General features: G+C 45.0%; 49 protein-coding genes and 2 pseudogenes (1 of these 51 running past the window's edge). 28 read left to right on the top strand and 23 right to left on the bottom strand.

Annotated elements, in window-relative coordinates; genetic code table 11:
- Positions 1-744, top strand: the end of a protein-coding gene (locus tag RLO19_RS17600) for an iron uptake porin (RefSeq protein WP_446358444.1). The gene continues 849 nt to the left of window position 1, outside the view; only the last 744 of its 1,593 coding nucleotides appear in the window; its start codon lies off the left edge, out of view; it ends in the stop codon at positions 742-744.
- Between the two features lie 512 nt (positions 745-1,256).
- Here RLO19_RS17600 and RLO19_RS17595 read toward each other — a convergent pair.
- Positions 1,257-4,346 (bottom strand): UPF0182 family protein, encoded by a 3,090-nt coding sequence (locus RLO19_RS17595; protein WP_446358442.1) that lies wholly within the window; start codon positions 4,344-4,346, stop codon positions 1,257-1,259.
- Between the two features lie 1,293 nt (positions 4,347-5,639).
- Here RLO19_RS17595 and RLO19_RS17590 point away from each other — a divergent pair.
- From RLO19_RS17590 to RLO19_RS17580, 3 genes are all read left to right on the top strand, one after another.
- A complete protein-coding gene (locus tag RLO19_RS17590; protein ID WP_446358441.1) occupies positions 5,640-7,238 on the top strand; it encodes a vanadium-dependent haloperoxidase in 1,599 nt (532 codons plus the stop codon).
- A gap of 125 nt (positions 7,239-7,363) precedes the next feature.
- The gene (locus tag RLO19_RS17585) at positions 7,364-7,951 is read left to right on the top strand and encodes a Uma2 family endonuclease (protein WP_446358439.1); all 588 of its coding nucleotides are present in this window, start codon (positions 7,364-7,366) and stop codon (positions 7,949-7,951) included.
- Between the two features lie 25 nt (positions 7,952-7,976).
- Positions 7,977-8,096: a hypothetical protein gene (locus RLO19_RS17580; protein ID WP_446358458.1), complete on the top strand. Its 120-nt coding sequence runs from the start codon at positions 7,977-7,979 to the stop codon at positions 8,094-8,096.
- Between the two features lies 1 nt (position 8,097).
- On the opposite strand, the gene RLO19_RS17575 is transcribed toward RLO19_RS17580, so the two are convergent.
- The 3 genes from RLO19_RS17575 to RLO19_RS17565 all read right to left on the bottom strand — a co-directional run bounded on the left by RLO19_RS17575 (position 8,098) and on the right by RLO19_RS17565 (position 12,569).
- Complete coding sequence (locus RLO19_RS17575; protein WP_446358437.1) at positions 8,098-9,678, bottom strand: WD40 repeat domain-containing protein; 1,581 nt, start codon at positions 9,676-9,678, stop codon at positions 8,098-8,100.
- Positions 9,679-9,906: 228 nt separating this feature from the next.
- A complete protein-coding gene (locus RLO19_RS17570; RefSeq protein ID WP_446358435.1) occupies positions 9,907-10,485 on the bottom strand; it encodes a Uma2 family endonuclease in 579 nt (192 codons plus the stop codon).
- Between the two features lie 233 nt (positions 10,486-10,718).
- Positions 10,719-12,569: a hypothetical protein gene (locus tag RLO19_RS17565; protein WP_446358433.1), complete on the bottom strand. Its 1,851-nt coding sequence runs from the start codon at positions 12,567-12,569 to the stop codon at positions 10,719-10,721.
- A gap of 355 nt (positions 12,570-12,924) precedes the next feature.
- Here RLO19_RS17565 and RLO19_RS17560 point away from each other — a divergent pair, with 355 nt between their 5' ends.
- Positions 12,925-13,161, top strand: a complete 237-nt coding sequence (locus RLO19_RS17560) for a DUF3368 domain-containing protein (RefSeq protein WP_446358431.1) — start codon at positions 12,925-12,927, stop codon at positions 13,159-13,161.
- A 21-nt stretch (positions 13,162-13,182) separates the two neighbouring features.
- Here RLO19_RS17560 and RLO19_RS17555 read toward each other — a convergent pair whose 3' ends face one another.
- The 4 genes from RLO19_RS17555 to RLO19_RS17540 form a co-directional block, all read right to left on the bottom strand.
- Positions 13,183-14,907: a diflavin flavoprotein gene (locus RLO19_RS17555; RefSeq protein ID WP_446358430.1), complete on the bottom strand. Its 1,725-nt coding sequence runs from the start codon at positions 14,905-14,907 to the stop codon at positions 13,183-13,185.
- 81 nt (positions 14,908-14,988) lie between these two features.
- Complete coding sequence (locus tag RLO19_RS17550; protein ID WP_446358428.1) at positions 14,989-15,366, bottom strand: GxxExxY protein; 378 nt, start codon at positions 15,364-15,366, stop codon at positions 14,989-14,991.
- Between the two features lie 43 nt (positions 15,367-15,409).
- Positions 15,410-17,128, bottom strand: coding sequence for a diflavin flavoprotein (locus RLO19_RS17545; RefSeq protein WP_446358426.1), 1,719 nt, complete (start codon positions 17,126-17,128; stop codon positions 15,410-15,412).
- A gap of 91 nt (positions 17,129-17,219) precedes the next feature.
- Positions 17,220-18,842, bottom strand: coding sequence for an ATP-binding protein (locus RLO19_RS17540; protein ID WP_446358424.1), 1,623 nt, complete (start codon positions 18,840-18,842; stop codon positions 17,220-17,222).
- Positions 18,843-18,921: 79 nt separating this feature from the next.
- Between RLO19_RS17540 and RLO19_RS17535 the strand changes: the two genes are divergently transcribed.
- Complete coding sequence (locus RLO19_RS17535) at positions 18,922-19,182, top strand: UPF0175 family protein (RefSeq protein ID WP_446358422.1); 261 nt, start codon at positions 18,922-18,924, stop codon at positions 19,180-19,182.
- A complete protein-coding gene (locus RLO19_RS17530) occupies positions 19,179-19,667 on the top strand; it encodes a DUF3368 domain-containing protein (RefSeq protein ID WP_446358420.1) in 489 nt (162 codons plus the stop codon). The genes RLO19_RS17535 and RLO19_RS17530 overlap by 4 nt, the downstream gene beginning before the upstream one ends.
- 130 nt (positions 19,668-19,797) lie before the next feature.
- Here RLO19_RS17530 and RLO19_RS17525 read toward each other — a convergent pair whose 3' ends face one another.
- Positions 19,798-20,079, bottom strand: coding sequence for a hypothetical protein (locus RLO19_RS17525; RefSeq protein WP_446358418.1), 282 nt, complete (start codon positions 20,077-20,079; stop codon positions 19,798-19,800).
- Between the two features lie 247 nt (positions 20,080-20,326).
- Here RLO19_RS17525 and RLO19_RS17520 point away from each other — a divergent pair, with 247 nt between their 5' ends.
- A complete protein-coding gene (locus RLO19_RS17520) occupies positions 20,327-21,361 on the top strand; it encodes a glutathione S-transferase family protein (protein ID WP_446358416.1) in 1,035 nt (344 codons plus the stop codon).
- On the opposite strand, the gene RLO19_RS17515 is transcribed toward RLO19_RS17520, so the two are convergent.
- Positions 21,347-21,715, bottom strand: a complete 369-nt coding sequence (locus RLO19_RS17515; RefSeq protein WP_446358414.1) for a DUF1622 domain-containing protein — start codon at positions 21,713-21,715, stop codon at positions 21,347-21,349. The two genes, RLO19_RS17520 and RLO19_RS17515, sit on opposite strands and share 15 nt — an antisense overlap.
- Between RLO19_RS17515 and RLO19_RS17510 the strand changes: the two genes are divergently transcribed.
- The 3 genes and pseudogenes from RLO19_RS17510 to RLO19_RS17500 all read left to right on the top strand — a co-directional run bounded on the left by RLO19_RS17510 (position 21,689) and on the right by RLO19_RS17500 (position 22,311).
- A complete protein-coding gene (locus RLO19_RS17510; RefSeq protein WP_446358412.1) occupies positions 21,689-21,925 on the top strand; it encodes a leucine-rich repeat domain-containing protein in 237 nt (78 codons plus the stop codon). The two genes, RLO19_RS17515 and RLO19_RS17510, sit on opposite strands and share 27 nt — an antisense overlap.
- Before the next feature lie 6 nt (positions 21,926-21,931).
- Positions 21,932-22,000 (top strand): annotated as a pseudogene (locus RLO19_RS17505) (hypothetical protein); the annotation flags it as partial.
- 35 nt (positions 22,001-22,035) lie between these two features.
- The gene (locus tag RLO19_RS17500) at positions 22,036-22,311 is read left to right on the top strand and encodes a leucine-rich repeat domain-containing protein (protein ID WP_446358411.1); all 276 of its coding nucleotides are present in this window, start codon (positions 22,036-22,038) and stop codon (positions 22,309-22,311) included.
- Here the strand turns inward: RLO19_RS17500 and RLO19_RS17495 are convergent.
- The 5 genes from RLO19_RS17495 to tig form a co-directional block, all read right to left on the bottom strand.
- Complete coding sequence (locus RLO19_RS17495) at positions 22,306-22,461, bottom strand: hypothetical protein (RefSeq protein ID WP_446358409.1); 156 nt, start codon at positions 22,459-22,461, stop codon at positions 22,306-22,308. The two genes, RLO19_RS17500 and RLO19_RS17495, sit on opposite strands and share 6 nt — an antisense overlap.
- 109 nt (positions 22,462-22,570) lie before the next feature.
- Complete coding sequence (locus RLO19_RS17490) at positions 22,571-23,425, bottom strand: alpha/beta fold hydrolase (protein ID WP_446358407.1); 855 nt, start codon at positions 23,423-23,425, stop codon at positions 22,571-22,573.
- Between the two features lie 33 nt (positions 23,426-23,458).
- Complete coding sequence (clpX, locus tag RLO19_RS17485) at positions 23,459-24,799, bottom strand: ATP-dependent protease ATP-binding subunit ClpX (protein ID WP_446358405.1); 1,341 nt, start codon at positions 24,797-24,799, stop codon at positions 23,459-23,461.
- Between the two features lie 10 nt (positions 24,800-24,809).
- Positions 24,810-25,529 (bottom strand): ATP-dependent Clp endopeptidase proteolytic subunit ClpP, encoded by a 720-nt coding sequence (gene clpP / locus RLO19_RS17480; RefSeq protein WP_446338176.1) that lies wholly within the window; start codon positions 25,527-25,529, stop codon positions 24,810-24,812.
- Between the two features lie 207 nt (positions 25,530-25,736).
- Positions 25,737-27,200, bottom strand: a complete 1,464-nt coding sequence (gene tig, locus RLO19_RS17475) for a trigger factor (RefSeq protein WP_446358403.1) — start codon at positions 27,198-27,200, stop codon at positions 25,737-25,739.
- A gap of 994 nt (positions 27,201-28,194) precedes the next feature.
- On the opposite strand from tig, the gene RLO19_RS17470 reads away from it, so the two are divergent.
- From RLO19_RS17470 to RLO19_RS17460, 3 genes are all read left to right on the top strand, one after another.
- Complete coding sequence (locus RLO19_RS17470; RefSeq protein ID WP_446358401.1) at positions 28,195-29,238, top strand: aspartate-semialdehyde dehydrogenase; 1,044 nt, start codon at positions 28,195-28,197, stop codon at positions 29,236-29,238.
- A gap of 171 nt (positions 29,239-29,409) precedes the next feature.
- Complete coding sequence (dapA, locus tag RLO19_RS17465) at positions 29,410-30,294, top strand: 4-hydroxy-tetrahydrodipicolinate synthase (RefSeq protein ID WP_446358399.1); 885 nt, start codon at positions 29,410-29,412, stop codon at positions 30,292-30,294.
- Positions 30,295-30,780: 486 nt separating this feature from the next.
- Positions 30,781-32,574, top strand: a complete 1,794-nt coding sequence (locus RLO19_RS17460; RefSeq protein WP_446358397.1) for a ribonuclease J — start codon at positions 30,781-30,783, stop codon at positions 32,572-32,574.
- A gap of 192 nt (positions 32,575-32,766) precedes the next feature.
- Here the strand turns inward: RLO19_RS17460 and RLO19_RS17455 are convergent, their stop codons facing one another.
- Complete coding sequence (locus RLO19_RS17455) at positions 32,767-33,363, bottom strand: SH3 domain-containing protein (RefSeq protein ID WP_446358395.1); 597 nt, start codon at positions 33,361-33,363, stop codon at positions 32,767-32,769.
- A gap of 174 nt (positions 33,364-33,537) precedes the next feature.
- On the opposite strand from RLO19_RS17455, the gene RLO19_RS17450 reads away from it, so the two are divergent.
- On the top strand, positions 33,538-34,113 hold the full coding sequence (locus tag RLO19_RS17450; protein ID WP_446358393.1) for a hypothetical protein: 576 nt from the start codon (positions 33,538-33,540) through the stop codon (positions 34,111-34,113).
- 37 nt (positions 34,114-34,150) lie between these two features.
- Here the strand turns inward: RLO19_RS17450 and RLO19_RS17445 are convergent, their stop codons facing one another.
- Positions 34,151-35,260, bottom strand: coding sequence for a leucine-rich repeat domain-containing protein (locus tag RLO19_RS17445; protein WP_446358391.1), 1,110 nt, complete (start codon positions 35,258-35,260; stop codon positions 34,151-34,153).
- Positions 35,261-35,271: 11 nt separating this feature from the next.
- Between RLO19_RS17445 and RLO19_RS17440 the strand changes: the two genes are divergently transcribed.
- The 6 genes from RLO19_RS17440 (at position 35,272) to mltA (ending at position 40,467) form a co-directional block, all read left to right on the top strand.
- Positions 35,272-35,451, top strand: a complete 180-nt coding sequence (locus tag RLO19_RS17440) for a hypothetical protein (RefSeq protein ID WP_446358389.1) — start codon at positions 35,272-35,274, stop codon at positions 35,449-35,451.
- Between the two features lie 589 nt (positions 35,452-36,040).
- Positions 36,041-36,409 (top strand): Mo-dependent nitrogenase C-terminal domain-containing protein, encoded by a 369-nt coding sequence (locus RLO19_RS17435; RefSeq protein ID WP_446358388.1) that lies wholly within the window; start codon positions 36,041-36,043, stop codon positions 36,407-36,409.
- Between the two features lie 53 nt (positions 36,410-36,462).
- Positions 36,463-37,236 carry a hypothetical protein gene (locus tag RLO19_RS17430; RefSeq protein ID WP_446358386.1) on the top strand — a complete coding sequence of 258 codons (774 nt, stop codon included), beginning with the start codon at positions 36,463-36,465 and terminating at the stop codon, positions 37,234-37,236.
- Between the two features lie 292 nt (positions 37,237-37,528).
- On the top strand, positions 37,529-38,803 hold the full coding sequence (gene iscB / locus RLO19_RS17425) for an RNA-guided endonuclease IscB (protein ID WP_446358384.1): 1,275 nt from the start codon (positions 37,529-37,531) through the stop codon (positions 38,801-38,803).
- A gap of 154 nt (positions 38,804-38,957) precedes the next feature.
- A complete protein-coding gene (locus RLO19_RS17420; RefSeq protein ID WP_446337151.1) occupies positions 38,958-39,215 on the top strand; it encodes a hypothetical protein in 258 nt (85 codons plus the stop codon).
- Between the two features lie 73 nt (positions 39,216-39,288).
- Positions 39,289-40,467 carry a murein transglycosylase A gene (gene mltA, locus RLO19_RS17415; RefSeq protein WP_446358382.1) on the top strand — a complete coding sequence of 393 codons (1,179 nt, stop codon included), beginning with the start codon at positions 39,289-39,291 and terminating at the stop codon, positions 40,465-40,467.
- Positions 40,468-40,499: 32 nt separating this feature from the next.
- On the opposite strand, the gene RLO19_RS17410 is transcribed toward mltA, so the two are convergent.
- Positions 40,500-40,949: a hypothetical protein gene (locus tag RLO19_RS17410; RefSeq protein WP_446358380.1), complete on the bottom strand. Its 450-nt coding sequence runs from the start codon at positions 40,947-40,949 to the stop codon at positions 40,500-40,502.
- A 607-nt stretch (positions 40,950-41,556) separates the two neighbouring features.
- Between RLO19_RS17410 and RLO19_RS17405 the strand changes: the two genes are divergently transcribed.
- Positions 41,557-43,878, top strand: a complete 2,322-nt coding sequence (locus RLO19_RS17405) for a dynamin family protein (protein WP_446358378.1) — start codon at positions 41,557-41,559, stop codon at positions 43,876-43,878.
- A 328-nt stretch (positions 43,879-44,206) separates the two neighbouring features.
- Complete coding sequence (locus RLO19_RS17400) at positions 44,207-44,404, top strand: glycine zipper family protein (RefSeq protein WP_446358376.1); 198 nt, start codon at positions 44,207-44,209, stop codon at positions 44,402-44,404.
- Between the two features lie 348 nt (positions 44,405-44,752).
- Here RLO19_RS17400 and RLO19_RS17395 read toward each other — a convergent pair whose 3' ends face one another.
- A complete protein-coding gene (locus tag RLO19_RS17395) occupies positions 44,753-48,007 on the bottom strand; it encodes a protein kinase domain-containing protein (RefSeq protein ID WP_446358374.1) in 3,255 nt (1,084 codons plus the stop codon).
- A gap of 407 nt (positions 48,008-48,414) precedes the next feature.
- Here RLO19_RS17395 and RLO19_RS17390 point away from each other — a divergent pair, with 407 nt between their 5' ends.
- On the top strand, positions 48,415-49,077 hold the full coding sequence (locus tag RLO19_RS17390; protein WP_446358372.1) for a class I SAM-dependent methyltransferase: 663 nt from the start codon (positions 48,415-48,417) through the stop codon (positions 49,075-49,077).
- A gap of 171 nt (positions 49,078-49,248) precedes the next feature.
- On the opposite strand, the gene RLO19_RS17385 is transcribed toward RLO19_RS17390, so the two are convergent.
- Positions 49,249-49,593, bottom strand: coding sequence for a hypothetical protein (locus tag RLO19_RS17385; RefSeq protein ID WP_446337145.1), 345 nt, complete (start codon positions 49,591-49,593; stop codon positions 49,249-49,251).
- A 551-nt stretch (positions 49,594-50,144) separates the two neighbouring features.
- Between RLO19_RS17385 and RLO19_RS17380 the strand changes: the two genes are divergently transcribed.
- The gene (locus RLO19_RS17380) at positions 50,145-50,801 is read left to right on the top strand and encodes an HAD-IB family phosphatase (protein WP_446358371.1); all 657 of its coding nucleotides are present in this window, start codon (positions 50,145-50,147) and stop codon (positions 50,799-50,801) included.
- A 152-nt stretch (positions 50,802-50,953) separates the two neighbouring features.
- Here RLO19_RS17380 and RLO19_RS17375 read toward each other — a convergent pair whose 3' ends face one another.
- Positions 50,954-52,282, bottom strand: coding sequence for a glutaredoxin family protein (locus tag RLO19_RS17375; RefSeq protein ID WP_446358370.1), 1,329 nt, complete (start codon positions 52,280-52,282; stop codon positions 50,954-50,956).
- A gap of 554 nt (positions 52,283-52,836) precedes the next feature.
- Here RLO19_RS17375 and RLO19_RS17370 point away from each other — a divergent pair.
- A complete protein-coding gene (locus tag RLO19_RS17370) occupies positions 52,837-53,028 on the top strand; it encodes a hypothetical protein (protein WP_446358368.1) in 192 nt (63 codons plus the stop codon).
- Positions 53,029-53,228: 200 nt separating this feature from the next.
- Here the strand turns inward: RLO19_RS17370 and RLO19_RS17365 are convergent, their stop codons facing one another.
- Entirely contained in the window at positions 53,229-54,017 is a 789-nt protein-coding gene (locus tag RLO19_RS17365) for an SDR family NAD(P)-dependent oxidoreductase (protein WP_446358367.1), read from the bottom strand.
- A 195-nt stretch (positions 54,018-54,212) separates the two neighbouring features.
- Between RLO19_RS17365 and RLO19_RS17360 the strand changes: the two genes are divergently transcribed.
- Complete coding sequence (locus RLO19_RS17360) at positions 54,213-56,300, top strand: acylase (protein ID WP_446358365.1); 2,088 nt, start codon at positions 54,213-54,215, stop codon at positions 56,298-56,300.
- A gap of 152 nt (positions 56,301-56,452) precedes the next feature.
- A pseudogene (locus RLO19_RS17355) lies at positions 56,453-56,539 on the top strand (Uma2 family endonuclease); the annotation flags it as partial.
- 6 nt (positions 56,540-56,545) lie between these two features.
- Here RLO19_RS17355 and RLO19_RS17350 read toward each other — a convergent pair.
- Positions 56,546-57,508: a polyprenyl synthetase family protein gene (locus RLO19_RS17350; RefSeq protein ID WP_446358363.1), complete on the bottom strand. Its 963-nt coding sequence runs from the start codon at positions 57,506-57,508 to the stop codon at positions 56,546-56,548.
- Between the last annotated feature and the right edge of the window lie 163 nt (positions 57,509-57,671).

Genomic DNA, 57,671 nt, shown 5'->3' with positions numbered 1-57,671 from the left:
ATCCCCACCGTCAATCCTCTATTTAGCGGGAGTGGAGATGGTTCCATTTCTACCTTTGGACGAGAAAATCCCATCCGCCGTCAAGGAGAAGGGGCAGGAATTGGCATTTCTCAGAACTTGGGTGAGTCTGTTAATCTAGCCTTGGGGTATGTTGCGATCGATGCCAATGAAGCTGATAATGGGATTTTGGGCAATGATACTTATGCTGCGATCGCGCAATTAACTTGGCAACCTAATGACATCGCGTCTTTAAGTTTCACTTATGCCCGTTCCTCGAATAGTTTTAATACAGGAACAGGTAGCGAATTAACCAGTGATCCGTTTAATCGCGATGCTGAAGACGTAATAGCTAATTCTTTCGCGGCTGAAGCCTCTATACGAGTCAATCCAGAATTTATTTTAGGCGGACGAATTGGTTTAATTCAAGCCCAGGCTAAGGACTTACCGGATCAACCCAATGCTAATATTTTAACCTGGGCAATGGTGTTAGCTTTGCCGGATTTTGGCAAAGAAGATAGTTTGGCAGGTATTATAATTGGTCAACCGCCGAAGATTCTTGATAATGAACTGGGTAAGGATTTTGAGGATCGGGATACAGCTTTACATCTAGAAGCATTTTACCGTTTTCCCCTTAATGACGATATCGCGATTACTCCAGGAGTTTTTGTGATTACTAATCCAGAACACAATGATGATAATGATGCGATTTATGTTGGCACTATCCGAGTTACATTGACGTTTTAATGTTGATTTAATCTGAGGTGATGTTATTAGCAAACCTGATTAACCTTAACCTTAACCTGTAGTGGCGTAACCCACGACGTTACCGTTTCTTTCTGAGTGAACTAACGATGAGGATTCCTGGAACCAATTAATCTTTTACCCATAACGATAGTTCAGCGACTCGCCCCTACAGAATGCCTAACACATAAAACAGGTTCCCCCAAAAAAATCTCATTCGGGCTTGACTTTCCCCCTGTTATTTGGTACTTTTATATCATGGGAAAATGTGCCATCCTATAGACCTAATTTAACCTTAATCTGTAGTGGCGTGACCCAGTTAAAATGGTGCAATAGATTTTACCATTGAATCGGGCGCACGCCATGCGCCCCTACGTGCGGACACATTTTTCCATGGTAAAATCATACCATAAAAAAGACGCGATCGCCCAATTCCCCTACCTTCGTTTTCGCTGTTACAGCATAGCCTTTGTTATCCTAACTTGGGTAGTTTTTTCATCGGCATTCTGCCTTTTTTACCCCCCCTCTAACGGCAAAGGCGGTTCCTCTAGGGGACGGATAATCGTGGGGGCGGGTTCTTGTTCCGGTTGCTGGAAGATTCCCTGCAGCGCCGTTTCTAACGTTTCCGCCATAACAATGCGATTTTCATAGACAACAATTACCCGCGCTAAGATAGGTAAACTATTGCGCTCGGCTTCTAGGTAAAGCGGTTCGACATAAAGCAACGATTGCTCAATCGGAATCACTAACAAATTACCCTGAATTGCTCGTGAACCCTGACGATTCCACAGTGAGATTTGCTGAGAAATTACCGGATCTTGATTAATTAAGGCTTCAATTTGTTCGGGTCCGTAAATCAATTCTTGTTTGGGGAACTGATATAAAAGCAATTTGCCATAATTCTCACCATCGGAACGCCCTGCTAACCAGGCAATTAAATTATTACGTGCCTGAGGCGTAAAAGGATGGAGGAGAATAAACTCCTCATCGATGGCGGTGGGTAGTTTCATAATCAGGTAGTACGGTTCCAAGGGTTGCAACTCGGTGCCGTAAATTTCTTGAGGAATCCGCCATTGGTCTTCCCGGTTGTAAAATACTTGGGGGTCAGTCATGTGATAGGTGAGCAACCGTTCAGACTGAACAGTAAAGATGTCTACCGGATAGCGAATATGACGCCGCAGCGCCGGAGGCATGGCATCTAGAGGTTGGAATAGCGTGGGAAAAATCTTTGTCCAGGTTTGAATAATTGGGTCGTCGGGGTCGGCAACATAGAATGTAACATTGCCGTCATAGGCATCAATGACGACTTTCACGGAGTTGCGGATATAGTTAAACTCATTATCACCAGGATCGGAATAGGGATAATGATCGCTGGTGGTGTAGGCGTCAACAATCCAGTAAAGATAGGTTTGTTCGGCTTCGGTTTCCCCACCCTGAGGATTAACGGTGACGATATACGGATCACGATCATAGTGCAAGAACGGTGCGATCGCGCGAATTCGTTGGTTGATGTTGCGACGGAATAATACCTTGGTTTCTGGCGTAAAGTTGTCCGTAAACAGCATTTTCCAGTCTTTGAGATACTCAGCAAATAATAGCCGACGCCAGAGTGAACCAATGCTGACTCCACCATTCCCATCGTAGGTATTGTAGACATTATCCTCACCACTGGGATAATCAAATTCCTGAACATTGGTAGGAGTCATCACATAATTTTCCGTGAGTTGTCCGTAGTAAATTCGGGGCGCACCAATAGGAATACTTTCGCGAATCAGTTCACTAGACGTGGATAAATCTCCACCAACACCGGGATCAGCACCAGTGCCAATATCTTTAACAAAATAGTTAGGTAATCCCCCATCACCCACCCGATTCACGGGACTCATGGTAAAGCCATAACCGTGGGTATAAACTAAGTGTTGGTTGACCCAGGTTTGGGCTTGTTCGGGAACGGATTCGTAGGATAATTCCCTGGGTGCAATAATCACCTGTTGCTTTTCAAGGGTGAAACCGGGTGCGGGTACGGTTAGGGAAGTATCTGTGTCTTCTGCTTCTAATTCATCGCCTTCTTCTCCATCAAAAGAAGGGGGAACACCACTGACTTCTAAGGGTAGCCTGTAGCGGTCAATATCAGCGTCGGGAAATTCGTAGTAAAGGCGAATACGTTGTAGCTGACGATTAGTTTGCAGGATGGGACGAGCATCCCAGAGGCGGATATTGCGAATCGTTAAAATGTTTTCATCTAAATTAGCACTGGTGAGTTCACCTTCGGGGTCAAAGATTTCCACATTAATACTATCAAGGTCAAAGGCGGCTCGACTCAGGGCGATACTACGTTCAATATAGGGGCGTTCCCGTTCCAGTTCATTCGGCTGCACGCCAAACCGTTGCACCGTTGCCGGAATTAGCCAGCCTGCGATCGCGACCATCATCACATACAATCCCAATAGGGAAAGTGTGCCCCAGCCACTCTTATGCAGCAACTTAAAACCGATTATCGGTCTAAGGAGTAAAAATAGAGCAATCCCCAGGGCGAAAATACTCAAAAAAGTATTAATTGGTAACTGCGCGTTAACATCTGTATAGCTGGCACCATAGGTAACGCCACGAGTGGAATACAACAGTTCATAGCGCGATAGCCAATAATGAAACGCCACCGTCGCCATCGCCAAGGAACCCAATCCGTATAAATGATAAAGTTGATGACCAGAAAATCCGGGAAAACGCCCCTGAGACAAGCTATCTCCAGATACCAAATAGGTTAAGGTTACAGCAACTAAACCGAACAGAAATAATCCCCCCAACCAAAAGTCCAACAGTTGCCACACCGGAAGTTTAAAGACATAGAAACTAATATCCGTGCCAAAGAGGGGTTCATTAGCATTAAAGGCTGTTGGCTGGAAATACTGCAAAATCCTGCCCCATTGTCCCGATACCACTAAGGCAAAAACCACTGAAAAAGCAACAGCTATCGCCGTTAACCAGAACTGAGAATTAATCACCAATGCGATGACAATGATGACTAGAACAATAAGTTGTATAATTTGTGCCAGCAACTGTAGCACTATATTTTCTATGGAACTCCAATCAAAAGGGGGCGGTAGTGGTGGCGTTACACTGGGCAAATTAAAATCAGGTTGCCAAAAGGAGATAGCCACTTCGCCGTAATGTAGTAGCATTACCCCCACGATTACGTCGAGGCACAGTACGAGTGGCAAAAGTAATCTTAATCTCAGCGCTAACGCTCCCTTTTGAATGTTGAAGGGTGTGGAGTCTTGTGTAGGAGTTATTGGTATCGTCGGCTTGAGTTGAGTATTCCCCGGAGGTATCCTCGTGGGGTTACTCATCTGCTTGGCGATAGCGGCGGGATACTTTAGCCGATTGGCGAGAAACAAGTTACTGAGTAAAAATCCGGCGGATAAGCAACCCACAAACGCCCACAACCCTAGCTGAGTCAGTAAGCGTAACCAGAATGCCGATAAATAGTCAAGCTCAATGAACCATAAAATTTCCGCAACCAAGTGAGCCAGCAAATCCCAGGCTAGCCACAACCCCAGAAGCAGGATGATGACTCGAAAAAGAAGGTTCCAGAAGCGTTTAAACATGTTGCGGAGCGAGCAGCGATAGTATCCTCTATCCAAACTTTATCGTTATCGCTTCACTAATATACAAAAAAATAATCACCTGTAGACCTGTAGTGGCGTGGCACACCTTAATTGGTGTATTAGAATTCTATCCAGAAACCGTAGGGGCGCATGGCGTGCGCCCATAAAATCTACAATACTAATCCACCATTTTAACTGTGCCACGCTAGTAGTGGACTGACACAGCTAAAATTGTGGAATAGATTTGACGGTGAAATTGGGCGCACACCTTGCGCCCCTACAATACTAATCCACCATTTTAACTGTGTCACGCCGCCATCGTGGGTTAGGCGGGAATTCAACTGTGACAAACACCCCTTAACTGAACAATCCGCCGTAACCCACCAAACCCTTAAACAACGGTGCGTTACGCTCCCTACACAAAAAAGCTCCACAGTAACATAAGTTACCATTGCTTGAGGAATTCCCTTGAGTGATGTTATCTTAACTGTGTCTAGCTATCAGAATACTATGTCTAGCGGCGAAAAGTCAGCAGCTAAGATAGGCAAATCTGGTGGGACGTTATGTTATACAACTCAATAAGGGATATACTAAAGAGTTTGATTTAATTCGATTAAATATTAATAAAAGAATTGACGGAGCCTACAAGGGATATAAAAACTTTAATCAAGCCTGGGAATAAATTGAAAATGTACCTTTGAACCCAGCTAGCAATTTAAGAATATTAGTTGCTGGCGTTGGGTTACTCTCCGAGAAGGCTTCGCCTACGTTCCAAGGGACCAACCTACCCAACCGAGGAATTTGAATTTGCCGCTTATGTACGTGAGTTAGGTGATCCGGTGCGCGATATTCAACACCAACCCGCTACCGCCGCCTCGGTTTCGGGATGATACCCCATCCTCTGATAACCCTCTTCCTCGACAATTGTAGAGACGTTGCATGCAACGTCTCTACATCGTTATACAGATTTTTGTGAGCGATCGCATCAGGTAGCCTCCCATTTTCGTAACCTGTAATCCTGGCATTTTACCCATTTCCCTCTTATCACTGGTAAAATTCCAGGGAGCAAGTGCAATGAGAATTGTAAAGAAAGATGTGGCTAATGGACAGCTCGTTATTTAAGCATCTACCATTGTTCTAATCTTCTTACTTGAGCAACCGCGTGCTTGTCGTCCGTGTGTCGAAGGTCGATCAAGGTTAGCTGGAAAATTTTTGAATCAGACCTGGAAATTGTCCGGATAGGTTGCCGTTGTTATTGAAGAATAACGATTATTGTCCCCAGAATAGATTAGTATGAAGAAAATATTTTCCCGTCGCAGCTTAGCTCGCCAGGTTCGTGAAGAAGCGGCTGAAATTGCATTTTTGCGCCCCCATCCTGACCATTTAAATAATGCTGAGGAGTCGGCTTATCGGAATGGTAATAACGAACTCAGTTATATTGCTAATTATTCAAAAGGTTTACCCCATAATGATTTGGGGGAAGTAGACCCCAAAGCTTACCGAATTTTACTCAAAGCTTTGTGTAGTGGAAAACCTGACGATTTTGAGGCAATACCACGGGGCTGTACTCGCGGCAAAATAGAGTTATCTGAATCGAGTTCTGAGAAAGATAAAAAGAAACCCCGTGGTTGTCGTCGATTTATCAATCCGCAAGCCGGGTTAGCCTTTGATTTAGAAGGACCCGACGCTCAGTCAGTCACGATTCGCCCGGCTCCCCGTATTGATGGGGCAGAAAATGCTTGTGAAGCCATAGAACTTTACTGGATGGCGCTGTTACGAGATGTAAACTTTACCGACTTTCGCGATAACGGTGACATTGAAAAAGCCGCCGAAGAACTCTCAAACTGCTCAGATTTCCGGGGACCGAAAGAAGATGGGAAGGTGACACCGGATGTGATTTTCCGAGGGTCTACGCCAGGAGATGTGGTTGGTCCTTTTGTCTCGCAATTTTTGCTCAAAGATATCCAATATGGCACCCAGACAATTAGCCAACGCCAACGGACGGTTGTTCCCAATAAAGACTTTATGACCGATTACAAAACGTGGTTGGCGGTGCAAAATGGCTTTGATTTCAGTGGTCAGGATAAATTTGACAAAGTGCCACGCTATATCCGGAATATGCGGGATTTAGGCAATTATGTGCATTTTGATGCGCTCTATCAAGCCTATTTGAATGCTTGTTTGATTTTGTTGGATATGAAGGCACCGTTTGATCGGGGGAATCCATATCTTTCGTCAGAGAATCAGGATGGATTTGGGACTTATGGGGGACCGCACATCCTCAGTTTAGTCACAGAAGTGGCGACGCGAGCCTTAAAAGCGGTTTGGTATCAAAAATGGTTTGTACATCGGCGGCTGCGCCCTGAAGCCTTTGGTGGACTGATTCACAATCTTATGACGGGACAGGCGGAGTATCCGATTCATCCAGAGATTCTCAATTCTCAGGCACTTAAAGCGATATTTGATCAGAATGGTACTTATCTGCTACCGCAAGTGTTTCCGGAAGGATCACCGACTCATCCCGCTTATGGTGCAGGACATGCAACAGTGGCGGGGGCTTGTGTAACGATATTGAAGGCGTGGTTTGATGAGTCCTATCAGATTCCCAACCCAGTGGTGCCGAATGAGGATGGGACTGAATTGGTTTGTTACACGCCTTATAGTGGACCTGGTACAGAGGTTCTCACCGTAGGCGGGGAATTGAATAAGGTAGCGGCAAATATTTCCATTGGTCGCAATATGGCAGGTGTACACTGGCGGACAGACTACACAGAATCGATAAAATTGGGAGAAGCGATCGCGATCGGGATTTTGCAGGAGCAAAAGCTGACCTATAACGAGGATGGCTGTTTCTCACTGACCAAGTTTGATGGTACAGCAATTACCATCTAAATTTGAATAGCAGCATCAGAATTTAGTAGAGACGTTGCATGCAACGTCTCTTGTCCCCAGTTATTTGCCCACTGCTCTAGTTGTTATAGTTGACCGCCACTTGATATACTCTTCCCCAACCTGCCATGCTGACAACCACCAACCGCCTGACTCTTGAAGAATACTTGAAGTATGACGACGGGACAGACACTTGCTATGAACTGGTTAATGGAGAGCTAGTCCCGATGAGCTTGGGTACTGGAAAACATGGAGCCATTTTAAAATTCTTGGAACGCACCTTTGATGACCAATGCGCTCAAGTAGGACAAGAATGGACAGCCTTGGCTGGAGTCGTCGGTGTGCGTTCTCCCCGCGCTGGTAGATGGGATACCGTTCGTATTCCCGATGTCGTTGTGATTCCTCTAGAACAGTGGCGTAACCTGCAAAATCGCGAAGCCGTTATTGAGTTAAATGAACCCCCACCTCTACTCGTTGTTGAAGTCGTCAGCGAATCGACGAAAAGCACCGACTATCGTGCAAAACGAGCCGAATATAGCGTTTTAGATATTCCTGAATATTGGATTGTTGATCCTCTAAATGCTAAAGTCACGGTTCTCACGTTAGTCGAAGGTTGGTATGACGCGGTGGAGTTTGTTTGCAGCGATTTGATTCAATCGGCGATATTTCCTCGCCTCAAACTTACGGCTGAACAAATATTAGGTGGTAATGTTTAATTCAGCCTGATCATTTCTTTGTAACATTACTGCCACGAATTTTGAGTTTGAATATATTATACCGCGATCGGCAGGTGTAGAGACGGTGTTTGATAATCTTTGTTTGGCTGAGCTAATCTGCAATCAGGCGATCGCTCAAGATTGACTTATCTGTTACATTCGCTACCAAATGCGCTGCTATTTTCTAACCGCAGAAAATGTAGCCGCCCTGATGCCTCACCTGCAACAATTGTGATCCCATCAGGTGCAACAGCACAAGCAAGTAACTCACCATCTCCCTTAAAACTGGCAACAATCTTCCTAGTCTCCAAATCCCAGACTTTGAGAGTTTTATCATTTGAAACAGAAATTATCTGTTTGCCATCCGGTGTGACTGCCACAGCATTTACAAATCCGGTATGACCTTCTAGAGTGAAAAGTTTCTCTCCACTTTCCAAATTCCAGATTTTTATACTGTTATCCCAGGAAGCGGAAATCACTTGTTTGCTGTCTGGTGTTACTACCAAATATTCTACTGAACCAGTATGTCCTTCTAGGGTGAAAATCTCCTTTGCTGTTTTGACATTTCCGATTTTTTTAATAGTCCAAATTTTAATGTTATTGCCAACTGACCCAGTAATTAAACCTTTGCCGTTCGGTGTAACGGCTACAGGCTCTATTAATCTTGTTTGACTTTTCAGGATAAATATTTGTTTTCTAGCTTTCAGACTCCAGACGCGAATAACTCCATCAAAGGAAGCAGAAATTATATTTTTACCATCCGGAGTCACCACCAAAGATTCTACTGAACTATTAGATCCTTTTAGACAGAACACTTCCTTTCCCCTTTTTAGATTCCACACTCGAATTGTTTTGTCCCATGAACCCGAGATCACTTGTTTACTGTCTGGTGTTACTGCCAAAGCCTTTACCGTATCAGTATGACCTTTTAGGGTGAAAATTGATTCTGATGTTTCTAAATTCCAGACCTTGAGAGTGTTGTCTTCTGAAGCCGAAATCGCGTGCTTGCTGTCCGGTGTCACTGCCAAATCATTTATCGAATCAGTATGACCTTTTAAATAAAAAAATTCTCGTCCTGATTCAAGACTCCAAATTTTAATAGTTTCGTCATATGAACCAGAAATCACCTGCTTACCATCGGGTGTTACTGCTACAGTTCCTACCCAGTCGCTATGACCGATGAGCGGTAAAAGTTCTTTTCCTGTCTCTAAATCCCAGACTTTGATAATGATACGTGAACTAGCAATCAATCGCTTACCATCAGGAGTCACTGCCACGGATTCTACTGAATAGTTATGACCTCTGATAGTAAGAACTTCTCTTTCTGTTTCTAGATCCCAAATTTTGATAGTTTCGTCATGCGAACCAGAAATTATCCGCTTACCATCTGGTGTCACGGCTACAGATTCAACCCATTTTGTATGACCATGGAGTGTTAATAATTCTTTACCAGTTGCCAGATTCCATATTTTTATGGTGTTGTCAGCTGATGCAGAAATCACCCGCTTACCATCTGGTGTCACGGCTAAAGCTGCTACCCTGTCTGTATGACCTATTAGGGTGAAAACTTCCTCTTCAGTTTCCAGATTCCAGACTTTAAGAGTCTTATCATGTGAACCAGAAATAATACACTTGCCATCTGGTGTCACCGTTACAGTGTCTACCGAGATAGTATTTTTTCTGTAATTTAGGTATACCTTATAAACCTGTAATATGCTGTAATTCATTGTTCTCCTGTACCATAAAAGCGAAGCAACATCTGGTCTCCCCCTTTTTAAGGGGGACGGGAGGGGGATCAAAAAGGGGGACGGAAGGGGGATCTAATAGGGGGACGGAAGGGGGATCTAAAAAGGTAAGAGGGGGATCTCAAGGGAAGAGGGGGATCTATAAAAGAAGAGGAGATCTGCACGACAGTTGATGGAGCAATAAGAACAAACTGAATAGGTTAGTTAATATCAACCTCCAGCATTAATCACTCTTTCACTCGTCAAATCTAAATCCGGTAGCATCGGTGAAATAATCTGCTGATTACCCTGAAAAACCGACTCCTCATAAAGCCCTTCTACCCACTCCAATACTGTAACCCGTTGTTGTATTGGGTCAACAATCCAGTATTCGGCAATCCCCCGCGCTGCATATTCAGAACGTTTGTACCGATAATCTCGGTCTGCATTTTCTCGTCCCGGTGACACCACCTCAACTACTAACTGAGGCGGGGGCATATCAATCATTATTGTAGACCGACTTGCTCCCTCTAACGCCGTTGCTAGTTCCTCAGAAAGCACCATTAAATCGGGTAAGCGCGTTGTTGCCCGTGAACCACTCACCACAATTTCCGCCCCAATTCGCAAGCGATAGGAGGAAATTCCTTGTTGGAGAAAATGGCTCAGTAAAAACATGACAATGCGCTGATTTAAATCGCTCTCTGGTGGCATAACGATTAATTCCCCATTAACGAGTTCATACTGGGTATCTGTTCCGTCGTTATAGTTAAGATAGTCTTCAAGCGTCATTTTTTGGGATGTGATGGTCATGATGGCTTGTTTCCTAAAAAGCTTATTGAACACCCGCCCGGAGTTCAAACTCCGGGCTAATAGCTCAAGTCAGCTAAAGCTGACTGAATATGGATTTTAGTCCACTTTAGTGGACTTTCGCTTTTGGTTCCTTGGGTTTGAACCTAAGGCGGTTGGTGAGACTTGAGTTTAGCGCTAACTTATAGTGGGAGATTCGAGCGTTTATGGCGCTAAAGCGCAACTACAAACTTTAATTACAATCCCAATTCTTCGGCTAAATTATCGGCAATTAAGGTATTAATATCTCGAATCGTTATCCCCGCCTTTTTAACTATCTCCTTACGATGGAGAAAATCCTGAAAACTGGCATGATAAATACTGTAGCGGGTTTGTCCTTCAATCTGTTCCTCCCGTAAAAATTGATCCCAATCATCCAAAACTTCCTGCACGGTTAATTCATCTTCCTTCGCAAATTGGGAAATCAGTGAGGATGATACGGGTTTCCGGGCTTCCGCTAAAACATAGACGATTTTAATCTTGGTTCGCGGTAACGGTTTATCCTTCATCCCCATGCGTTGCCAATGCTGGTAATAATATTGCTGTAAGCCTTGGGGTAAGTTAGCGAGATTTAAATCCTGATACGCGCCAGACTCGATATCTTCTAAGACATAGCGCAAATACATGAAGTTGCGATCGCTCTTTTGTGCCAGAGTGGTGATAAAGGTGGCTGTGTCTTGTCCCTGATTCTCTACCCACTGTTGTAATCCGGGCTTTTTCTTTACCTGTTGCTCAATATAACGCTGTACGTCTTGTAAACTTTCTGCCCCATACTCCATTAAGTTGAACAGGTAGGGCTTATTCACCGTTAAGGGAACATGAGTCTGGCGTTTTGTCAAGATAAAATAAACGCCATTTGGCAAAGACTGGGGAAGATAGAGAACATTCGCCCCATCCGTCTGACTCTTCATCTCCACCTCATCCAACGCATCCACCGCAATCACGACGGGGGAATGGTGAGGGGCAATTTCGGTTAACAGTTGCGCTAAGAAATTGCCATCGCGGGTATTCTCTGGATGCAAAGGCAAATCGTAGGGTAACTGATAGCGTTCAATTAACTGGCGGCAAACACTCTTGAGGAAATCATCAGCGCGATTAATGCCTTGCGATCGCACATTAAAGTATGCCACACATCCCATCTGTCGCACATATTCGGCTAATATGGCACTTTTGCCCACACCGGGATCAGCTTCAATAATAAAATAACCATTAGGCTGTTGCTGTAAGAAGTCCTGAATCGCCCGAAACACAAACTCGCGCCCGACAAATCCTTCTGTCTTCTCCGCAATCAGGGATTGAAACTGAAGCGGAACCGCCGGATGTGTGGATAACTGGTTATGGATACATTCTAACCAACCTTTAATTTCGCCCACATCTTGTCCTAGATTTGTCAGAGAGGTTTCGATATCCTCAACCGTCACCTGCTGGCGTTTCAAATTAGAATTAATCTGAGTTAGCAATTGTCCCTGAATAATCTCCCGCAGTACCGGATTATGCTGCATCTCCAGGGCAAAATAGGCACACATCCGTTCAAACAAGCCCACCTGGGGCGTTACCGCCTTGGTTTGGTAAAGTGCGATCGCATGCTCCTGCTGTAAAATTACCTTGAGTTGCTGACGTACCACCTGAACCGTATCCCCAACCAACGCCCCATCTGGGGTTAACAGGGAGTCAATATCAGCCACAGGTGTCGCCGCTAATTCGCCAAATTCCCCTTTTTCCAGCTTCTGCAAATCCGCTTTTAGCCGTTTTAACTTGTGGTCTAGCCAACTTACCTCATTTTTGTACTGAGGTGGACAATCCCAGATACTTTTATTCTCACCAATCAATTCACTCAGACAGTCTTCCACCAAACTTTGCTGCGCCAACAAAAACGCCCGCCCCACCGCCGTTTGTATCTCCTGATGCATTGGCGCATCTCCAGGTTTGAGGCGATTTATCATCCCTTTCAACCCCTTACCCAAGGTATCCAACCCCACATCCGCCTTATTTCCGACAATCCCCGATAAAGCGGCGGCTAAAATCCATCCCCAGGTAATTGGTTCCATCCCATCAGTCTCCTATACTGTCACGAATCTAGGGCTTTAGCCCTTACTACGAACCCAAGCTAATCTACTAAATTAGGTGTGCCACGCCACTACAAATAGAGGCTTTGCGTAAGTCCTATTCTAATCGTGCAATGAATACATTCCCCAGCTATTGCCCAAAGGGATGGGATATGACACAAAATTCGGGAAAATTGGTATTAGTATTAAGAAAACACAATTGGCGTAGAATGGGAATCATCTTTTAATACTAGAGAAAGCGGCAAGTTGGCTACAAAAACAGCCAACTCCCCTAACCATTTCCCCATTACTTATCAATTCACTCGACAGAGGTGAAGCCGCAGTCATTCAGTTAGCCATGAATGAAAACATCCAAACTGTCTGTATTGATGAAGTCGCGGGTAGGCGAATTGCCAGATTAAGTGGGCTTTCCGTTACGGGTTCAATTGATATTTTGCTGCGTGCTAAACGGGAAGGCTACCCCTTATCAATACAGCAAGCAATTTCTCAAATGCTCAACCGAGGAATTCGATTGAGTCCTACTGTGATTAATTTTGCTCTCTTACAAGCCAATGAAGATGACTCGGAATGCTAACCATCCCCCCATCCCCCTGCACTAATAATGCGTCCCCGACTTACGATGATGCACCGCCGTTACCCCCTCCGATAATACCTTGCCATTCGTCACCACCCCATAAATCAACCAATGATCCCCACATTCCATCCGATTATCCACCGTACATTCCACATAAGCCAAAGCATCACTCAGAATCGGACAACCATTTTCAGCATTCTCCGTCGCCACCCCCGCAAATCTGTCTTCCCCTGGGGCAAAGGGTTTGAGGAAATGCTTCATTAACCCCAAATGCTTCCCTTCCTCTAAAATATTCACCACAAATTGATCACCCTGATACATTAACGACTCAATCGCCCGATCTTTCGCCACCGCAATGGTTAGCCCCGGTGGAGTAAACGTGGCTTGGGAAATCCAATCTGCCAACATCGCCCCCGTCAGTTCTCCCTGCTTCGCCGTAATAATACAAAGTGACCCAATTAACCGCCCCACAGCCTGTTCTGTGCGGGCAACTTGGGCATCACTCACCGGTTGGCGAGACGTGCGGGATTTCTTGGCTTTCTTCAAGGCTTGGGCAAAATCTGTTCCCGCTTCTTCCGCGTATTTCAATGTGGCTTCAGTAGGCTTAAACTTAACCCGAATCGTCTCAAAGCCAAACTGATACCCGGCATCCTTAAACTTATTTTCAATCAGGTCAATTGCTTCACCACTCCAGCCAAAAGACCCAAAAACACCCGCTAATTTCGTTTTCGTCGCCGTGGATAAAACAATCCCCAAAGCCGTTTGAATCTGGGTGGGTGCATGACCCCCTAACGTCGGAGAACCCATGATAAACCCCTCCGCCTTTTCCACAGCGGTGCGAATCTCTTCCGGGTCAGCGATTTCGCAGTTAATCGATTCTACACCAACCCCAGCTTTAGTCATCCCCCGTGCGATCGCTTGGGCAACGGTACCGGTATTCCCATAAGCTGAAGCATACAGCAGGGCGACGGTGATGTCTTGGGTTTTTTGCCTCTCACACCACTGGCGATAGGATTGGGTCAGGGGAATTAAGCTATAGCGTACCAATTGCCCATGACCTGTAGCATAAAGCCTTGCTTGCACCTCCTCGACCTTATCCAGCGCCTTTTCCACCTGTCGCGCATGGGGTGCCATAACGCAATCGAAATAATAGCGGCGGTGTTCGCTAATCGTTGTCCAACCTTCATCTAATACTTGATCACCACACAGATGAGCACCAAATAACTTATCGGTAAAGAGAACTTCTGTATGGGGGTCGTAGGTACAAAGGGCATCGGGCCAACGAGAGTTGGGGGTGGGGATAAATTGCAGATGATGACCCTTACCTAAATCCAGGGTTTCATCCCCCCGTACCACCGTTATTTTTAAATCCGGTGCATCTAAGATACCACGCAGCGCGATCGCACCGGGATTGGAACAGACAAATTGAATCTGGGGGGCGAGTTTGAGTAAGGCTTTTAGGGTAACGCCTCGGTTAGGATTAACGTGACCGAGAATCACATAATCGATTTGTTTGGGGTCAATCCGGCGTTGCAGTTCCGTTAAAAAGATTTCGGTGAAGGATTCGCCCGGAGGGTCAATCAGGGCGATTTTATCCGCTTGAATCAGATAGGAATTGGCGGTGGTACCGCGTTGCAGGGCATATTCGATTTCAAATTTGAGTCTATCCCAGGTTCGGGAACGGAGAACAGTGGTGTCGGAGGCGATGGGGAGGACTTGGACGTCGCGAGGGGTAGGAGAGTTCATAGGGTAGTTTAGTGGTGGTGGGTGAATGTTTTTTTTAACGCAGAGGGACGCAGAGGGAAGCGCAGAGGTTCGCAGAGGGGGTTAGAGGTGATTGACGACTCGTTTGATGCCGTCTTTGAGATGGATGACGTTGAAGTTGATTAGGAGTCCGAGTTTATGGTGGGAGAGTTTGAGGTAGGTTAGGAGTTGGGCGGTATGGATGGGATGCAGGGTGTCAACGGCTTTGAGTTCAACCATGACTTTGTTTTCGACGAGTAAATCGACTCGATATCCACATTCGAGACGAATCTCTTCATAGACTAACGGTAATGGTTTCTGGGGTTCAAAGTTTAAGCCAGCCTTGTTCAGTTCATACCTCAAACAGGCTTCGTATGCTGACTCTAATAAACCCGGTCCCAACGCCGTGTGTACCTTCATCGCCAACCCAATGATCTTTCCCGACACCTCATTCTCACTCATCCCTCTGCGTACCTCTGCGTTTCCCTCTGCGTTCCTCTGCGTTTTAATAGTAATTCCCCACTTTACGATGGTGAACCGCCGTCAACGCATCCGCCTTAGACACTCGTCCAGCGTCAACGGAGGCATATACAATCCAATGGTCACTCAACTCCATGCGACTTTCGACCTTACATTCCACATAAGCCAACGCATCCGTAAGAATCGGCGATCCATTCGTCGCTGTTTGAGTTTTCACCCCTTCAAACCGATCGGCACCTGGGGGAAAGCGCTTGAGGAAGTGCTTCATTAATGCCTGATAATTGCCCTCTTCTAGAATATTTAGCACAAAGCGATCGCTTACTTGCATTAAAGACTCAATCGCCCGATCTTTAGCTACGGCGATGGTTAAGCCGAGGGGTTTGAAGCTGGCTTGGGATACCCAGGAGGCTAACATGGCACTCTTAATGTCACTTTTTTGGGCGGTAATAATGTAGAGTCCGCCGCTGATCCGTCCTAGGGCTTTGTCGAGATCACTATCCAGGGATTTACGTTGCTTAATTTCGCGATCGCGGGTGAGGAGTTGCCCCATATCTGTTCCGGCTTCTTCGCAGAGTTGATAGGTGGCTTCGGTTGGGGTTTCTTTGACCCGAATCGCGGCAAATCCTTCTTTGAGTCCGAGGTTGCGGAATTGACTCAGCAGGGGGTCAATGGGTTCGTCATCCCCCCCATAGGATTCAAAGATACCCACGACTTGCTTTGATTTTACAGCCGCCAGAACGGTACTCACGGCGGCGGTGGCGGCTTTATTGGAGGCGGGAGGCATCGCGATCGCCATTCCCCCGGCGCGACTGACGGTTTCCTGGACTTCTTGCGGATCAGCCGATTTTAAGTCCATCATTTCCACACCTACCCCTGTTTTGGTGATGCCTCGGGCAATCGCTTGGGAGAGGCGATCGCTATATCCGTAATCGGATACATAAAAGACTACCACAGAGGTTTCTGCTTTTGCCTGGGCTTGACTCCAGCGCCGATACCGATCCAACCATTCGGTGACATGATGAGATAACAACGGACCATGACCCGTGGCGACGGTGGTTACTTCTGGGAGTTTATCCATCCGTTTCAGGGCGGATAGAACGGAACGGGCATTGGGTGCCATTAAGCAGTCGTAGTAGAAGCGGAAGTCGGCTTCTATTGCACTCATGTCTTCGTCGTAGGTGCTATCAGAACAGTAATGCATCCCAAAGGCATCACAGGTAAACATGACTTGGGTTCCGGCATCGTAGCTAAAGATGGTATCGGGCCAATGTAGGTTGGGGGCATTGACAAATTCCAACACATGCCCTTTACCTAAGTCCAGTTGGTCGCCGTTTTTGACGATTTGCCGTTTGAAGGGGTGATGCACCAAGTCTTCTAGGAATTGAATCGCCACTTTTGACCCGACGACGGTAATCTCTGGCGCGAGTTGGACAATATCCTTAACCAAGCCACTGTGATCCGGTTCCGTGTGGCTAATAATCAGATAATCAATCTGGCTGGGTTCAATCAACCCTTTGAGGGTATCTAAGTAAAGTTCACGAAACTTTTCATGGGAGGTATCCACCAGGGCAATTTTCTCACCCCGAATCAGGAACGAGTTATAGGTGGTGCCGTTTTGCAGCCCAAACTCAATATCGAAGCGATCTCGATCCCAGTCTAGGGAACGGATAGCTGTTGTATCTGGCGCGATTTCGCCCGTCTGCATGGTTAAGCGCTTCTGGGTGCGATCGGTGAGTACTACCATTGATGTTGACTCCTGTATCAGCAAGATTATTAAAAGATTTATTTTTTCTTCATTTTTACACGATTAACCCCAGGGGCTTTATCAGAAATCCTTATAGGTGTTGAGTAGAAATACCTAAAGGATTGTTTTCTGAGTTATATATATGATGTTCAGTTGGTTCATTAATCACTATTCTATACAGACCGTCATAGGTAAATCGCTCATTAGTAGACATGATGTTTACACCACGAATAACACCTCCTGCAATCAGTTGATTAAAAAGAGCAATAACATCTTGTTCTCTTGATGGAATTGAAGTAATTGCTATAGAATTTGTTGGCATGAAAAAATTTGGATTGTTTAATGTCAGCGGATTTTCTTTTTCATGTAAACTTAACTTTTCTTTCCATTCTTCTATACTTTCCTGTCTTAACAAATCGGCTCTTGCGCCAGTTGTTGGCTTGAGATATTTGTGATGTTTAAAAAGTTTTTCTACTAATTTTGCAGATACTGATTTTGCAAAATCAACAATTTCATGCTTGAATCCTTTTCTTCCTAAATCGGGTTCATAATTACTGAAATGAATAACAATATGAGCATTATTTTGTCTGCCTATATTTCGATTTAAAGGAATCTGGATTAATTCTCCTTGCGGCATATTATTGGCAGCCACTTGAATTCCACCATAGAGTATTCTCTGTTTCTCTCTTAGATTTAGACTCCTGTTAAACTGCTCCCATTTTTTAGTTGAAAAAACATATCCACCATAAACCCAAGGTTTATAGGTGTTGCAAATTTTAATTTCTTCCGACTCTAATTTTAATTCTGAAATTAATTCATTAAAATTCCATTCCTTATAGATAACTTCTAGATTTTGCAAATTGCTAGGTAATTTATTCGGATCTTTACCTTTGTCAAATAATTCTTTTCTTTTTTGTTCAATTTTATCTCTTGATGCATATTTTTGCGCTCTTAAATGTGTCCATAAATACTCAATTTCAGAAGTTGATGCCTCTGTAATTTTTCCGTCTTTGTCAATTACTTTCAGATAAATTGTGATATTATCATTCTTAAAAATTGCTCCGATAGCAGTTTTCACTCGTAGAATTTTCATCCAAGATTCAGCATCATTTGTCTGAATCCAATTGAGATTCGCGGGAAAAGTCCCCTTGCCAAATTTGATACAGATGGAAACACCTTTGTCGATTTCATCAAATCTTGAATCAACAGCACCACTTTGATCTGGTGTAACCTCCGGGTTTGCAGCTGGGTTAGGATCATCAACCCATTTTTTTGCACCAACCATTTTACCACTAGCACTATAGTGTTCTGTTTTAGTACCAACTTTTATTTCATTGAATCCATAGGCTAGATAAGTTGCTACTGCTCCCTTTTTTCCACGAGTATCGCCCGATTTAAAAGAAAAATAAGGTGCTAAAAATTGTTCAAATTGTTCTTTAGTTAGACCAACACCATTGTCTGTAACACTCAGATAGTTATCCTGTATGTTAATGATAATCCAGACCGAAGGCGGATAATTGTCTTCGCCGATTTTACTGCGCTTTTCAACAGAATCTATAGCATTTTGAATTGCTTCACAAAAGGGGTCATACCAACCGACGTAAGATTTTAAAATATTTTCAATTTCTCTTCTTAGTGCATTGGCTTGAGCCTCTGTACCAGCAGTAAGTTTAACCTTGAGGGGATCAAAGGAATTAAAACTATTGAATTCCATGTTATAATTACGGGTATCTATGCAGTATTCCTTTAGTATAGGTAGAATTAAGGAAGAATGTCAAAATTAGATAATTACCATGACCAAACTAACTCTCGAAATTCCCGATAACATTGCCGAAGCGTTGCGAGTACCACCAACCGAACGCCTTCCCCGTCTGCGTCAGGAAGTCGCTATCCGATTATACCAAAAGGGAATACTATCCTTCGGTAAAGCCCGAGAACTCGCACAAATGACTAAATGGCAATTTCACGAGTTGTTAGGTCAAGAAAGGATTGAACGGAGCTATGATCTAGAAGAATTGGAAGCAGACCTTGAAACACTGGAGTCTTTGGGTTGAGAGCCGTTACCAATTCTTCAATTTTAATTGCCCTAAGTACAATTGGGCAGCTTTCTCTGTTGCACCAGCGATTTCCTGATGGTGTGTTTCTCCCTCAAGCCGTTTGGAGAGAAGTTGTCGAAACTGGAAAAGGACAACCCGGCGCACAGGATGTGGCTTCAGCATCATGGCTGACTATTCGTCAAGTGACAAACACGTCTGTAATATCGCTGTTAAGGATAGAACTGGATGAAGGGGAAGCTGAAGCGATCGCTCTTTTTGCTGAAAACCCTGTAGACGCTATTTTACTAGATGAGAAGAACGCACGGCGAGTAGCGCGGCAAATGGGTTTACCTGTATTAGGTACGGTGGGAATTCTAATTTGGGCGAAACAACAAGGTTTAATTATAACTCTAAAGGAACAACTAGACGCCTTACAAAATCAAGGTAAATTTCGCCTCAGCCAATCGCTCTATCAAGAAGCGCTGAACCGGGTTGGAGAGTAAATTAATGCTAGAATTAATTAAACAGAGATTATAGACATTTGATTGGGATGACTTATGATATGCAAGATCAACGCTATCAACGCAATAAACAAGTGTTAGACCAGATGATGAATAGCCTGAGTTTTAACCGTTAAAGTTTCTTCGGTAACTCGCTATCCACTTCTGGAAAATAGCGGCGGATTACGGCACAATCAAATTTTGACATGATAGACGAGGCGGGTTCACGTTCTAGCAAAAATTCAAACGCCGCCTCGACTAATTGTTCAGGTGAAACTTCCCCTTGAGACCATTGGTTATAGTCTGACTGATTTAGGGTGACGTCGTAGTTATACTCGCGACCATGTTCCAGTTTCACCTGATAAGACCAGCCGTTGTCAAGTTCAGTGGCTGATTGGATGGTTATGTTAGCCATATCTAACGTTTGTCTGGTGTGCTTTGGTGTTGGATGCTCGGCAGGAAAACCCAATAGTAGCTAGACTATCATTCCTGGGTGCGATCGCTACTATTCGCCGCTATTCGATACAGTAGTGGTGTGGTACACCTAATTTGCTGGGTTGGAATTGTAGGGGCGCACGCTCCGTGCGCCCGATTGAACGGTGAAATCTATGCCACAAATTTAGCTGTGTCACGCCAGTAGGATAAAATTCAATTCTTCACTCATGGCAACGTCTTCTTGGAAACCGAAAGGCACATCTCTCCCGTCAACCGTAATTATCCGGTTGGGCAAGTTTGTCTGGACGACAATGTGGCAGATTATGATGTCCAAACTGGCACCACCCAGCAAAAAGGGAGAATACATTCGCCCAGAGAGTCAGTTTAGACAGACGATTGGTACAGACGCCGGAAATCCCTATCCACCCGTCTCAGGACGTTATACTCTGTTTGTGGGACTGGGATGTCCTTGGGCGCATCGGACGCTTGTTGTTAGGGCGCTGAAGGGATTGGATGAGGTTATCGGAGTGTCTATTGTCTCGCCATCTTCAGATCAGGGAATCTGGGTGTTTGAGAAACCCGAAGAAGGGTATCACACCTTGCCGGAACTATACCAGTTAGCCCAATCCGGTTACAGTGGGCGTTCGACGGTGCCAGTCTTGTGGGATAACCAGACAAAGACGATTGTTAATAATGAGAGTGCAGAGATTATTGTTATGCTCAACTCTCAGTTTAATCAGTTCGCCAAAAATTCCGCACTTGACTTGTATCCAGAGGATCTGAAGTCCGTGATCGATGAGTGGAATGATAAGATTTACCACGGGGTCAATAATGGGGTTTATCGCTGCGGTTTTGCCCAATCTCAGGAGGCTTACGATCAAGCCTGTGATGAATTGTTTACTACACTTGATGAAATTGATGAGGTGCTAGAGACGAATCGCTATTTATGTGGGGATAGGGTGATGTTGGCAGATGTGCGTTTATTTACAACCCTATTCCGTTTTGATATTGTTTACTACGGACTCTTCAAATGTAACCGTCGCCGGATTAAAGACTATCAAAACCTAGGCGCTTACCTGCGCGATTTGTATCAGCTTCCGGGGGTTGCGGATACCTGCGATTTAGAGAGTGTTAAGCGAGATTATTATGGGAATTTGTTTCCGCTGAATCCTGGAGGAATCATCCCCAACGGTCCCGATGTATCCAGCCTAATGGAACCCCATTGTCGGGAAACGGTGGGTAAAGTATCAGCGATCAACTGAACCGACTAGCTTTGAGTTGTCTACATCCTGGCTGTCTGGGGACTTTTCCAGGGGTTCAGAACTGTTGGTGATCGCTTGTAGCAATAGATAGTTTAACACGGTGCGGATGGCGATAATCGCCGCTAGCTGTCCAATATCATTCCATTTCGGCGCGATCGTGGTTTTCAGGATACTCGCACCGATGAGAAAGCCTAATCCCAAGGAGAAGGAGTAACCCATTTGCAGGCGACTTTCTTGGAATGCTGTGGCGGATTGAAAATTGAACAGATTACAGAAATAAATTAGATAGAACGAGGGTTTCACGGGTAAGACTGAGGTTATAACAGCATGACTAACCAAGAAGAATATGACCATAAAAATGTATCAACTGATACACAAGGCAGACTAACTCGTGCAGAATTCCTCAAAATTATTACTCAAGCTATCCACCAGGGAATAACGGAACTAAATTTGTCAAACAAACGTATTACCAAAATTCCTGATGAAATTGCTCACCTTACGAATCTGCGATCGCTGAATTTAGCTAACAATCAGATAACAGAGATTCCCCCAGGGATTTCCTAACTCACGAATCTGCGATCGCTGAATTTAGCTAACAATCAGATAACAGAGATTCCCCCAGGGAACGCGCTAACCTAGAATGGCTTATTTTAGGGGAAAATCAGATAACAGAGATGCCGGAATGTATTACCAAACTCACTAACCTGTGGTGGCTTATTTTATCGAACAATCAGGTAAGAGAGATACCAGAATGTATTGTTCAAAGCACTTCCATGCGGAGATTGAAAGTGCTAGATTTATCGAAGAATCAGATAAGAGAGATACCAGAAAGTATTGCCAAAAACACTTTTCTATCGAGGCTGAGACAACTAAATTTATCGAAGAATCAAATAAGAGAGATGCCAGAATGGATTAGCCAATCAACCGACCGATACAAGCTGGATTTATAGCAATATTGATAACAGCAATTCATCATCTAATCCTCCCGCATTCAGCACCATCTCAGTCGTTAACTCCAAATCTGGCAGCATTGGCGAGATAATCCGCTCATTTCCCTGAAAAACCCGCTCTTCATAAAGCCCTCTATTCTCATAACTCACCCTTATTGATGGCGTACAGTAACGTTACCTTTATTGATGTAGCGACCGAACCTAATAATAGAGACGTTCCGGCGGAACGTCTCTACAACGATTTTTACTTCGCGTATTGTCAAATTTTTATCTCTTGCTCACCATTCAAAAATTGCCGCACCCCTTTGAGATAAACATCCGGGGCTTCCAACATCGGGAAATGAGCCGTATTTGGAATTTCCCAATACTCCACCTTGTCACTCAAAGCGGCTGCCCGTTGTCCCAAGGCAGAGGGAATAATCTGATCATATTCCCCCGCCACTAATAGCGTCGGTACTGTTAACTGGGCAAATTCCGATGGCATTACCTCCGCCGCATACTTACTCACCGACGTTAACATCGTCCCCAAGGCGGCATCATAATCCGCCATGATAAAATCTTCCAAAAATGCCCGACTCACCGTTCCCGGTAGAGGACGATGTAAAAATCGCGCCATAAATAACGCCCCAGCAAAGGGAATGCGTAAAAACCAGCGTGGGCGGTACTTTACCACATAACCGCCAAATTTGTGAAAAGCGGCAAAGGATTTTTCCTCGTATTCAAAAATACCGCTACAAGTTAAAATTGCCCGTTCCACTTGCTCCGGATAGCGGTTGAGAAACATCGTCGCCACGGATGCGCCCATAGAATGAGCATTAATATAGACGCGCTTGAGAGCGAGCTTCTTTAACAACGCTGCCAAATCTTGGGCATAGTCCTCCATTTCATAGAGTAACCCGACGGGTTCTAGAGGAAGCCGCGATCGCCCAAATCCGCGCAAATCGTAAAGCAAACAATTAAACTGATCCGACAGCGCCTCAGCCGTACTTTGCCAATACCGAGCAGAACCGCCCCAACCATGAATGAAAACCATTACAGGCTTATCATCTAGCGACTGAGACGCACCAATCCACTCATAGTAATGATCGACGCCGCGAACGTTAACTAGAGGCATTCTTAATTCGTTTTGATACCACCACTGATAAGTTTATGCCGATTCCGGCTTGGGTAGGGATGACGGATGCAGCAACAGTTCGGCTGTCGAACGTTTCTCCACCATTTCCCGGGTAATCGTACAGCGAGTCACATCTTTACGCGAGGGTAATTCGTACATTACCTCTAGCATCAACTCTTCCACAATACCCCGCAGCGCTCGCGCTCCCGTTTTTCGCCGATACGCTTCCTGAGCAATGGCTCGCAGCGAGTCTTCAGTAAACCCAAGCTGCACGTTATCCATCTTCAACAATTTCTGATATTGCTTCACCAGAGCATTGCGCGGCTGAGTCAAAATCGCGATCAGAGCTTCTTCATCCAAAGGATCAACCACAGCCGCGATCGGGATACGACCGATAAATTCCGGAATCATCCCGAACTTCACCAAGTCATCGGGTTCTAAATGTCGCAGTAAATCCGCCGCACGTTTTTCTTTCGATTGACCTTCTCCCGGTTGGATAAAGCCGATTGAGCGCTTCCCTAAACGCTGTTCAATCACCTTCTCTAAGCCGACAAAGGCACCACCACAGATAAATAATATATTGCCTGTGTCAATCTGAATGCAGTCTTGATAGGGATGCTTACGTCCGCCCTGAGGTGGCACGTTGGCAACGGTTCCCTCTAGCATCTTCAGTAAAGCTTGCTGAACCCCTTCCCCAGAAACATCCCGCGTAATCGAAGGATTTTCGCTCTTGCGGGCAATTTTATCGATTTCATCGATATAAATAATTCCCCGTTGCGCTTCTTCAACATCCAAATCCGCCACCTGCAACAGCCGCAGTAAGATGTTCTCCACATCTTCACCCACATAACCGGCTTCCGTCAGCGTTGTTGCATCGGCGACAGCAAAGGGGACATCAAGTACAGACGCTAAGGTTTGAGCCAGTAATGTTTTACCACAACCAGTGGGTCCCAGGAGCAGAATATTAGACTTTTGCAGTTCCACCGCATCGTCTACTCCAGCTTTACCCTTTGCCTTGGCTTCGATAAAACTTAGGCGCTTGTAGTGGTTATAAACAGCTACAGAGAGGACTTTTTTAGCATCATCCTGACCGATGACATGTTCATCAAGATACTTTTTCAGTTCCCGAGGTTTAGGAATCTGATTCAGTGACAAAGCTGATGTGCGAGTGCGACGTTTTTGTGGGGGTTCCGAGCGGGGAACTTGCTGGGGAGCCGGAGCGCTGGAATCGAGCAACTCCTCATCTAAAATTTCGTTACACAAATCTACACATTCGTCGCAAATGTAGACTCCCGGTCCAGCAATTAACTTGCGAACCTGCTCTTGAGACTTGCCACAAAATGAACATTTTAGATGGGAGTCGTATTTAGACATAAGGAGCCTCTTACTTAATAGAAGTGACGGTGGCGTCGCTCTTGAGATTCTCTCGCGAGATAACTTGGTCAACTAAACCATACTCTTTGGCTTCCGCTGCTGACAGAAAAAAGTCGCGCTCAGTGTCCGTGGCGATTCTTTCGTAAGGTTGACCTGTATGATACGCCATTAGCTCATTGAGCTGATTTTTATGATATAAAATTTCCTTGGCTTGGATTTCGATGTCAACGGCTTGTCCTTGGGCGCCGCCGAGGGGTTGGCTGATCATGATCCGTGCATTGGGCAGGGACATGCGTTTTCCGGGTGTTCCTCCCGTTAGCAGAATCACGCCCATATCCGTCGCCGCACCAAAACATATTGTGACAATATCGGGACGAATCTGTTGCATTGTGTCATAAATTGCCATCCCAGCAATCACTCCCCCTAGTCCGAGAATAGGTCCGCCGGGGGAGTGAATGTAAATCTGGATATCCTTGGTTGGATCTTCGGCTTCTAAATACAGGAGCTGGGCAATGATCGAGTCAGCCACCACATCATTGATTCTTGTTCCCAGAAACACAATCCGCTCCCGCAGTAGCCGCGAGTAGATATCAAACGCCCGTTCCCCTACACCAGACTGTTCAATCACCATCGGTACGACGTTGCTTGAATGACTGTTTGTACTAACTGAGTCAATTTCCGGGGAACTCCAGCTTGTAAATGAGTGGTCAGGGAACTGGGATTGCAGCATAGAACAAGGAGTAAAGTATTTGTGTCAACAAGTGAATGTTTTTCCCGGCAGGCAGGTTTGAACACATTGGGCGGGAGTCAACCCACGTTAACTTCTAATCACCATTATGCCTTAGCAACATCAATAAGTGCTGAGGTTGGCGATTAAATCTTTTTCCCAAGACTGAGAGCTCCTGCTTTGTCTGGGTTAACTCCCCAAACCCCAAGTTTATTCGCTCGCTGCCGTTTGTTCAGAAGCATCAGGGGTGGGTGATGTTTCCTCGCTGTCTTGATCAGCCGTGGCTTCAGGCTGCTCGGCGGCGTCTTCACTTGCCTCAGAGATAGTTTCCGGTGTATCCGTTGTTTGTTCTGTCGCTAGTGAGCCTTGAGGAACCAGTTCAATGGTAGCGTGTTCTTCCAACCATTCAAGGGCTTTCTCTTTGAGCAAATCGGCTTTAACGTACTCCCGCAAGCGTTGCGGATCGACATCTTGCCCTGCCAATTGTTTCATCACTTCTTGACATTTGGCATCCATCTGTTCATCATCCACAGTCAGTGATTCCCGTTTAGCCAGTTCCTCAAGGGCAAGGGATTGGCGCAGGCGTGCGATCGCATCGGGACGAGAACGCTCTCGCAGTTGGGGCATCATTTCCGCTGTAAACACTTTCTGCAGATCCATCCCGTAGTTTTCCATCTGGATCGCAGTCTGGGTTAATATCGTCTGGACTTCCCGCTCAATCAGGGTTTCGGGTAGATCAATCTCAACTTGTGCCACCAGCGCTTCGACCAGAGCATTTTCTTTATTGGTTTTGGTTTCTTGCTCGGCTTTTTCGGCAAATTGTTCTGCCAAAGAGTCGCGCAATTCGCTGATGGTTTCCTCTTCGCTAATGTCTTGGGCGAAGTCGTCGTCGAGTTCGGGTAACTCTTTTTCTTTGAGTTCTTTGAGAGTAAGAGTAAAGACAGCACTCTTGCTGGCTAAATCCTCTCGGGGATAATCCTCCGGAAACGTCACCTGCACCTCTTTGGTTTCCCCTGGTGTCATGCCCACAATTCCCTGCACAATGTCAGCCAGAAACCGTCCTTCTTCGAGTTCTAGCTGAAAGTCAGTCGCCTCACCGCCAGAAATATCAACGGCTTCCTCTTCCTCATGTGTCAAACGACCCTTATAATCCACAACCGTCACATCACCCATTTGGGCGGGGCGCGATTCGACGGGAATCAGCGTGGCGTGCTGAACCTGACGTTCTGCCAAAAATTTATCCACCGCCTCAGGGTCTGACTTAACCTCTTCGGCTTTGACGCTGAGATTCCTGTAGTCTCCCAAATTGATTTCTGGAGGCACATCCACCGATGCCGAGAATGTTAACGGTTGTCCCGGCTGGAACTGACTCAGCAGTTCTTCAAAGGTGGAAACCAGCTGATAGTTGCCCAGTGCCTCAATGGTTTCTTGGCTCAGGGCGTCCCGTAAACTATTTTGTACCAAATCTTCCAGCGCTGCTTCTTTGATCCGTCCCGGACCGAGGCGCTGGAGCAAAATTTGACGCGGCACCTTTCCCTTGCGAAACCCAGGAATGTTGGCAGAGCGGGCAAGATTTTGCACGACCTTCTCGTAGACCTTCTTAGTCGTTTCGGCGGGAATCTCAATTTCCAGACCGAGTTGGCTCTTGGGGAGTTTTTCCTGAGTAACTTTCATTGACGCTTTTTTTGGAGACAACTGAATTTTAGCTCTTTAGCGAATCCGGCGATCGGTTCCCCACGCCCTACTGCTGTTGCAGAGGTGGGATAAATCGCCAGTAATGCCAATCATAGTGGCATGGCATCCAAAATGGATGGGGTGTTCCTCGCCCATGTTATCCCTAAGTTTTCTGTTCTCAACACTTCCCCTCTCCACAGCGCTGAATGTAAAATCAAAGAACCGCAGTGTTCAAAACTGGAACAAGTTCCAGACCAAACATGGACAGTCTGTACGTTCACCAAGTATCTATCCTGGGATAACGAGCGTGCTTGTGTAAGAGAGCGAAACAACTCAGGCTAATGACAAAGGCTCCTCTACAAGCCCACGCTGTACTCGTAAGAGTCAGTGTGTGGAGTTGTCACAGGCTAATCCAAACACCTCATGATATGCTAGTCTGACAACTAGTTAATTTGAGTTCTAGTCATTGTTTCAGGGTATAAAAGAGACATAGATTGAGTCTGTCTGGCGGGGTTTCCGTATCTGATGATAGTACATTCAGAGCGTCTACAGCAGCGAATCTACCCTCTAGACCAGCTCGGCAGAGGTTTTCCACTGTCGAAGCCGGGAGAACTGGGGCAGCCTTCTCCAGCAGACGTAGTCGGCTTCGTCTGGAAGCTGGGAAATAATTTTGACGAATGAGTTATCTATGTCACCCTGTACTAATGCATTGAGCTAGCCTACTCATCAACTCCGAACGAGAACTGTTATCGTTAATCTGTCCCTTTAAGGGCAAGCCAACGGCAATATCTCAGTCAATTGGCGCGAACCTAGGTCTGTCGTGTTATCACAGATAAGCATCTTTTTTGTTAAAATCTTATGGATTTTGTCAGGATATAGATTCGATAATTTCCCTAAATAGTGTTTTAAACTTAAGAAAATTTAATTGATCTTTCTGGCTCAGTTAAATCACTGTCAACAGGATCGATGTGTTAAAAAATTGGAGGTAGATCATTTGTCTAGTCAAGTTCGCGTTGCTATACTGGGCGCAACGGGTGCAGTCGGCGCCGAGTTACTGGAATTACTAGAAACCCGCAACTTTCCCCTTACCCATCTAAAACTCTTAGCATCACCCCGGTCGGCGGGACAAACTCTCAAGTTTCGAGGCGAATCCCTATCGGTGGAAGCCGTGGGGGAAGATTCGTTTAAAGAGGTGGATTTGGTTTTAGCCTCGGCTGGTGGTTCAACATCTAAAGCTTGGGCATCTAAAGCAGTTGAGCAGGGAGCTGTGGTTGTTGACAATTCCAGTGCTTTTCGCATGAATCCTGATGTACCACTGGTTATTCCTGAGGTCAATCCGGAAGCGGCGGCGAAGCATAAAGGGATTATTGCCAATCCCAACTGCACGACAATCCTAATGGCAGTAGCCGTTTGGCCTCTGCATCGGGTGCAACCCGTCCAACGGATTATTGCCGCTACCTATCAATCGGCTAGCGGTGCAGGTAGACGGGCGATGGAAGAACTAAAAGTGCAGGCGCAGGCAATTTTGCAGGAGCAAACGCCACCAACGGAAAGCTTTCCCTACCCCTTGGCGTTTAACCTGTTTCCCCACAATTCCCCGTTGAATGATCAGGGGTATTGTGAGGAAGAGATGAAAATGGTCAATGAAACCCGCAAGATTTTCAATGATCCCCAGATCCGAATCAGCGCTACTTGTGTTCGAGTTCCTGTGCTGCGAGCTCACTCAGAAGCGATTAATCTAGAGTTTGCTCAACCCATGTCTGTCGCCACAGCCAAGGATCTACTTGCCAATGCACCGGGAGTGCGACTGGTGGAAGATTGGCAGGCAAATTATTTCCCCATGCCTATAGATGCTACGGGTAAGGACGATGTACTGGTGGGACGCATTCGACAAGACTTGTCCCATCCGTGTGGATTAGAGATTTGGTTGAGTGGTGACCAAATTCGCAAAGGGGCAGCTTTGAATGCTGTACAAATTGCCGAGTTGTTGGTGGAACGGAATTGGTTAAAGCCAGCAACAGCAATGATGGCTTATTAATTTGTTTGTCCTTGGTCATTTGTCCTTTGTTCAATCCTGTGGCAAAGCAGTTGTGCGTTTATTGTCGTTAGTTGAGAGTTGGTTAGCTCGATAACTAATGACCAATGGCTTATAACTAATGACTAATGACAAATGACCAATAACTAATGACCAAATAGGAGTGAAATAAGGGTGGTCAATTTTGGACGTGTATTAACGGCAATGATTACGCCGTTTAAAGAAGACGGCAGTGTGAATTATCAGGTTGCTGAGGAATTAGCAGCTCATTTAGTACAGCAGGGTACTGATACCGTCGTCGTCTGTGGTACGACGGGTGAATCACCGACATTGACATGGGATGAAGAGTGCCAGTTATTTCAGGTGGTGCAAAAAGCGGTGGCGGGTAAAGCCAAGGTAATTGCTGGCACAGGGTCAAATTCCACCCAAGAAGCGATCTCAGCTACCCAAAAAGTCGCTAAACTAGGGGTAGATGGTTCATTACAAGTCGTTCCCTATTACAATAAACCCCCACAAGATGGACTCTATAATCATTTCCAGGCAATTGCCAAATCCAGTCCTGACTTGCCTGTGATGCTCTATAATGTACCTAGCCGCACGGGTCAAAACCTCCAACCGGAAACCGTTGCCCGTTTAGCGGAAATTCCCAATATTGTAGCGATTAAAGAGGCAAGTGGCAGCTTCGAGCAAGGCAGTCAAGTACGACGTTTAACGCCACCGGATTTTGCCATTTACTCAGGAGAAGATTCCTTTACCTTAGCTTTATTAGCACTAGGGGCAAGTGGGGTAGTCAGTGTTTCCTCCCATCTAGTTGGTCGAGAACTCCAGCAGATGATCCAGGCTTTCCAAGCGGGTCAAACCGACCTAGCTAAAGACATTCACTTAAAGCTTTTTCCTTTATTTAAAGTCTTGTTTTGTACTGCCAATCCTATTCCACTCAAAGCTGCATTAAAACTCCAAGGATGGGATGTCGGTTCACCGCGTCCACCATTGAGTGATCTGCCTATGGAATTGCAACAACAAGTCAAGACGGTTCTCCAAGAGCTTTCTTTACTATAAATTCTCATCGATGTTCATATTAGGAGAGTTAAATTGCCCTTAAAATAAAACAAAACATTTATCTAGGAACGGCTCTTAATTGTTTGGCTAAAGTAGACTATTGTCTGCCCCTTGCCCATTGAGGTGCTAGAGTGATAATTGATCGATAATTCCATATTTTTATCGATAAACTCTAGAAACAAGCTCAGTTTTCATAATAAAACGACTTGTTAATCCATTTTAATTCATGACAGCAGGCATTAAGCCAAGGATATCGTTTTGAATTGTAACCTCGTGTTCTTTCACGTCGGTTTTTGATAGCCGTTTTCAATTATTGATCAGATCTTATGTTCTTTCTTTCCGATAGGTTCATGCATAACTCGAATAAGAATGGCTACCACTTCTAAAAAACTTGAGTTAGTCTAGATTAGATTAAGATTAGTTTATTGCCCAAAATTTATTTTCTAAAAAACGGCAATTTTCAATCCAGGTTTAACGTTGTAATTAATGAGAAATAGAAATCTCAAAGGAGGCAAATTGACTAGTAATAAATCTTCAGCCGCTCTAAAAATCATTCCCTTGGGTGGGCTGCATGAAATCGGCAAAAATACCTGTATTTTCGAGTTCAACGATGAAATTATTCTCTTGGATGCAGGATTAGGATTTCCTAATGATGAAATGCACGGGGTTAATATCGTTCTGCCCGATATGACCTATTTGCGGGAAAATCGCCATAAAATCAAGGGCATGATTGTCACCCATGGTCACGAAGATCATATTGGTGGACTTCCCTATCACTTGAAGCAATTCGATATTCCCGTAATTCACGGACCTCGACTGGCGATGGCGCTGCTGCAAGGCAAACTCGAGGAAGCAGGAGTTGCCGATCGCACAAAGTTAAATTCCGTTAGCCCTCGTGACATGGTGCGGATCGGTTCGTCCTTTATGGTTGAATATATTCGCAACACTCACTCCATTGCCGATAGTTTTACCGTAGCAATTCACACGCCCATTGGGGTCATTATCCACACCGGAGACTTTAAAGTCGATCATACCCCGGTCGATGGCGAATACTTTGATCTCCAGAGGTTAGCCGAACACGGTGAAAAAGGAGTGCTTTGTCTCCTCAGCGATTCCACCAACGCTGAAGTTCCCGGACACACCCCTTCCGAAGCGTCCGTCTATCCCAACCTGGATCGCATTTTCTCCCAAGCACCGGGACGAATACTGGTCACCACATTTGCCTCATCGGTTCATCGAGTGCAACTCATCTTAGATCTGGCACAAAAACAAAACCGAGTGGTGTCGGTTGTTGGTCGTTCCATGCTCAATGTTATTGCTCAAGCTCGGAATCTGGGGTATATAAAATGTCCCGATAGCTTATTTGAGCCACTCCACGCCGCCAATAGTTTACCCCCAGAAAAAGTGTTAATTTTAACCACTGGGTCTCAAGGTGAACCCCTGGCTGCTCTCACCCGTATTTCCAAAGGGGAACACCGGAAACTGAAAATTCAAGAAGGTGACACGGTTGTTTTCTCTGCTAATCCCATTCCCGGTAATACAATCGCCGTTGTCAACACCATTGATCGGCTGATGATGCAAGGGGCAAACGTGATCTATGGACGCCATCAAGGGATTCACGTTTCTGGTCATGGTGCTCAAGAAGACCATAAGCTGATGCTCGCCTTGACCCGACCCAAGTTTTTCATGCCCGTTCACGGGGAACATCGGATGCTGATCCAACATGGGAAAATGGCGCAAAAGATGGGTATCCCGGCAGAAAATATTGTGATTACCAATAACGGGGATGTGGTGGAATTAACCGAGGATAGTATTAGCGTTGTCGGTCAAGTCCCCTCTGGTATTGAGCTAGTGGATCGATCAGGTATCGTGCATCATGAAGTGCTTAAGGAACGTCAGCAGCTTGCAGGAGATGGTGTAGTGACTGTCGCCGCCGCCGTTAGTTGGGAGGGTAAACTCCTCGCCCAACCGGAAATACACCTGCGGGGTGTGGTCGCCAGTGTGGAGAAATCCTTGCTTCAGCAGTTAGTGATTAAGACGATTGAACGAACATTGAGCGATGGGTGGACAGACTTTGCCAAATCCTTTGATGACAAAAAACAACCAGAAATTGACTGGACAGGATTGCAACAGAAAATTGAGCGGGATATAGAACGGTTAACTCGCCGCGAACTTCAAAGCCGTCCTCTAGTGGTTTTCTTACTACAAAATCCAGAGGAACCTCCTGTGAAAACGGTAGGACGTCGGCGTCAGCGCACAGCAGCTAAGGCGGCTTCTTAGGGTATACCGACTGTAGAGACGTAGCATGCTACGTCTCTACAATGTTAATAGGATTCCATTTAACAAAAAAGTATCATCGAAACCAGCATTAAAGTTATCAAAGACTTGTTCATTACACTTCCAAAGTAGTGTTAGCGATGTAAATATAATCACTTTTAGTTTAAAAGGACAGTGATCACCTTCTCCCTCAAATCAACTCCAGCGTTCAATCTTTACGGGGAAGATAATAAAGTCGCTACGAATCCAGCCGATCTCTCTGGACTTGGGAAACTGCACCTTGCACCAGTTGAGGTTGCTGCCCAGTGTGTCGTTGTCTTGGCGACATTCCAAAACAGTGACGCGATCGCCCACGAGTCCATACCCATTCGTGCCAGAGTTAAGGGTGGGCTGCTGCCGCAGGTTAATGCGCGACTCCGGATTGTTCGCTCTTAAGGTGCCAATCCGAGTATCTGGAGACCAGTACACGTATATCTTTTTGTCGCGGAGTTGGAAAATCAGACCGCGACTGCCTAACCCTGCCTGCCTATAGACGGCATCGCCAGCCGCATCTGTATAGTTGCCAGGAGAGTTACCCACAGGGTTAAATTCGTACAAGATATCACCGTTTATGCCAATACCGATAAAACCTTGGTGTTGGGAAAATGTGCAGGGCATACTAGAGGATGCCCTATCTTCTCCGATGGGATAAAAATCACAGTGAGCGTTGATAGTACCTGCCCGAGCTGGTAAGCTTAAAGCCGATACAGAAATCATCGTAATTGTTGCCAAAAAAACTGTTAAACTTTTCATCGGAATAACTCAACTATTTGAATCAAGCGATTCCTTACTTAGCTTGGTAATATAAATCTAAATAAAGGCAGCAAATATATGAAACTCAAGACGGATCTAATCAGCATTCCATTAATGGCTTTGTCCATTCAATAATCCTACATTTATGATAATATTACAGTTTACAGAGACTATTTGCAAAAATCTAAAAATATTTTTATTGTTGCCAAAATGTTTAAACTATTCTGTTCGAGCCTGGTTTTGAGTACGGTCTTCTGGGTGAATTTATCCGCCTTAGCGCAACCCATCCCTAAGCTGCGTCAAGGTATGACCTATCAAGACGCAAGAACATTGTTAATTGAGGAAGGGTGGCAAGCTATATTTAATATGGCTCAGTTTAATAATCCGGAGCGAGGCGCAGTTATTGACAGTTTAATTGAAAAAGGATACACCGAAGTGGTTGACTGTTCTGGTACTGGATTGGGACTTTGCTTGTTTCAATTCCAGAATGCTACGGGAGAGACATTATCCGTATCGACAACAAATAACGCTCCAGCACGGAAAAGCGAAGTGTTTGGTTGGAGGCTGGAGACTCCTGCTACAACTGATACGTTTAACTTCATTAAAAAATTTATGGGTTCTACCTACCGATTTGGTAATTCAGTAGCCATAGATGGGAGTAATGCTATTATTGGCTCCGACCAGCACAGAGATAAAAGAGTAGAAGTAACAGAAATCCCTTCAGAATTTCAAAAACTTCATTTTGATTAGACATAGATTGAGTCAAAATAACACTCTTGCTACGTTTTCAAAATTGGCAAATATCTGGGGGACTGACTGGGCAAGTTGGTTGTGCATTAGCGGAGCTATCCAAAGAAATCTCATTGCCTTCAAGAAAAAGCATCGTCAGATTTGTGAGTCCTGATAGAGGGCTGACATCTTTGATTTGATTGTTGTTGAGCAGAAGCATCTCCAGATTTGTGAGTCCCGCTAGCGGGTTAACATCTGTAATTTGGTTTTCACTGAGGGCAAGCCACTTGAGGTTAGTGAGTCCCGCTAATGGGTTAATATCTGCAATCTGGTTATCATCAAGTTGAAGTGTCTGAAGGTTAGTGAGTTCCGCTAGAAAGCTAACATATTTGATTTGGTTATCATTAAGACTAAGCCAATAAAGATTGGGAAGTTCTGCCAAAGTGATATCGTTGATTTGGTTATTGCTAAGGTGAAGCTCTTTCAAGTTGGTGAGTTTCACGAGGTGGACGGTAGCTATTTGGTTGTTGTTAAGGACTACTGTCTCAAGGTTTTTGAGTTCTTTTAGGGGATGGATATCGGTGATTTGGTTGTCATCAAGTAGAAGCCAACTCAGGCTTGTTAATCCGACTAAATAACTGATATCTTTCACCTGGTTGTTGATGAGTTGAAGTGTCTCAAGGTTAGTGAGTTCGGCGAGAGGACTAATATCGCTAATTTGGTTTTGATTAAGGACAAGTGTATTCAGGTTAGTGAGTCCGGCTAGAGGACTAATATTGGTAATTTGGTTGTAATCTAGGTAAAGCACCTCCAAGTTAGTGAGTCTGGCTAGAGGATTGATATCGGTGATTTGATTGTTAATAAGTTGAAGCCAATTTAGATTCGTCAGTCCTGATAAAGGACTCAGGTCACTGATTCCTGTTCTGTCTAGGTAAAGCTCAGTACGACTTGACAGATTTTCAGTAGCTAGTTCACAATCACTCGTGCCAGTTACTTTTAAAAGCACCTCCACCGTTTTTCTCGTCTCGGCTGACAAACTTTCTTTTTGAAGACAAAAATCCCGAAAAGAACTCCCCAGACTGGGTTCGGCGGCTTGAGTGATTCCCCATCCCCAGACACTGAACATGAATACACTTGTGATCAGAACAACGGCGTTAGTCGATTTCATGGTTAAGGCTGGTGGGCATTGCCCACCCTAGGGTATATCAAAGGTTTCGGCGATCCAAAATACTGATTTTAGGTTCATTCCTCCTCAGTGTCTGTATCGGTGTAGCCATCGTGCGTATTGCCTCTCGATTTCAGATTTATGCAAAAAGTCGCTGGCGCGATCGCATTCCTTTGCCAATCTCAGATGACTGACTACCAGATAGGGGATTGAGCAGAAGCAACCTGACCCCATGGAGCGGATATCGATGAATCGCCGATACCAGAGCAATCCCGAAGATTTTGCGATCGCTTCCTCATATATCAGTTAACCTGATAACCTTAATGAGTTATGCTTATAAATGGTGTCACGGACACCGCTACGGCAATGAACTGAACTTCAGTTAGATTACTGATGCCCCCAAATTCAGCCTCTGGCAACATGAAAATCAGCACTCTAGCTTTAATAATGGGGAGAAAGTGGCAATTACCAGCTTTTTTATCGCTCGTTTTGACATATTGACTCACAACCGAGTAACTCTTTATAAATCCTGCTTTTAAGATGCGCTGCTCCTTGGTTAGAGCAGCATATATAACCCAGTTTTTTAACCTCTGGGTCATCACCAACAGAACCAAGAAACTGTGAATACAGCCGCTTTTGATCGGGTTGAGTTTACAGAACGTGCAAACTTCACCCTAAAACTTCACCAAAGCTTTACCGACATTCATCCGGTATGAATGCCAGAGTAATTGTAGGTGAATAAGAAGTGGTTTAGTTGGTTTGTTTCTAGCACAGGAAAGATTTATGAGTGTATCTGATTTTACAGCAAAGAAACTGATTTTTACGAAATGGGTTTGGATAGAGCCAAAACAGCCGTCCTCAATCCCAACCCAACCTCCCCAACGGAAAAAACGGTTTGATTTGCTCAAACCAATTAAACGGTGGATTGATGGGGTTGAAGTACACAATCCCCAACTGGCACACTTGATCTGCCATCTGATCCCCGCTCAATGTCCCTTTGAGCGCGACATTAAACTATTTGGGCGTACCCTATTTCACATTCCGCCTCTGTGTAAGCTGAATCCCTTCTATGAGGAAGTGGTAGGGTTACGCTTCCGGGCGCTGTGCTATTTGGCAGATGAATGTGGTGAAGATATTTCCGCTTATTGTTAAAATTCCAGGACTGGGAATTTTAATGTTAGGCGTCGAACCCTTTATCACACAGCATGGCAATCATTGCTCTGAAAGCCTGGTATCTCCAGCAATACGAACCGATTAAAGAACTGGAGAAACGCCCTCACGATCTGCGGTTAAGCAAAAACAGCTTGCTCAAGTCCGGGTTAAGGGCTGACTTCTTAGACGATAGTCAGGATGTCAAAGAATCGGAATGGTTTGGGCGCTACCTGGATGGGGAAACGGTAGAGTTTTACATCGAAGGTAGCGGCGGCTATGCCATTTCCAATATTGATTTGATCTCCCACGAGATTTACTTCACCAAGCAAGAGGTGATGGCGCAACTCGATCCGATTATCTTTTTGAGTCATCAAACTGAATGCTCTAGTGCAAGTGTTGCGCTACGGGATAGCCTCAATGACACCCTTGAGGGCTTCAATCAGCGATCGCGTCTCCCCCTAACCCTACAACAGTCCCGTCGCCCTGCGGGTGAACCGATGCGCCTCAGTAGTACCCAGATGCGCCACATCCGTAAGAGTTTGCTGTTTGTCGCCGATGGTACTGCGATCGCGAAATTGGACAGAGAACAGACACCCCTCGTGATCCCCAGCCCTCAAGTCTGTGTCGAAATCGGTTACGCCCTAACCAGCAAGCGCCGAGAACAAATTTTGCTGGTGCAGATGGAACGCCAAGACTTACCAGGACAATTTCCCTTTGAGGTTCCCCAGCACCAGCAGTTATTATTTCGCCAACCTGAGGATTTACAAAAGACTTTGCCTGTGGTATTAGAAACATTACTGCAACGGTTTAATGTATTGACGTCATGAACCCCACGCATAAATGCGGGGGCTTGTAAGACTTTATTCTTGCCACGCTCGAATAGTTTTTGCAAGCCTACATGACCAGCCTAAGACTCATGAGGTCTACGTTTAGAGCAAGTGTTAAAGTTCCTACCTACGAATGCATGAACCAGTTTGTAGCACTAGAACCAAGTCGGTTAAACATCTGTACAAGGGTTAAGGAAGTGCCGCTTGGAAAGTACCGACTCTAAACATTGGCGTTAGCGAAGCGGAACCTCTTAGGTTCGGTTCACTTTACCCCGTAAGGGAGATAAAACTCATGTTTGTATGGGTCTTAAACAGCGACAAAAAACCATTAAACCCAACCCATCCTGCTAGAGCCAGAAAACTGCTCAAAACAGGTAAAGCTGCTGTGTTTAAGAGGTATCCTTTCACAATCATTTTGAAAGAGGAGGTTAAAGAAACGGACAATCAACCTTTAAGAATTAAGATTGATCCAGGTACAAAAACCACGGGAATAGCAATCTTGAGAAACGATGTAGTTTTGTGGGCAGCAGAACTAACTCACAGAGGAGTCCAGGTTCGAGAAAGTCTAACCTCTAGGAGGCAGTTAAGACGCTCTCGCAGAAATCGCAAAACTCGCTATCGTCAACCTCGGTTTAATAATCGTTGTCGCGCTGATGGTTGGTTACCACCTTCATTAGTTAGCCGAGTTGATAACATCTTGACTTGGGTTAAACGGTTATTGAGTTTATCTCCTGTCACGTCTATATCAACTGAATTGGTGCGCTTCGACACTCAATTGATTCAGAATCCAGAGATCTCTGGAGTCGAGTATCAACAAGGTGTACTTGCTGGATACGAACTAAGAGAATATATGCTCGAAAAATGGGATCGGAAGTGTGCTTACTGCGGTGTTAGCGATACTCAATTAGAAATTGAGCATATAATCGCTAAATCAAAAGGGGGTTCTAATCGTGTATCTAACTTGACTTTAAGTTGTACCCAATGCAATCAGAAGAAGGGAAATAAACCCATTGAGCAGTTTTTGAAAAAGAAACCCGACTTGCTCAAGTCAATCCTTGATCAAGCTAAAAAGCCTTTAACTGATACTGCTGCCGTCAATGCTACTCGATGGAAACTGTTTAACTCTCTTAAAGAGTTGGGTTTACCGGTAGAAACTGGGACAGGTGGTAGGACTAAATACAATCGTTGCCGCCAAAACTTACCGAAAACTCATTGGCTGGATGCTTCTAATGTAGGTGCATCAACTCCAAAACCCTTGAGAATTCTGGTATCAAAACCTTTGATTATCAAAGCAACAGGACATGGCAACCGTCAAATGTGTGGTACTGATAAATATGGTTTTCCGATTCGTCATCGGTCAAACATTAAGAAGCACTTTGGTTTTAAAACTGGCGATATTGTTAAGGCTGTTGTCACCAAAGGCAAGAAAATTGGTTCTTATGTTGGTCGGGTTTTATGTCGAGCAACAGGTAGTTTTGATATCACGACAGCTACAGGTCGAGTAGCTGGAATCAATCACAGGTACTGCTCATTTATTCACAGAAGCGATGGTTATGCCTATCAATAAGGATTCCCTTAGTCTCAGTTGTTTGTGTAAGGGGGAAACTTTCTTCCATATCGTGAACAACAGGGGCTTCCAGTTTCCCCCTTACCAACCTCTTTTTCGGTGAGGGTCTTCTGGCGGGGTTAAGATAATTGGGATGGATTGAGGAGAAAATTTCATGCCAAGAACTCCAGATGAGTTTGCCGTTCACATTCTTATCGCTGGCGGACACCGGGAAGAGGTGCGCTTTACCACAATTCAAGAGTTTCAGAAATGGTATAGTAGCGAACTCATGCCCAAATCGACCTCGAACGACTTTATCAGCGTCCCGATTAAAAATATTCAGGGCGAGTATATGGTAGTACGCCCTTCCAGCGTTTTAGCGATTCGGGTGGAACCCATCTTCGGGGGTAGCGTAGAGCGATTTTTGGATTAAGTCTTTTGTCATTAGTCATTGGCAAAACCCAATGGCTAATGATTGATGATACGACGTAACAGTTTTGACCAGAATGAGAAAACAACTGACGAGTCTATCCCTGAGTTTAGGGATAATGCTGTTCAGTGGCAGCAGTTTAGCTGTTCCCGATGTTCCTCTAGAACGAATAAACCCCGATACTTCATCGGTGACACTGGACTCTCTAGGGTTCGATGAGCAACTCTGGGGGACTCCTGAACAGCCGGGGGATCGGCAAGCTTTACTGAAGTCGATTGACTATAGTCTGCGCTATCTGGCGACGCCTAAAGCGGCGGCGACGTACCAAACCTATCCCATCCCAGGGATAACCCTGGAACGAGTGCGCCGTTCCCTGGTACGATTTCGTCAACTCCTACTCACATCCAGTTCTCCAGCCCAACTACAAGCGGCGGTGAATCGTGAGTTTGAGGTTTACCAGTCGGTGGGCAATGATGATCAAGGAACAGTCTTATTTACGGGGTACTTTGAACCAATTTATACTGCCAGTCGCACCCCTAGTGCAGAGTATCGCTATCCCCTCTACCGTTTACCGACGAACTTCAATAACTGGAGGAAGCCTCACCCGACTCGCGCTGATTTAGAAGGAGTTGATGGGTTTGGTAAAAATAGCCCCCTGTCTGGATTAGAACTCGTCTGGTTGCGCGATCGCTTCCAGGCATTTTTGGTTCATGTTCAGGGTTCTGCCCGTCTGCAATTGTCAGATGGTAGTCTGATGACGGTTGGTTATGCGGGTAAAACTGATTACCCCTATACCAGTGTGGGGCGAGAATTGGTCAAAGATGGTAAGTTACCCCTTGAGGGGTTAACGTTACCGGTTTTGATTGATTATTTCAGTCAATTTCCGAGTGAACTTGATCAATATTTACCCCGGAATCAAAGTTTTGTCTTCTTCCGGGAAACCAATGGCGCACCGGCTACTGGAAGCCTGGGTGTGCCTGTGACAGCCGAACGCTCAATCGCCACCGATAAATCCTTAATGCCTCCTGGCGCTTTGGCGTTAATTCAAACTCGCATCCCCTATCCTAACGTCCAAGGGCAACTCGAATCCCGTTGGGTGAGTCGCTATGTTCTGGATCAAGATACTGGGAGTGCGATTAAAGGACCTGGACGAGTTGATATATTTATGGGGACAGGAGTTCTCGCTGGCGATCGCGCAGGAGTAATTGGCGGTAATGGAAACCTATACTATTTATTGTTGAAAGATTCTAGGTAACTGGGGATTGAGACATAAGAAGCGACGACGTTCTATCCGAAGGTAGCCGCAGCTAAATCAATGTCCATATCTTCAGGTAGTTCAAAACGAGATAGGAAACGCTTGAGCGTAGCAAAGCGATAACCCACCAACAAGCCCAGATGCAAGGGATTTTGGGGATCACCGTTTCCTTTGAGTACCTCAACTAATGGTTTGGGGGGTTGGCTGGGGTGGAGAATACGATTATGAGATTTTCCCAAGGAACAGCCTTCCCAAAACTGGATGCGTTTTTCTGAATCGGGTGAAAAGTCTTGGATATATACCTCAATCGCGTTTTCCAGAAACTGTAGCATTTGCTGAACTTGCGATCGGTTTTGTTGCCAAAGTTGATTATCCGGGTCATAATCTTGAATCACTTGACAGGTCAACTGAAGACTTTGTAAAGTCGCTTTGAGTTGGTATTGCTGACTTAAAATAAATCCATCCAGATCAGGTGATGACATAACGGTTCACTAAGAGTTAAGGGATCAGCGCTATGGTATTGGACACTGCCTATCCCAATTTTGCCAAATGGGAGAGGCAACAGGTAATATATTATTCAACCATCATAACTTGAGTAAGCAACCCCGGTCTAAAGCTTGCCCGATAAGCGAAGCGAAGGGACACAGGGTTTCCCACAACGAAGGATTTTTATGATACTAAATTCTAGTTGGATGGCACTGCCTTAAGCCCTGAACTAAAGGATACTGTTGGTTAATTAAATAGGGGGTCAAACCCCTCACCCAACCCCTGCCCGCCCCTCAGGGTTCCCCTTATAGATCCCCCTTCCGTCCCCCTTTAGATCCCCCTCCCGTCCCCCTTAAAAAGGGGGAAGCCATAGGATGCTTCGCTTTTTTTGCACGGGGGAGACCCAAGGATGGGGGAGCGTTTGTTGCACGGGGGAAGCCAGAGGATGCGGGAGCTAGGTTTTTCAACTTTGCCAACCGGATCATTTATTTCCTGGCGATACAAGTCAGCCATATTCCTATAGGAGTCAGCGAAATTCAGCTTAAGTGAAACAGCGCCGACTTTGGAGTAATCTTATGGTTCAGTCAATAATAATCTGGTTTCATGAATACCAGCCAACCCCCCCGGACGAGAGCGCAACGGATTGACTATATCATCAAACAGCGTCAACCGCTAGCTCAGGAAATACAACGGGTAGAAAGCCATCTCGCTCAGCTTTCTTGTGCCCTGCGCGAATTAGAACTGTATCGCCAACGGCTGGAGGTATCTTTTGGTGAGAGTGAAATGCAAGAGAAATTAAATACCGTTCATCTATCTTATCTGCTCCAACAGCTTCAAATTGAATCAGAGAATCTGAATAATCTGCAAAAACGCTTCTCTCGTCCTACCTTAAATATTGGTGTTGTCGGATTGATGGGACAGGGGAAAAGTACGTTACTTAAAACCTTGAGTGGACTCACCGATAATGAAATTCCAGCACTAGAAGGAGGCGCTTGCACGGCGGTTCGCAGTACAATTGAAAATTGGCAAGGGGAATCCTTCCCTAACAAAGCTTCAGAGGAAACAGGGATTCAAGTTAATGGGGTTAGCTCTAGTTTATATGGTATTCAAGACCAAATGGTTTTACCTAAACCCAAAACCTCTGTTCAAGTCGAAGTTACGCTGCATTCTGAATCATCATTTTTAAACGAAGTCATTTATCCCTATTATGACGAACTCGGTTTGGCGGAGAAACCCCCTAGTTTAGATGAGTTTGCCAATCAGATATTTCCCGAACAAGAACTAGGAGGGGCAAGTGATGAAGAGATGTACAAACGCCTGTGCTATGATTATCATCGAAATCTCAGTCAGTATCGATCGTTGATTCGGTCAGGGAATCCGCGATCGCTAAAAATTAAGGCTGAGGAAATTACCGATTATGTGACGCAAAAACGCGATGGTACTCAGCAGAATAACTTAACCACATTCAAACACCTAGCGGTGAAAGAGGTTAAGATAGTTTGTCCGTTTAAAAATCCTGATGTTGGCAAAATTGCGCTAGTTGATGTTCCGGGTTTAGGCGACTCCAAGTTAGGCGATGAAACGCTGATGCTAGAAACTTTGGGCAATGAAGTTGATGTGGTTTTATTTATCAAACGACCTGATCCTCAGCGTTATCAATGGCAACACCTCGATACTCAACTGTATGATAAAGCGGCGCAAGCTCTCAATGATCTAGAAAAACGGTCATTTATGATTTTAAATTATAGTCGGAGAACGGAGAATCTGAGAGCTTGTCAACGTCTTCAGCAAAACATTGATACTATTCAGGTGGTACAAACAGAAATTGCTGATTGCTCTGATTCAGAAGACGCCAACCGAGTATTTAATCAGGTTTTGGATTATCTAACGGTTAATATTCAAAACTTAGATAGGCGATACGCGAGTCGTTGTCAAAGTAACCTGCAACAACTGCATGAGCAGATTAATCGTGAACTTGAAAAATCGACTCAAGCGTTGGGTTATTATTCGGGAGAATCTCGCCAATTTAGGCGATTATTCGAGCAACTGTCTCAGGAACTTATCCAGGGACTTTTAGAACTGAGAAATCAACTAAAAGAGCAATGTGAAACGATTGATCCAGATTTTCAGGTGGCGGTGCAATCGGCATTGAAAAACTGTCAAACGGATAAAGGGATTCCAGAGACGGATCAGGAGATTATCAGCCGGAGTTGTGAGTTTGAGTTTAAGGAATCCTATCAAGCTATCTACCGAGTTTACATTCGGGAACTCCGAATTCATTTATCTCGGCATTTTTTACAAGTCGATAAGGGATTGAGGTTGTCGATTGATAAAGTTAAATCGTTGGTTACTGATGTTTTGGTGAATCAAGGCAGGTTGGGTGAATTAACCTCAACCAGAGGGGCGGAGTTTCTCAAAGATATGGCAGATTTACTGGCACAACGGGGAAACCAACTGCAGTTAGGGTTTAGAACGCTTTGGGAGTTCGAGTTTTCCTATGGGAGTGTCCTTTTACATTTAATTCGCAAACAATTGGATGAGATACTGCAATCGGATATTGATTTAAGTATTGCGGAAGTTATCGGTATTTTACCTGATCCGTCTAATGCTTCAGATGTGCTAATAAATTTGGAAAAGTTGCATGAGCAATCGGTTGCGGCTTGTCAGGAGACGTTAAATAGTTGGCTGACGGCGCCGAGTCAAGCTCGTTATTATATGGTGCAGGAATTTATTGATTTAGTGATTTATGCTAGAGATATGAAGCGGGAGTGGGAAATTTTTCTGAGTGATGAGGATATTCGCGCAAAGGTTTGGGTAGAATTTAAGGAGTTAGAAACACGGAAGCAAGATCAACAGATGTGGCGTCAGGCGGTGGCAAAGGTGGCGAGGATGAATCAGGCGTCAGCGATGGTGTTTTTAAGGTAGTAAATAACCCATTGTGTTTGGGAGATTTGGGCGATTGAAATCGCTGCTACACAAACAAAGTACGCCTGCGCGGACTGAATTATAAAGGGGTAGATAACCAGAATTTGATATCAATTGTAGAGGCAGGTTTAGCTACACAGGCAAGAACTAAAGCCCTGAACTAAATTACTCTAAGAGAAGCCGCTCCGCGTCTACGGGCTAAAAGCTAAAATCCGTTAAAACGGGTTCAATTTATCCAGTAAGTTTTAGCTTACTTTAGCTTCCAGCCGGAAATTTATTTCCTGGCTATACAAGAGTCAGTGACAGTCATCAGCAGTAAATTGTAGGGGTGGGTTTAGGGAAAATTGTAGGGGTGGGTTTAGGGAAAATTGTAGGGGCGGGTTTAGGGAAAATTGTAGGGGCGGGTTTAGGGAAAATTGTAGGGGCGGGTTTAGGGAAAATTGTAGGGGCGGGTTTAGGGACTAAATTCAGCTCCCCACCGATAAATGAACAACAAAACCCGCCCTTATTCCTAACGTTGGGTTGACGTATAACATCGTTACCAGAATATTAATCTCCCCGCCTGTGTTGATTTAGCGGAATTAGAAGTGGCTGATGGTAATTTTGACCGCTTAATAAAAGTCCGCCTACGCGGACTTTGTTTGTGTAGCTGCGAATTATATTCGCCAAGCTTTAATGGTGCAAGGTGTTTACTATTGGTGGGTTACGGCGGATATCCCATTAAATGGTTATTTCCTTGATTTAATTCCGCCTAACCCACCCTACTCTATCCCCCCTAGCCCCCCTTTGAAAGGGGGGAATAAACCCCCCTCTTCCAAGCGTGGGAGAGGGGTTGGGGGTGAGGGCTGATTACTCAATTCGCTGTTACCTTCCATTACATTTTTCGCTCCATCTGAGCAAAATGTTCCAACAGCAATCGGTGAATAAAAATATACCCGCCTCCTACCTTCTGTAAAAAAATCTGCTGCGTCGCATAATCCAGAAATCGTGCATAATTCCAGGGAATACAACCACTACAATAAAGCACTAACCGTAACGTAAAATGCTGAATGCAAGCAATTCCCGCAGGCGAAAACAACCCAAACAGCAATCCAATCACCGCACCAAATAAAATCGGTAGTCCCACGATTTGCGCCAAACCTACCATAGCAACTACCCCAATTAAAGCAAAAATTAAGGTGTTTTGTGCCGATTGCCATATTCCTTGATTGGGAACTGTACTTGTCTCAATTCCACCTCCCGTTAATCCACGCAATAAGACGAAAATTAATCCCGTTCCGACCCCACTCAATCCATAGGTTATCCCCTCAATTATTGCCCCCTGACTCGGCGCAATCAGCCAGAAAATGAGTCCACTGCTGAAGCCAAATATTAATCCTACCGTTAACCCAATTCGCAATCCCGGTAATATATTCCGTTTCGCTTTTACCCATGACCATTTCAAAGTTTCCACGGGTTCAATCTGATTCATGACCAAAGCTACAATTAACCCCGCCATCAACCCGCCACCTAGTCCCATAATTAATCCTGCCAATAGAGTAATTTCCCGCCAAAACATAAGCTCGACATTCAGCCCCCCACCTAACCCCATAATTAATCCACCGATTAAACCAACTCCTAGAGAATACAGCCATTTTTGCGCTTTAGTGTCTAACCAACTCGGCTGCAATCGCTCAATTAAAAATACGGTTTCTGAGGCTTGATGCATTCGCTTTGCCAGCCAAATCAACCAGTTAATTACCTGATCTTTGCTATACTTCCCTTGACCCCGTTTACGCTTAAACATCCGCTGAATGTAACTGTCAAATAAGTGCTTCCGCCACTCGTCTAAACCACTCATTTGCGGTAACTCGTCCAGAGATATTCCCTGATAAGCCAGGGTGATAATACTTAACATTAAAGGTGATTGTGCCAAGTCTTGTAATGTGGTATCCGATCGCAGAACTTGGCGCACTGCTGTAAGTTGCGTCCCAGCGCTGTTCAGGTAGCGATCAATTTGGGCTAAAGTAAGCGGTTGTAGACAAATCGCGGCTTGTAAGTTCAGGCGGTGCTGTAAGGCTTGATAATCCCGAATCCGACTACAAACCACGAGTTCAGTTGTGCCATGTTCGCTACTAAATTGATTGATGGCGGTGACACAAGCCTCTCTTAATGTAATACTTACTTCGTCTAAACCATCTAGTAATAGTAACAATTCTCCGGAATCAATCCAGGTTTTACCAATATCTTTAGACACTTGATATTTCGTATAAAGTTCATTAACTAACCAGTCAGCAATGGTTTGTTTCCCTCCTGTCCAAGAGGATAGATTGAAGACCACAGGAATCGGGTGATTACTATTGGTTTCTGCCTGATCCAATACATCGCGAGTTAATTCTAAAAGAGTCGTGGTTTTACCGCTTCCCGGTTCCCCTAAAATCAGGAGCGATCGCCCCTCGCCCATCGCCAGAAACTTGTCACTGACTCTGATTCCCGGTAATAGGGTTTGCTGGAACTCCCCGGAACCTTCCCAAACCAATTCCCAAGGGCGTTCGACTAAATCCAGGCGTTCTTCTAATCCCAGTTCAATTAAGACGCGACCATGCAACGAGGTTTCTAATACTCCTTTGATCCAATAGTTTCTCACTTTATTGAGTAAAATGTGGCGAAATTGAACATCCTGGCGAGTTTGTTTACTTTTGGGTTTGGAGGGAGAACTTGAGCGTGGATATACCCTATTTCCAGAGGATACGGGTTGAATTAAATAACTCGGTACGGGTTCGGTAATATTTTTCAACGATAAGTTCCCTAAAAATGTGGTAGGTAACTGTAAATGATTTTTTACCAAATCATAAACGAGCTGAGAAATACAAATCCCTCCCGGTTGTGCCTTTCCTTCTAAACGAGCAGCAATATTCACCCCATTGCCCATGACATCGCCTTCACTGACAAAGACATCGCCTAAGTGAATGCCAATTCGATGTAAAATGATGTCATTCTCTGATAAAGTTTGGGCGGCTTGAGCCAGGGATTGCTGAATTTCAATGGCACAATTCACCGCCAAAACCGCGCTGGGAAAATACATCAATAAGCCATCCCCCGTAGACTTAATCGTCTGTCCAGAAAACTGCTGACATAATCGCCGCATTAACTCTAAATCCCGGTGAATTAAATCCAGGGTATGTTCTTCATCCGCCGACATCTTGGCACTAAATCCCACACCATCAGTAAACGCGATCGCAGCTAGGGTGCGCTGAGTCTGAAGCTGAGACGGTAAGCTGTTTAGAGTCCTCACAGGACGGGGTAAAGTATTGCTAGGTAAGGGGATTGTCGCACTAGAAGGCAAGGATGCGATCGCGTCTAACACCTCCCTCACAGTTTCATAGCGATCGCGGATATCCTGACACACCATTTTCTCTAAAATGTCATGAAAACGTGAGGCTTTTGCTACCTGATCTCGCCAAATTATTTCACCCGTTTTCGGATTCGCTGACAAATGATGGGGTAATACCCCCGTTAAGGCTTGAATCCCCAGCATTCCTACCGCATGAATATCACTACTGAAGCGCGGTTTTCCCGCACATTGTTCTGGGGGCATATAACCGGGTGTACCAATAGCAATCGTCACCAATCCCGGGGAACCTGTCGCCGTACTCACCTGTTTAACCGTACCAAAGTCAATTAAAATAATCTTACCATCCGCTGCCCGTCGAATTATATTAGAGGGTTTAATATCACGATGAATAACTTGGTGTTGATGAACAAAGTTTAAGATCTCTAAGATATCCCAGACTAAACTGATAACCTGCATCTCATCAAATCGGCGTCTCGCCGATAATTCGTGCCGTAAATCATCCCCTTCGATATGTTCTTGAACTAAATAAAATTGCTGATTATCTTCAAAATGAGCCAAAAGCTGAGGAATTTGGTCATGATTCCCCAATTGATACAAAACCCGTGCCTCGGTATCAAACAGGCGGCGAGACGCCTCTAACACAGATGGATTTGCCACCTGTGGCTTAAGTTGCTTGACCACACAATGGGGGTGTCCAGGTAAATCGCGATCGCGTGCCAGGTACGTTTCCCCAAACCCCCCACGTCCCAACGGTTGGATAATTTCATAACGCCCACGTAGTCGTGTCCCAATCATAAGATTTGTGTAGACTCTCAGCAGGTTTTATTGACCGCACAAGTGATATAATTTTGCCATAGACTTTCCAAAAATCACTTTCCGTCTCAATCGTAACGCCAACAAAATTTTATGTTCCCCTCCGCTGCCATCTTCCACGCAGCATCTAAAAAAAATGAACATCCAATTTCTGGGTTTTTCAGTCAACGGCTTCACTGCTACGGGGGCGACTGTAGGGGTTTGGTTACCAAACTCCTACGGTTTGGGTGCATTTGCCGTAAAATTACGTAATATTTATTACATGTAGGGGCGGGTTTCACTATTATCTTTTCTGACTTCACAACAGATACCACCAAACCCGCCCCGACTATGACGGAATGGCTGTATTCATCTTTGTTTCCTGTTCCCCGTTCCCTATCTAATCACAAATGACAAATGACGAAGGACGAATAACAAACCCAACCAATCTCTGGACATCGGCTGACCATGCGCTATCTTATTTAGAGCGATCTGATCATCTCCCCCATCGCACTGAAGGTGAAGCCGTCGTCTTGGAAGAGGTTCCTAAAACAGTCAAACGTATCCTTGATTTAGGCACTGGAAACGGGCGTCTGCTGGCACTTCTGAAAATTGACCGCCCCCAAGTCGAAAGTATCGCGATCGATTTTTCGCCCACAATGCTTGACGCTGCTAAACAGCGGTTTGCTGGGGATGAGACAGTAAAAATCAAGGAACATAATTTAGATCATCCCTTGCCAGAGTTAGGTACATTTGACGCGATCGTTTCTAGCTTTGCCATTCATCACCTAACTCATGAACGCAAGCGTTCCCTCTATGCTGAAATCTTCAACTTACTGGAACCCGGTGGTATTTTTTGTAACTTAGAACACGTTGCTTCTCCCACGCCAGAACTCCATGAACATTTCCGCGCTTGCATGGGGATTGCTGACAAACCCGATGATCCCTCGAATAAATTATTAGATGTAGAAACTCAACTGAAATGGCTACGGGAAATCGGTTATACTGATGTCGATTGTTACTGGAAATGGCTAGAACTGGCGCTTTTGATTGGCAAAAAAAGCATACAATAGAAACGCGAAAATAAAGTTGTGTGTAGGGGTGGGTTTTACCGATAACCTTTAGTTGTTATCTGATAACTTGACTAAACCCGCCCCTACCGAATGTTCTAGACTTAGGATGCTACGTCTGGAACACCACCATCTCCCCTATCTCCCCTATCAACGGTGAAAAGTCACAAGCATTTACTGGTTCCACACTTCATCAATAGGCGGTGGTTCAGGGGGTAGGGGACGCGATGAAAGGGGCTTTTCGTTCGTTTCTGAGGACTGATTTAAGGTGTGCATCGGATTGTTACCCCGGATAGTTCCCACCCAATTATTTTGATTCTGGGGTGTCAAGGTGGATAAGGCATTGCCTCTATCCAGCAAATAACTCAGATGATGTAACCCTTCACACAATCGGTGTAAATGGGCGCAACGATACTCCGCCGCTTGCCAATCTCCAGCTTCTAGGGCTTCAGCGTATCCGCGCTGTAAAGCTCTAATGAGTCTGAGTTGGGTTTCAATGATGGGATAGTTTAGAGTCATTCCTTTAGCTTATGTTCACAATTTTACCTGGTACATACCCCCTGATGCGAGCTAATCGCTTTGGACTAGGTTTTTATACTGAACGCGGTTCTTACTCTTGAGGAAATACACGAATTTATCCCTCATCTCCTATCTCTCATCCTTTTCCCATGAGCGGGGTGTACTTCATCGGCTTGAGAACCACTATATTCTGACTCAATAATAACCCAACAACTATTGGTCATATCAATGATTTGATTAAACTTATTTTATGGATAAAACATGGTAATTTTATGAGTCTCACCTGTTGCAGGGGAGACGAATACTGTAGGCGAACTCTGGGGATATTACAAATAAGGGAGATCAAGTTCTGAAGGCTTGGGCTTAACTTAGGTGTATTTCATCGTTCATGACTTTATAGGTTATAGCCGGATAATTTTTATCAATTTATCCAAAAATTTAAAAATATCTGATCTATTCTTTGCTCAGAGTGATTTAATGCGGCATAATCAAGCAAGTGGGATGGCAAATCTACCATCTTTATTAATCTTAAATTGAATTTCTGATCTCGAATGCAGCGAGTTGTTTTTTGTGACTTCGACGGTACGATTACGGCAGTAGAAACCTTTGCCGGGATGTTAAAGGATTTTGCCCCTGAGTTATCTGCCGAAGTGATGCCCCAACTCTATACCAGACGGCTAACACTACGGGAAGGTGTGCGCCGCATCCTGGAATCAATTCCGTCTTCGCGATATCCGGATATCCTCACCTATACCCAATCTAAACCGATTCGCCCAGGTTTGGTAGAATTACTTGATTTTCTAGACGATCGCGGCGTACCCTTTGTAGTTGTTTCTGGGGGATTGCGCGGTATGGTGGAGACGGTGCTGGATCGACAGAAGCGGGGAGGAAAGTCGCTACTAGAACGGGTGGCAGGGGTGTATGCTGTAGATGTGGATACGAGTGGTGATTACCTTCAGCCATTGTCCGAGTTTGAGGGGGATAGGGAACTGGTTGCCAAAGTTCAGGTGATGGCAAAATACCCCGCACAAGAACAGATTGCGATCGGGGATTCGGTGACGGATTTTAATATGGCATTGCACGCCTCTGTCGTCTTCGCCCGCGATCGCCTCAAGCAATATCTCGATGAACGTCAAAAGCCCTACCTACCCTGGAATGACTTTTTTGATGTGCGTCAACAGCTATCTCAGCTTTGGGGAAAAACCTAAAGAATAGTAGGGCTGTAGGGGCGGGTTTTACCGATAACATTTTGGCAATGTCCCGAAACTTGACTAAACCCGCCCTTCTCAGGAAATAGGGGGAGAGAAGATTAAGTTGCAAAATGTAAAGTTTTATCCCTGGAGCCTTCTGGGATAGAGTTCTAGCCAAGGGTTAATAGCTCAGGTTTAAATATCATCGCCAGACCAAAGAACAGCATGAATAGTCCGCCCACCAGTTTCAGCACTCTCCCTTGGTTTTCAGTGAGTCGAGTGGACTTAAACGAATAGATGAAGTTGCCTAAAATCGCCAACAGCGGAATAATGTAAATCACGGCATACAAACCTGTCCACGAGAGATGACACAAGCCAATCGTATCCGAGCAATACTGTAGCAGTGTTGTCATGTAAACAGCAGGCAGAATCGCTGTACAGCCAAGTTCGACAATATTGACAAAGACGGCTAATAAAACAGTCCCGGCTAATGCCGCGAGAAACATTTTGCGATCGCCTTTAGCATTTCTCAGATTTCTGACGATCTTTCCCGCTCGTTTATGTATCGTTGACTGTTGTTTTTCTGACAGGGATAGGGAGATAGATTTTTTGAACCAAAAATAATCCTTGATATTGATCAAACCCGCCCCGGTAATCAGAATTCCCAGAATCAGCAGAAATTGAGTTCCATAGTTTTCCAGAAAGACTGAACCTGCCAAGACCATCAGCATGATAAAGATAAAATACATCACCGCTGACGTGATAATAAAAGTTGTCCCCACCAAAGTCATATCCTTGCGACTGTGGGTATAGGTGAGTAACGACAGCAGAATCACTAAAACTGTGAACGCACAAGGATTAAATCCATCGGCAAGGGCAATAGTAGAGACAAATAGGGGGAAAGGAAGCCCTTGGGCAAAGGTTTTAATTACAGCATCAGGCGTGAGGGCAAGAAACACAAATAGACTGACGATAGTTGTTGCCAGTAACCCGCCAATCCAATAACGTTTACCTTGTCCTTTCTCAAGTTTGTCTTTCAAAAACGGATAACTACATAGATACCAGAACGGGATTAAAAAGACCCGCCACGGGGGGCTAGTCTGTTGCTGAGTCGTTTGATCAGTTGTGGGTAAATTGAGTGGAGATCCGACTTCTGTTTCTATCGCCGCAATAATTTGGTTTTTGTAGCCGATATAAGCTTGATGAACTGGATTGTATTCCAAAGGTCCTTCGGCTTCACTATAGCCAATGAACATTTTTTCCCCAATCACCGTCCTGGGAACAGCGCCAGACGAGATTCCCCGGGCTTTTCGGAATTCCTGCCATTCCCTGGGATTGTCGTTGACCTCAATGGACGTAACGTCAACATTTTTATTCTGTTGATCAATATAGGTCATTAAGGGTTTTTGCTTCAGGCAATGGGGGCAGGTTTTGCTTTGAAAGAAATAGACATCCACGACATCATCGCCAGCTTGGGCAACGGGCTGAAGAGAAGTCACGAATATCAGACCAACCATGATGATAAAGGACAGGAGCACTCGGCGGTAAGATTTAACTATCATTTTTTAGCGTCCTTTTTACATGAAGAGAAATTTAGGAGACGATACTTCTACTGTAAATCCATTACCCAGAGAAGATCTGCCCTTAGAAAAAAGACGTAATAGTTCTATCGGGGTAGGGTGTGAATGACGTTTTATCAGACTCAGCAGATTTCACCTTTGGGAAGGGTGAGACATTCTCCCTTCGTCTCAATCCTGAGTTTTCCTGGTATTTCTTCAGATAGATCAACCAGAGTGGTATATCTTTTGCCCAAGTCAAGTGTGTTATTTATACAACCTGCCCCCAAAAGCGCTCAACACCCCTAAATGTCTATTAATCAGACACCTGCGATACCAACGGTTTCAATAAATCTGCTTAATTGTAAAGCATTGTAAAGTTTAAATTTTGCCAAAATATACCGAAAGAATGTCGTTAATGGTGTAAGGTTTTTGCCAAAATACTGTATATCTAAGAAAAGTTAATTTTTGACTAAATTTGAAACGGAGGCATCACAATGGTTTACAAGCAGAATGAACTCGTGCAAATCACCAAAGGCTCTTTAAAAGGTCACAGGGGAAAAATCGCTGCTTCCTGCCAGGAGGGAATCTACTTTATTCAAGGAAACTGGAATAGTCACGAAACAGGAACATCCAATTTGTATGGACCTCTGTTAGTTGACGAAATTATGCCAGTAGCTAACTATTGATCCCTAACTGACGCCACTAGCAGTACATGAGAGACGAATTGGTCATAGTTTCTTGATTACCTCGATTAATCTAAACATTGTCAGACCCCTCGATTTCTACAAATCGCTAAAAAGGTGCAACCTGATTCAGGTTGTACCTTTGTCATCGGTTGAGAATCTTTACTGTTCCTCGTTCCCTATTTCCTTGTGCCTTTCTTGGGTCATTTTTGAGGACGAAACTGTTGCTCGACAATCTGTACTAGAGTTTTTCTGGGCAAGAGTCGCGACAGATTAACCAGCAAATGATTCTGCCACCGCCCTGTAACTACTGTACAATCATCAGCGTCTAGAGCCTTGAGAATTTCCTGCACCACTACCTCTGGGGAATCGGTTTTTTGCTGCTTTAAACTCTCAGGAGCAGATTGGTCAAAATTAGCCGCTGCGAAAAAACTTGTTTCCGTAGGTCCAGGACAAGCCGCCAGAATTTTAACACCTGTGTGCTGATTTTCTGCCCAAAGCGCCTCACTGAAACTGATAATAAAGGCTTTAGTCGATGAATAGATGGACAGATAAGGGAGCGGTTGAAACCCAGAAATTGAAGAGACGTTAATGATACTTCCAGAACCTCGTTGTTGCATCTGGGGGAGGAAGTGATGAGTCAAGTCTACCAACGCCAGGATATTAAGCTGAATCATTTTTAGCTGCTTCTGTCGGGAACTCTGACTAAAGACGCCATAGTCGCCAAACCCAGCATTATTAATCAGTAAATCGATGGTAATATTTTTCTGGTTGATCCTTTCAAAGACTTTCGAGGCAGCATCAGGTTCGGTAAGATCTTGGGGAATCACTTCTACTTGAATCCCATAAGTGGCTTGTAAGTCTTGGGCGAGTTGCTGTAGTTTGTCTTGGGAACGAGCGACAAGAACTAAATCTGTTTGGCGTTTAGCGAGTTCCTGAGCAAAGCTAGCACCCAGTCCTGCCGACGCTCCAGTAATTAAAGCAGTGGACATTATCCTCTATTGTTTCTAGAGATGTTTGGGTTTGAATTCTTAACTTAATTATTAGTTTAACGCATAAAAATTAAATTGAGAGTCAAGGGATAAACTCAGAAAAAAAGAAGATCTGACAACGGATTGTGGTTGATTTGAAAAATAGCCGCTATAATTGATAACTGAAAAAAATGCCCAATTTGATTTAGATTTAAAATGCCCCGATTGAACAAAAAATTTTCAGTTTTGATCGTAGTATTGCTGACGGTTATATTTACTGTAGCCTGGGGAATTAACCGTCCAGTTACTGGAGACGATCAAACAGAGATTCTTTGGGATACATGGGGCGTACCGCATATTTACGGGAATAATATAGAGAATCTATTCCAAGGGTTTGGCTGGGCGCAAGCGGCGAGTCATGGCAACCTGATTCTACAGTTATACGGACAGGCACGGGGTAAGGCTGCCGAGTATTGGGGTCAAGACTATTTGGACTCTGATAAGTATGTCCGAACCATGGGCATTCCCGCCAGGGCGCAGGAATGGTACGAGGCGCAAGATCCAACGATGCGGCGTTATCTGGATAGCTTTGCGGCGGGAATTAATCGTTATGCCTCCGAACATGATGAGGAAATTGACGATGATGTTAAGGTGGTGTTGCCCGTGGATGGGGTGGATGTGTTGGCACATTTGCAACGGGTGACTCATTTTAACTTTGTGGTGAATCCCCAGCGCTGGGAATCGTTGAAATCGGGAGAGTCTCAAGCCGGTTCTAATGGATGGGCGATCGCACCGTCTCATTCGGCGAGTGGGAATGCTATGCTACTGGCGAATCCCCACTTACCCTGGTCGAATTTTTACCTGTGGTACGAAGCCCAGTTAACCGCCCCGGGAATTGATGCTTATGGGGCGGCGTTGGTGGGAATGCCTATGTTCTCGATCGCGTTTAATGATCACTTGGGTTGGACAGCGACAGTCAATACCCATCGGGGTTGGACGGCTTATCAACTCACTTTGGCTGATGGAGGATATGAGTTTGATGGGCAAGTTCGTCCCTTTGAAAGTGAAACCCAAACCCTGAAGGTGAAGCAGGAAAATGGGACAATAAAGGAAGAGGAACTGGTGATTCGGCGGTCGATTCATGGTGCTGTGGTTACGCAACAAGAAGGGAATGCGATCGCGTTGCGGGTGGTGGGGTTAGATCAACCTCAGTTAATGGCGCAGTTGTGGGATATGGTGCGATCAAGTAATCGCCAAGAGTTTGAGACAGCCGTCGCCCGTTTACAACTGCCCATGTTTACTATCCTCTATGCTGACCGAGACGGGCATATTTTGCATATCTTTAATGGTCAAGTGCCAGTGCGTTCTCAGGGAGATTGGCACTATTGGCAGGGTGTGGTTCCCGGCGATACCTCCGAAACCTTATGGACAAGGTATCATCCATATTCAGATTTACCTCGTATTCTTGACCCAGAAACGGGTTGGTTACAAAATGCTAATGATCCACCCTGGACAACCACATTTCCCCAAGTGATTAACCCCGATGATTATCCGCCCTATATGGCACCCCAATCGATGAGTTTTCGCGCCCAGGGATCAGCGAAGATGCTGATGGGGGAAAGTCCAATTAGTTTTGAGGAGATGATTGCTAAAAAATTCTCCTCGCGTCTAGAATTGGCAGATCGGATATTAGATGACTTAATTGCTGCAACACGACAGTCGGGGGATGAATTAGCCCATGAAGCAGCGAATGTCTTAGCCAACTGGGATCGACAGGCAAATGCAGACAGTCGGGGGACGGTTTTGTTTGCTACTTGGGTACAGTTAATGCCGAATAATAATCAGTTTGCGACGAGTTGGAACCCTCAATCGCCTCTGACTACTCCAGATAGTTTGGCAGATCCGGTGGCGGCGGTGAAGACTTTAGCAGAAGCCGCCGCTAGGGTTAAGTCGGATTATGGCAGGTTAGATGTCCCTTGGGGTGAGAGGGCGCGATTGAAGTATGGAGACCTGGATTTACCCGGAAGTGGAGCTTCTGGGCAGTTAGGCAGTTTCCAGGTGATTGATTTCGCACCAATGGATGAGACAAAGTTGCGATCAGTGGCTGGGGATAGTTATATTGCCGCGATCGAATTTTCTGATCCGGTTAAAGCAAGGGTACTCACGGTTTATGGCAATGCCACACAACCGGGTTCTGGGCATATTGGGGATCAGTTACCCTTGTATGCGGGGAAGGAATTGCGACCGGTTTGGCGGACTCGTCAGGAAATCGAGGCAAATGTGCGATCGCGGACAGTGTTTTAGCGCAGTAATTTAAGCAATTCCACTTCTAATTCTGGCAATGCTAACGGGATAATTATACCTTTTGCAGCTACTTGAGTATTAAGCCTAATCACACCATCAATTTATTGCTATTGTCTTCGACTTATGGGTGGAGCGACATCAAACCTACTCAAGAGGTTCAAATTTTGGCAAACCCAGAGCAGGTTAGTGGTGATCCAGAGTTACCCGGTTTCAGGTTGCTGATGGCAAAGATTTGGTGATTTGGGTTAAGTCTTGTCACCTTCTGGTTTTTCCAGTAATAAATCAATATCTCCAAACATCCCGGTTATATAAGATTCCAGAACTTCTCTTCCTTGAGAATTGGGACAAATTTTGATTGCTTCTAAGGCTTGTTCCCGTTCTTTTAGAGCAGCCCATATCAAGAAGCTTTTTGTGTCAATGTGGTCTAATATTTCTTTTATTCTTTCTGCATGGATAGCAACTTTATTGTCTGTCAATAGGGATAATAGCTCATCTCGTTCTGGGTGCTGGGATTGCAAACCATACAGTAAAGGAAGAGTAATTTTTCCTTGCTTTAAGTCCGTAATTCCATCAGGTTGCCATATTGATTCCATGTCGTTAAAGATTTGGATAGCCAATCCAACATGATGACCGAAAACGTGGCAAGCTTCAATCAGCTGCTGGTTTTCCGTACCAAGCATTGCTCCCGACGCACAGGCGGCTGAGTATGCTGTAGCCGTTTTCAATTCTATAGTTCGCCAATAGTCTTCAATACTATTCGATAACCCGATTAAATCACGTTCTTGACCTACAGTTATATAGAAAAAGGCATCGATAAAGAGTTGATTAACTTTATGAAATATTTGGGGAGAAAAGGAAGCCTTACTCAGTATTTCAAAGGATAGAATATGAATAGCTGAGGCATAGTTCCAGGCTCTAGCCTCTCCAACCAGTTCCCATAGTTGTCCCGGACGATCCTTATCTTCCAAGTCGTCAAATATCCGCAGACTTACTTCTGCGGCAAGCAGTGCTGCGGAAACAGGTACAGCTTCTCTAGCTGTCCCATTAACGGCATGACAACTAACTAACGGTAAGATAGCTACAGACAGCAGTGGTGGTGGTTTAGCGAAGATTGTATCAAAAATTGACCTCAACTGTGGCCAACAACTCGGAATTGCATCTTCAAGCACCTGACGAACTTCTGGATAAAGTGACGTTAGCCAATCCATATTGTTGAACGAGTGTTATGGATTACCTTAATGTCGGCAGAAGGCTCCCGTTATAACCGAGGGGGATTTATCGAGGCGAAGCCGAGTACCCCCAATGGTTTAGCGGTGAGATGAATGCCGACCAACTAACAACCCTCGCGACAGCGAATCGATATAATTCTAC

The sequence above is a fragment of the Coleofasciculus sp. G2-EDA-02 genome, from assembly GCF_040226375.1.
In the GTDB taxonomy this organism is placed as follows: domain Bacteria; phylum Cyanobacteriota; class Cyanobacteriia; order Cyanobacteriales; family Coleofasciculaceae; genus Coleofasciculus.
This window is presented reverse-complemented; position numbering and strand designations above follow the sequence as displayed.

What these genes read in the sequence shown, in the direction of transcription:
- RLO19_RS17585 (WP_446358439.1), top strand. Translation starts at nt 7,364, where the DNA reads ATGCTGACAACCACCAACCGCCTGACTCTTGAAGAATACTTGAAGTAT.
- RLO19_RS17520 (WP_446358416.1), top strand. Translation starts at nt 20,327, where the DNA reads ATGGCAACGTCTTCTTGGAAACCGAAAGGCACATCTCTCCCGTCAACC.
- RLO19_RS17525 (WP_446358418.1), bottom strand. Translation starts at nt 20,079, where the DNA reads ATGGCTAACATAACCATCCAATCAGCCACTGAACTTGACAACGGCTGG.
- RLO19_RS17575 (WP_446358437.1), bottom strand. Translation starts at nt 9,678, where the DNA reads ATGAATTACAGCATATTACAGGTTTATAAGGTATACCTAAATTACAGA.
- RLO19_RS17385 (WP_446337145.1), bottom strand. Translation starts at nt 49,593, where the DNA reads ATGACTCTAAACTATCCCATCATTGAAACCCAACTCAGACTCATTAGA.
- RLO19_RS17360 (WP_446358365.1), top strand. Translation starts at nt 54,213, where the DNA reads ATGCCCCGATTGAACAAAAAATTTTCAGTTTTGATCGTAGTATTGCTG.
- RLO19_RS17590 (WP_446358441.1), top strand. Translation starts at nt 5,640, where the DNA reads ATGAAGAAAATATTTTCCCGTCGCAGCTTAGCTCGCCAGGTTCGTGAA.
- RLO19_RS17545 (WP_446358426.1), bottom strand. Translation starts at nt 17,128, where the DNA reads ATGGTAGTACTCACCGATCGCACCCAGAAGCGCTTAACCATGCAGACG.
- clpX (WP_446358405.1), bottom strand. Translation starts at nt 24,799, where the DNA reads ATGTCTAAATACGACTCCCATCTAAAATGTTCATTTTGTGGCAAGTCT.
- RLO19_RS17445 (WP_446358391.1), bottom strand. Translation starts at nt 35,260, where the DNA reads ATGAAATCGACTAACGCCGTTGTTCTGATCACAAGTGTATTCATGTTC.
- iscB (WP_446358384.1), top strand. Translation starts at nt 37,529, where the DNA reads ATGTTTGTATGGGTCTTAAACAGCGACAAAAAACCATTAAACCCAACC.
- RLO19_RS17380 (WP_446358371.1), top strand. Translation starts at nt 50,145, where the DNA reads ATGCAGCGAGTTGTTTTTTGTGACTTCGACGGTACGATTACGGCAGTA.
- RLO19_RS17490 (WP_446358407.1), bottom strand. Translation starts at nt 23,425, where the DNA reads ATGCCTCTAGTTAACGTTCGCGGCGTCGATCATTACTATGAGTGGATT.
- RLO19_RS17540 (WP_446358424.1), bottom strand. Translation starts at nt 18,842, where the DNA reads ATGGAATTCAATAGTTTTAATTCCTTTGATCCCCTCAAGGTTAAACTT.
- RLO19_RS17595 (WP_446358442.1), bottom strand. Translation starts at nt 4,346, where the DNA reads ATGTTTAAACGCTTCTGGAACCTTCTTTTTCGAGTCATCATCCTGCTT.
- RLO19_RS17565 (WP_446358433.1), bottom strand. Translation starts at nt 12,569, where the DNA reads ATGGAACCAATTACCTGGGGATGGATTTTAGCCGCCGCTTTATCGGGG.
- RLO19_RS17500 (WP_446358411.1), top strand. Translation starts at nt 22,036, where the DNA reads ATGCCGGAATGTATTACCAAACTCACTAACCTGTGGTGGCTTATTTTA.
- RLO19_RS17560 (WP_446358431.1), top strand. Translation starts at nt 12,925, where the DNA reads ATGAATGAAAACATCCAAACTGTCTGTATTGATGAAGTCGCGGGTAGG.
- RLO19_RS17570 (WP_446358435.1), bottom strand. Translation starts at nt 10,485, where the DNA reads ATGACCATCACATCCCAAAAAATGACGCTTGAAGACTATCTTAACTAT.
- RLO19_RS17390 (WP_446358372.1), top strand. Translation starts at nt 48,415, where the DNA reads ATGACAAATGACGAAGGACGAATAACAAACCCAACCAATCTCTGGACA.
- RLO19_RS17420 (WP_446337151.1), top strand. Translation starts at nt 38,958, where the DNA reads ATGCCAAGAACTCCAGATGAGTTTGCCGTTCACATTCTTATCGCTGGC.
- RLO19_RS17535 (WP_446358422.1), top strand. Translation starts at nt 18,922, where the DNA reads ATGACCAAACTAACTCTCGAAATTCCCGATAACATTGCCGAAGCGTTG.
- RLO19_RS17350 (WP_446358363.1), bottom strand. Translation starts at nt 57,508, where the DNA reads ATGGATTGGCTAACGTCACTTTATCCAGAAGTTCGTCAGGTGCTTGAA.
- RLO19_RS17435 (WP_446358388.1), top strand. Translation starts at nt 36,041, where the DNA reads ATGAGTGTATCTGATTTTACAGCAAAGAAACTGATTTTTACGAAATGG.
- RLO19_RS17510 (WP_446358412.1), top strand. Translation starts at nt 21,689, where the DNA reads ATGACTAACCAAGAAGAATATGACCATAAAAATGTATCAACTGATACA.
- RLO19_RS17410 (WP_446358380.1), bottom strand. Translation starts at nt 40,949, where the DNA reads ATGTCATCACCTGATCTGGATGGATTTATTTTAAGTCAGCAATACCAA.
- clpP (WP_446338176.1), bottom strand. Translation starts at nt 25,529, where the DNA reads ATGCTGCAATCCCAGTTCCCTGACCACTCATTTACAAGCTGGAGTTCC.
- RLO19_RS17455 (WP_446358395.1), bottom strand. Translation starts at nt 33,363, where the DNA reads ATGAAAAGTTTAACAGTTTTTTTGGCAACAATTACGATGATTTCTGTA.
- RLO19_RS17430 (WP_446358386.1), top strand. Translation starts at nt 36,463, where the DNA reads ATGGCAATCATTGCTCTGAAAGCCTGGTATCTCCAGCAATACGAACCG.
- RLO19_RS17555 (WP_446358430.1), bottom strand. Translation starts at nt 14,907, where the DNA reads ATGAACTCTCCTACCCCTCGCGACGTCCAAGTCCTCCCCATCGCCTCC.
- RLO19_RS17370 (WP_446358368.1), top strand. Translation starts at nt 52,837, where the DNA reads ATGGTTTACAAGCAGAATGAACTCGTGCAAATCACCAAAGGCTCTTTA.
- mltA (WP_446358382.1), top strand. Translation starts at nt 39,289, where the DNA reads ATGAGAAAACAACTGACGAGTCTATCCCTGAGTTTAGGGATAATGCTG.
- RLO19_RS17515 (WP_446358414.1), bottom strand. Translation starts at nt 21,715, where the DNA reads ATGGTCATATTCTTCTTGGTTAGTCATGCTGTTATAACCTCAGTCTTA.
- tig (WP_446358403.1), bottom strand. Translation starts at nt 27,200, where the DNA reads ATGAAAGTTACTCAGGAAAAACTCCCCAAGAGCCAACTCGGTCTGGAA.
- RLO19_RS17550 (WP_446358428.1), bottom strand. Translation starts at nt 15,366, where the DNA reads ATGAGTGAGAATGAGGTGTCGGGAAAGATCATTGGGTTGGCGATGAAG.
- RLO19_RS17460 (WP_446358397.1), top strand. Translation starts at nt 30,781, where the DNA reads ATGAGAAATAGAAATCTCAAAGGAGGCAAATTGACTAGTAATAAATCT.
- RLO19_RS17395 (WP_446358374.1), bottom strand. Translation starts at nt 48,007, where the DNA reads ATGATTGGGACACGACTACGTGGGCGTTATGAAATTATCCAACCGTTG.
- RLO19_RS17365 (WP_446358367.1), bottom strand. Translation starts at nt 54,017, where the DNA reads ATGTCCACTGCTTTAATTACTGGAGCGTCGGCAGGACTGGGTGCTAGC.
- RLO19_RS17405 (WP_446358378.1), top strand. Translation starts at nt 41,557, where the DNA reads ATGAATACCAGCCAACCCCCCCGGACGAGAGCGCAACGGATTGACTAT.